The following is a 57,259-nucleotide window of genomic DNA, read 5'->3' as shown; positions in this document are numbered from 1 at the left end:
GCGCCTGCTCGATCTCCCGCGGTGTCTTGGCCGGCCCGCCGAAGATCACCGGGATATCCGCCCCGATCGCCCGCGCCTTGGCCAGTTCCCCACCTGAAGCGACCTCGAACCCGGTGACCAGGGGCGCCAGGGCGCGCAACATCCGATCGCCGCTGTTGGCCTTCATCGCGTAGAACATCCGGCACCGCGGCGGGAGTGACTCCACCACGGTGCGGACGTGTTCGGTGAGCTGGTCGAGGTCGTAGGCGAACAGGCACACCGGTTCGCCGTCGGCGCGGTCCTGCACGAGTTTCGCCAGTTGGTCACGCATGGGTCCCCCGGTGCTGGTCGAGGTGGGTGCGCAGCGCGCGGGCCGCCAGGCCGCGTTCCTCGCCGAGGATGAAGGTCCGGACACCGGCGGCTTGCCACTGCTCATGGTCTTCTCGGGTCCGCGGGATCGCGCAGAACGGCACGCCGCGAGCCTTGCACTCGGCGTGCACGCGCTGGAGTGCTTCGCGGACCACCGGGTGCCGGGTCTGCCACGGCACGCCGTAGGACTGGGACAGGTCAGCGGCGCCTTCCAGCACCAGGTCGACTCCGCCGCCGGCCAGGATCGCCGGGAGTTCGTCGACGCCTTCGGCGTCCTCGATCATCGCGATCACCATGATTTCCGCGTTGGCGCGTCGGACGTACTCGGTCAGCTCGATGCGTCCGAAGCCCGGTACCCGACCGCCGTTGAGGCTGCGCATGCCCTCCGGCGCGTACCGCGCGGCCCGGATCGCCGCGTCGAGATCGGCTCTGGTCCGCACATGCGGCACGACCACGCCCAGCGCGCCCGCGTCGAGCGCCCGCAGGATCGCGCCCGGATCGGCTTCCGGGACGCGGATGAAGGGGACCAGGTCGACGGCTTCTGCGGCGCGGATGAGGTTTTCCAGCTGCTGCGGGTCCACGAGGCTGTGCTCGGTGTCCAGGACGACGAAGTCGTACCCGGCGCAGCCGATCATCTCCACCAGCGCGGGAGACGGGATCGAGCAGAAAAGCCCGTAGCTCTCGCCGCTTCCGGAGAGGCGTTCCTTGACGGTGTTGTGCCTCAGCACCGGTCCACCTCCGCGAGCGGGTTCGGCACGGTGTGCAGCCGGAGTTCGGTGTCGGGCAGGAGACGGCGGGTGGTCAGCTTCTCTACCTCGATGGTCGGGGTGAACACGTCGAACAGCGCGAAGCGGTCGGCCAGTTCGCCGAACCGCTGCTGGTAGGCGCGGATCTCGTCGCGCACCAGCCGCCAGAACCGCCGCTCGTCGAGCTCGCAGCGGTCCGCGAGGAAGATGGCGAGCTCGCCGAGGTTGATGAAGAAGAACGCATCCAGCAGGAAGTCGGTGACCAGGCCCAGTTCGTCGGTTTCGACGAACGAGTTGCGGTTCTGGTGGTGCGCCGGGGTCCCGGCCAGTTCCGGGCACCGCTGCGGCTCGGCGAGGTGCGCGCGGGAGAACCGCACCCCGTCGTGGAAGTCCTTCAGCACCACCCTGGTCGGCGTGCCGTTCTCGTGCACCAGCACCATGTTCTGCGCGTGGGATTCCAGCGCGATGCCGTGTCGGCAGAGCAGGTGGACCAGCGGCAGGACGCTTACCCGCAGCAGTCGCCGCACCCATTCCTCGACACCGAGCTCGCGCACCCACGGGTCGATCAGGGGCGTGCCGTCGACTTGGCACGCGGTCAGTCCGGTGAAGGGCACCGCGCGCTCCCCCGGTTCGAGGTGCCGGTGCAGGCTCTCCCGCCAGATGCAGGCCAAGGCCCCGTAGGTGTCCGCCTGCAGCAGCCCGGACTCCGGGGTCACCGCCACGCCGAGGTCCTCGCCGAGCAGGACGGGGCGCAGCTCGTCGCGCAGGTAGTCGTCCCCGGCGACGACCTGCCGCAGCCAGTCGGTGATGCGCGCGGCGTTGCGCACGGTGTGCGCGGCCAAACCTCGGCTTGTCGAGGTGTTCACGATGGACATCGACAGCTTCAGGTAGGGGCGCCGCGGCGCGTCCCAGCAGGCCAGGGTGCGGATCGACTGCTGCGCGCCGAAGTCGTCCGGATCGGTCCCGAGCGGGATCAGCTCACCGCGGCCGAGCTGGTCGGAGAACGCCCTGGCGATCCGCTCCCGCCACTGCCACGGGTGCACCGGCACCAGCACGTAGTCGCCCGGATCGTGCCCGAGCTCTTCGATGCGGCGGTGGAATTCGACGGCCGAGGGACCGAGCTGGCCGGCTACGTAATGGGCGTCGACCGATGCGGAGGCGCCGATCTCGGTGATGCGGCGGTGCGCGGCCAGCCACAGCGGGCGCACCGGGTTGGCGAACTCCGGCCCGAAGGCGATGTTGTCCGCCGCGTCGAAGCCGAGCCGTGATTTGTACGTGGGGTGGTAGCGGTGGCCATCGGTGATGGCCGATTCCAGGGTGTCGTAGTCCGCAGTGGACAGATCCGTCTGCCGCCCGGTGCGGACGTGCTCCGACAGCGCGTCCTTGAACAGGGTCTCTTCCAGCTCGCGTGCGAAGCCGGTCAGGTGTTCGGCATCGGCGTCCAGCGAGTCGCGCACTTCGGCCAGGAACAGCGTGATCGACTCCGCCTCGACGTCGCCGCGCCGCACCACCGAGGTGAGGCCGACTCGGTCGAAGCCGAACCGGCGCACCGCGCGGAAGGAGTAGCAGACCCCCGCACCGGCTGTGTCCACGCCGTCGACGAAGTGCTCGTCGCCGTCCTGCCTGGTCTTCAGCGCGCCTTCGTAGACCAGGGACTCCACCAGCTGGCGGAAGACCCGGCGCCGCACATTCTGGAAGCTCGGTGCGGTCAGTGCCGCATGCACCAGCTCCGCGGTCATCGGTTCACCTCGCGAATCGGGTTGGGGACGTCTACGTAGAGCGGGCGCTCGCCGCGTTCGGCGAACCGGCTGAGCAGGTTCGCCTTCGCCGGCAGCACCGGCGTTGCCAGCAGTTCCGCGGCGTAGCGACCGGGGCACTGGTGCAGGAAGTCCCGCACCACCGACCACAGCTGCCGCTCGCTCGCCGGGGTGAACCGGCCCAGCACCGCCACTAGGTGGCCGAGGTGGTTGGTGACGAGGTGGTAGCGCAGCCGCATCCACGCTTCGGCGTCGTCGTAGAGCACCGGGCTGCCCGGCGGGACGATCCCGGGCCGGACGCGGTCGCGGCTGGCGCTGGTGCCTTCCATGTCACGCACGAAGAACCGCCGGGGCCAACCGTCCTCGAAGTGCAGCAGGGTGTTCTGGACGTGGGCCTCGAAGCTGATGCCCTGGTCGGTGAACACCGCGAGCACCGGTCCCAACGAAATCCGCAAGTACTCCAGGAACCAGTCGGCGACGTGCCCGGGCGAAAGCGGGCCCGCTTCCGCCACGAGGTCCACCAGCATCGGGGCGCGCCCGTCGAGCCGGTCTTCCAGGAGCGCGGCGAGCACCTGCGGGGCCGTCCCGGAGCCGGTGAACGAGTTTCGCCGGAACAGCACCGCGAAATCCGCCGCCAGGTCACCGACGACGTCCGGGTCGACGGTTCGGTAACCGGTTTCCGGCAGCACCTCGAACCCGCCGTGCCGCCAGCGGTTCGCGGCATCGCCGACCAGCCGGCCGGCGTCGGCGGCGCGGCGCAGGTGCTCGACCGGGTTGTTGCGGACGAAGTTGGTGATGCGCACGTGCAGCGGTAGTTTCCACGCGGTCCCAAAGCTGGGATCGCACACCGTGCGCACCGAGGACGTCGCATACACCTCCGCGCCCAACGGCCCGAGGGGCACGAGCCGTCCCGCGTCGACCAGCGCCGAGACCTGCGGCTGCCGCTGGAGGTAAGCCGCCTGCCACGGGTGCACCGGAAGCAGCTCGTAGTCGGACTGGTCGGGGTGCAAGGCGGTGCGGGCCTTCTCCTCGACCTCGGTCGGGATCCAGGGCCCGTCGGCCACCCGGTCCTCCAGCAGCAGATCGGGTGCCACCGCCCAGTGGTGCAGCTGGAACGACGCACCGAGTTCCGGTGCGTAGCGGGCGAGTTCGTCGTCGCTGAATCCCTCCGCGCTCTTCGGCGTCGGGTGGAACGGGTGCCCCAGCAGCAGCGACTGCTCGGCGTGCTGGGTGATCTCCGCCGGGGTGACGGGGGTGGGACGCTGTTCGCGGGCCAGGTAGCGCGCCGTCCTGGCGACGCTGTTGGCGACCTGGCGGCTGAACTCCTCCGCCGCCCCCGCTGGTGCCTCGACTCCCCGTTCAGCGAGCTCACCGGCGATCAGCGCCACGAATTCGTCGTGGTCGACCGGGAGCCGGCTGCCGTCGACGAGTTCCCGGAACACCTCGGGCCCGTAGGAGTGGTGGCCGGACTCCGACCGGTACCGCACCTCGGCTCGCAGCACCCCGTCCGCCGCGCGCAGCGGTATCCGCAATGCCTCGTTGCTCACCTCGCCGCCGATTTCCCGCGCCAGCGCGTTGAGCATGCGCTGTCGCGCCACGGCACGTGCCAGAACGTCCTTCACCTGATCTCCAATCTGCGGATGCCCCGTCCTTCAGGGTGGGGAGGAGCAGATCCCGCGTGTCGGTCGCGTAGCGACCGCTGATAGTCTTGATCTCGGTAAGTGAGACCTACCACCCCCACGCAAGTGGGAACACCCGAGCAAGTACGTGGGTACCGCTGGTCGAGCGGGAACCCGGACCACCCGGTCCGAACGCCTGAGTGAGATCGTGTGAGACCGAACCGCCACGGTGGGGACGCTGCGGTCGTTGAAGCAGGAAACTCAGTCCGCGAGGACTGAATCTCCTTCCTCCAGGGAGGAGAGAAGTCAACGCAACACCTTCTCGCGAATCTCAGCCGGCCGGACGGGTTCCGCGCCGGATTTCGATCGGCCGGCCAGGGCCAGCAACGCGGCCACGCCCAGCAACGTTCCGATCAGGGAGAACACCGCCGCGGGCGGCAGCAGGACCGCCAACGCCGCGCCCGCGAGCGGTCCGAGCACCTGGCCGAGGTCGAGCACCCCGGTGCTGAAACCGAAGGCGGTGCCGCAGCCCCGGTCCGGGACCCGGCGAGCCGTCACGTGCAGCACCGACTGCACGAGCGCTGCGAAGCAGAAGCCCTGCACCAGCCGCAGCGGCACCAGCATTTCCACGCTCGCTACCGCCTGGAGAGCAACCGCGAGCCCGCAGCAGGCCGCGGCCGCGGCGAAACCCAGCTGCGCGGGCCGGATGTCGTTGCGGCGACCCCACCACGGGCTGCCCGCGCACGACGCCAGCCAGGTCACGGCCTGCAGCACACCTACCCAGGTCGCCGCACTCGCCACCGAACCGGTCATTTGCTCGACGTGCGGCGCGAAAACCACCACCAGCGCGTAGATCGCAGCCTGAGCGGCGAGCCCGGCCAGCAGCATCGAACGGCTTTCCCCCGACCGCAGCAGGATCCCGGCCACCGCCCGCGCTGATCGACGTTGCCGAGCGCGGCCCGGTGGTTCGGTCAGCAGCACGGCGGCCAGCACGCTGGACATCACGAGGAGCCCGGCCACCACCGCGAATAACGGGCCGAATCCGAGCTGCCCGGCCAGCAGTCCGCCCACCAGCGGTCCGAGCAGCGACCCGGCTGCGGTGGCGCCGAACAACGAGCCGAGCGCACGACCGCGGCGGTTGGTCTCCGCTGCGGCGTTCGCATATGCGGCTGTCGCGCTGACCACGCCGCCGCAGAGGCCCTGCAGCAACCGGCACGCCAGGAACTCGCCCGGGGTGCTCGCCAGCGCCATGAGCACGATGGCCAGGCCCAGACCGGCATGCGCGCGCACCACCATCGCCTTGCGGCCGAAGCGATCGCCCACCCAACCCCACAGCGGACCGCTGACCAGTTGCACCACCGCCGGAGCCGCCAGCGAAACCGCCGTCCACCAGGGGATTTCGGCTTCCGGCGTGCCCAGGCCGGCCAGGTAGAAAGGCAGCAGCGGAACCACGATAGTCAGTCCTGCGGTCGCTGCGAACTGACCCAGGCAGAGGACGGCGAACGTCCGGCCGGACGATCGCATCAGCCCACCATCCCGCTGGCCAGCGGATTCGGGACCACACCAAGGCCAGCGGGCATGCTCACACCGCTGGACCGGCCCTGGCGCAGCAGCGGCCCAAGCACCTCGCGGCTGGGCCAGGTCTCGGCATGCAGCAACCGCGCACGCAGGACCTCGGCTACCGCAGCCGGCAACGGTTGCAGGCATTCGCGCACCGCAAGGCGCAACTGCGTCCACAACACGCCTTCGTCAAGGCCGAAGTGGCGGCACAGCGCATCGGCGATGCCGTAGAGGTTCACCTGGAACCCGAGGGTCTGGAGGTAGCCGACCAGCGATTCGGCCGACTCCAGCCGAAGCGACTGCGCAGCCCCGGGCTTGATCGCGTACTCCGGGTCCCGCGCCCCGGCGCTCGCCATCCACTCCGGGAACAGCCGCAACGTGTCGTGGTCGCGGAGCACGAATCGCTGCACCCGTGCGCCGCGCAACTGCACGACGACGTTCTGCCCGTGCAGCTCCGGCAGGACCCCGTAGCGCAGGAAGGCGAAACCGAACTCGCAGAACGACTTCGCCAGCTCCCGGAAGAAATCGACCGGGTCGAACCGGTCCGAGATCGCCGGTGCCAGCACGTCCCACTCGTGGGCGGCCAGCGCGGCCATCGGAAGCACCAGTCCGTCCAGCTCGGGGTAGACCCGCACCTGGGCGGCGAGCTGGCCGGGCCGATCACCGAACTCGTCGGCGGGGTCATGCCAGCCGCACCAGATCCGCTCGTCGCACAGCGCGACCCTGCGGCGCAGCAAGGTATCCCGATCGACGAGTTCCCGCATGCACTCCTGCGCCCGCTCGGCGTTGGCCAGGTAGCGCGGGGGCAGCAACCTCGTAGCCCCCAACGTGGCCATCCCGAGCGGGAGTTTGACGTGGCGCCGGGTCTCGGGCGCGGTGGTCAAGGTGCGGATGGAAGCGGTGGGGTGGCATCGGCCGAGACCGCGAACCAGCGGGATGACGGCCCGGGTGGCCAGCTCCTCGCCGAACTGCGCGGGCAGCAAGTGGTCGAACTGCCACGGGTGCACCGGAATCGCCAGGTACTCGTCGTCGACGAGGTCGGCGAGAACCTGCCGCCCCTCCGCGGCGAGGACCAGGTCCGGCAGCCGCTGCGAATCGGGATCCGTGCCGAAGCGCAGCCGGTCCCGCCGAACCGCCACCCAGTCCAGGGCCAGCGGTTCGGCGCGCATCGGCCCGTACCGGGCCACCTCGCCGGCGGTCCACCCCGACGCGGCCCGCGCGGTGGGGTGGAAGGGGCGGTTGCGCGTCGCCGCCAACCGCTCCCCCGCCAGCAACCGCCCTTCCTGCGGCGTCAAGTCGAGCGCGGCGCGCTGTCCGAGCACCACCTCGGTGTGCTCGACCGCTGCGCGCACATCCTCGGACACCTCGGCGGCATCGGCCAGCTCACCGCTCGCCAGCACCAGCAGTTCCTCCGGCCGCAGCGGCCGCGCCGCCGAACCGCCGCCGCCCAACCAGACCGGGCCGCGGGCGTACCGGTAACGCTGCAACGCGCCACCGGGCCGCACCCGGCAGCACACCCACCCTGCCGCCAGCTTCACCCGGCACCACAGCTCACCGGGAGCCAGCGGTTCGCCGGCGAGCTCCGCGGGCTGGCCGGCTTCGGCACGGGCGCCGAAGCCGGCCAGGTCCTCCTGCAGCAGCACATCGACGAGATCCCGCATCACCAGCTCGGCCGATTCCGCGCTCATCAGTACAGATCCAGCCAGGTCCCGATGCCTCGGCTCTTCGCCCGCTCGTACACCGCACCGGCGCAGGCGATGTCCTCGACCGCCATGCCCATCGGGTTGAGCAGGATGATCTCGTCGTCGTCGGTGCGCCCGGGCTTGGTTCCGGCCAGGATCTCGCCGAGCTCGGCGTGCAGCTGCTCGCGAGAGAACGAGCCTTCCAGCACCAGCTGGTTGATGATCTTCTTCTCCCGGTTGCACTGCTCCCAGTCGTCCACGACGACCTTGTCGGCGTTGAGGAATACCTCCTTGTGAACGTCCATGATGGACACGTTGCACAAAAGTGCACCCCGCTTGATCCAGCTGAACGGGAGGTAGGGCTGGCTGGTGACGGTGCACGGCACGACGAGATCACCGGCCCGCACGGCATCCTCCGCGGTGCCGGCGACCCGCGCCTTGACCGCCGGGTGGGCAGCGCTGATCTGCTCGGCCAGCGCGTGCGCCGCCTCCGCCTGCTTGTCGTAGAGGTGGACCGACTCGATGTGCCCGAACTGCTGCAGCAGCGCGGCGATCTGGGTGCGACCGATCACCCCGCAGCCCACCAGCGCGACGTCGGTGAACCCGCTGCGCGCCAGGTGCCGGGCCGCCAGGCAGGTAACCCCGGCGGTCCGCCAGGCGCTGATCATGCTGCCTTCCAGCACGGCCACCGGGTAGTTGCTCTCCGGGTCGTTGAGCACGATGACCGCGCTGGCCCGTTCCCGGCCGCGCCGGATCGGGTTGTCGTGCTTGCTGCCGATCCACTTGATCCCGGACAGCCCGGGTTCGCCGACATGCGCGGGCATCGCGATAATCCGGTCGGCGATGTGCTTGCCGGCGGCTCGCAGGTAAGGCTTGAGCGGCTGCACCGTCTTGCCCTCGGCGTGCGCGATCAGCCCCGCGCGCAACGCCTCCACGTAAAGCTCGGCCTCCGCACCACCGACCGCCGCGATGTCGCTGCGGCTCAGGTAAAGCATCTTCGGGGATTCCTCAGTGGACATTAGATCTCCTCGTCGTCAGTTCGTGCAGCGCTGCCTGGCGGCGGCGAACCAGTCTTCGTCGTAAATCAGGTCTAGGTAGCGGTCGCCGCGATCCGGGAAGATCGCGACCACCCGGCAGGGGCGCGGCAGCCCGGGCAGCGTGCGCCGGATCGCCGCTATCACCGCCCCGGTCGAGCCGCCGGCGAAGATGCCCTCTGCGGCCAGCAGGTCGCGGCAGCCCACCGCCGTTTCGAAGTCGTTGACGTGCACCACGTCGTCGATCTCCGCCGGGGCGAACAGCTCCGGGACCCGGCTGGCCCCGATGCCCGGCACGTCGCGCGGCCCGGCCGGGCCACCGAAGATCACCGATCCCACGGCGTCGACCGCGGCCACCCGCAGGTCCGGGAAGCTCTCCCGCAGCCGCCGGGAGCAACCGAGCAAGCTGCCAGTGGTGCTGACCGCGCCGAACAGGTACGACGGCGGTCGGATCAGCTGCTCGGCGAGTTCGGCGCCGGTGCCGTGGTAGTGGGCCTCCCAGTTCCGGTCGTTGGCGTACTGGTTGATCCAGATCGCCCCCGGCGAGCCCGCCACGATCTGCTGCACCCGGCGGATCCGGGTGTGCAGGTAGCCGCCCATCTCGTCCGGTTCGGTCACCACGTCGACCTCGGCCCCGAGGTGCCGCAGGATCGCGACGTTGGCCGGGGCCGCCTTGGGGTCGAGCACGCAGGTGAACCGCAGGTCGTGGATGCGCGCGGCGATCGCCAGCGCGATCCCGAAGTTGCCGGAACTGCTCTCCACCAGGTGGCTTCCCGGGCGGATGGACCCTTCGCGCAGTCCACATTCGACGATGTGCCGCGCGGAGCGGTCTTTCATGCTTCCGCCGGGATTCATCAGCTCAAGCTTCGCGATCACCTCGACATCGGGTTCGGGGAACAGCCGGTTCAGCGCGACTACGGGCGTGTTGCCCACGCACTCGAACACGGACTCGGCGACGGATTCGGTCAGGGTGTCGACAGCCACGTTTCTCCTCAGCTCGACGACCGGAACGGGCAGGGCGACAACCAGAACGCTAGCAAAGGTTAGGCTAACTTAACAGAAGAAGATCAAGAGATCACCATCACACAGACGTGACAAGGTTGACCCGAACAGAGCAACGATCACTCGCGGCTCCAGACCGGTACGCACGTACCGATGCCGCCGCCCCGCAACAGATCCGGACAGGCACCGAACCCGGCCCGTGCCGCTCAACGACAGGCGAGCGAGGTTGCAATGTCCACAAAGTCCTGAACCGGGCGGACACCGCAGGGTCAGCACGGCACGCGGCCCCAACGGCCTGATCAGCGGCTTCTTCAGCCCAACGGGACGACACGATCTGAACCTGCCCCCTAGGACAAGAGCTGTCTACAAGAGACACCTGATCAGTGAAAACCAGAAACCGCAGTGCAAACCGTCCGGATCAACTCTAGGGTGATGTCTCCGCCCCACCGCCTAACAGCGACGGGACGGATTCGCCAACAACGTCCCGTTCATCGGGCACGAGATGCGTTTGTTGTTTTCCAGGGCGGTCAATACCCTTTGCCAGGCTGGCACTGCACGCACGTCGGCCGCACTCCGGTGCCGCCCATCCTCGGTGAAGCGACATGGTTGGTCCCACACGTAAACCTCGCAGACCGGTCGAGGAGGGGTCTCGACGATCTCGCACACCAGGCCATCAACTTCCTTACCGGTGTAGCCTGGCGAATGATACGCAAACCGCTAACGTGGCGGAAGTATGCGTATTCGCTGGCGTTGTGGCTGAACTTCCTGGATGTGCTCGGGTGTGAGTGGGATGCGGTGTCGCCGGAAGATGCGGAGGCGTTCAAAGAGCGGCGGATCACCTCGGTGGACACTCGCCGGCCGAGATCACGAAGACCGGATCGCTGGCTTCAGCGGAGGTTGCTGGTGTGCCCGAGGGAGTACCGGCCTGGCTGTGGCATGTAGGTCAGGCCATGCGGACCGGCGCCGACCCGGATGCGGGCCAGGAGTTGGCCCGTGTCGGTGTCTGGACCGCCCCGGGTTTTGTGGAGACCTGATCATCTGTCTCGTGGGGCTATGCCGCTGTCGGGGGCTGCACGTGTCTGCGTTGCCAGAAGGCTTGCTCGAACTCCATCGGTGGCCTGTCGCCGCACCAGGAGTGCAACCGTTCATGATTATACCAGTAAACCCATTCCGCGGTCGCCAAGGTGACCTCGGCAGCGTTTTTCCATGGGCCGTTCCGGCCGATGAGTTCCTTTTTGTAGAGAGCGTTGACCGACTCTGCCAGCGCATTGTCGTAGGAATCGCCCGTACTGCCAACAGATCGTTCGATCCCGGCGTCGGCAAGCCGTTTCCCGTAACGGATCGAGGTGTATTGAACACCTCGATCGCTGTGATGCACCAATGCTTTACTGAGATGCTCTCTCCGGGACCACAATGCCATATCGAGCGCGTCTAGCGCAAGCTCGGTTCTCAGGTTGTCCGACACCTGCCAGCCCACGATCGCACGGGAAAACACATCCGTCACGAAAGCGGTATAGCAGAAATCGCCATCGAGAATGTCCACATAGGTCACATCGGTGACCCACAGCTGGTTCGGCGCCGGCGCCCTGAAATCTCGTTCCACCAGGTCACGCGGCCTGGTGTCCGCACTGCCGGGGATCGTCGTCCGCGGCCGGTGCCGTGTGGCCACGACCCCGGTCATGCCTTCGGCACGCATCAGTCTCTCAACCGTGCACCGCGCCACCTTCACCCCCTCGCGTAAGAGCTGTTTCCACACTTTCCGGGCTCCGTACATGCCTTTGCCCTGCTGTTCCCAGACCGCCCGGATCTCCGGGATCAGTTCCTCATCCCGCAACCGGCGATCCGACGGCTGCTCCTGACGTTTCTTCGTCGCGTAATACGTCGAGACCGCAAACCCGATCACCTCACACACCGGGGCGACACCGAATTCGCCGCTGTAGGTATCGACGAACCCGGCTATCTCGGCGGTCGAGGGTCCAGTTCCCGTGCGAAAAAAGCAGAGGCCGCTTTCAGGATCTCGTTCGCCCGGCGAAGCTCGCGGTTCTCCCGCTCCAATTCAGCGATCCGCGCGTCAGCCTCCGACATCGAGCCCGCCACCCGCTCGCCCGAGGGCCGCCGCCCCTGATCGTCCTGACGTAACCAGTACCGCAACGCCTCCGGATTGACCCCCAACTGCTGGGCCACCCGCGCGATCGCCCCACGCCCCGGACCCAGCTCCCGCTCCAGATCACGCACCATCCCCACCGCGCGCTCCTTCAACTCCACCGGGTACTTCCTCGCTGCTGCCATGCCGTTCATCCTTTCCAGAACCAACGGCCTCCAACAAACCCGGGGTGGTCCAGTCGAACACGTAGACCTCGTTGTGGTACCGGCCGGACAACCACAGCTGCTTGCCGTCCGCGGAAACCCCGCCCATGTCCGGGCTTCCGCCGCCGGGGATGTGCCACTTGCCGATGGGCTGGTGGGTCGTGGTGTCCAAGACCGCCACGCTGCCCTCCCCGCAGGACGGGACGGAGGGTTGTCCGCCCCACAACGGCAGTGCCTCGCGCAACCCCAGTCATTGCGCGGGGCGCTTTCGTCGTTCCTGGTTCAGCTCAGTGCGGGCGGGGTGGGTCGACGAGTTCAATGCCGATGGCGAGGACGCCGAGGGCTTCGCGTTCTGGTGGGTAGATCTGGCGAATGTTCGCCAGCTGCTCTTCGCGGTTCGCGGTCGGGTTGACCGATGCCACTGCCTCGTAGGCAAACATCTCGTCGAAGCTGGCGTAGCGGGCCACGCGAGTGACCCGGGTGAGGACTTCGTCGCCTTGGCAGCGGAACCGGATCAGTGAGCCCTGCTTGATCTTTTTGCGGCTGGAGTCGTTGACTCGGATCGGTGGTTTTACGTCCGGTGGCGATTAAATCGAAGTAGCGTTTGTAGATGCCCATTTCGTGGGCGCGGATGGTGGGTTCGGTGGGGCGTGCGGTCATGAGTCGGCCGAGTTCCTTGACGGTGAATGAACGGAAGAAGTGTTTGGGGTCGGAGATTAGTTCGCCAACGAGTCATACCAGCGCGTCGACGTAGTTGTCGGTGCTGCCGGGCCACGCGGTGGTGTCGAGCATCCAGGGTTCGACGTCAGCGGGCAGTGCGCTTGCACCACGTTCACGCAGCAACGATTTCGACAGCTTTGCGCCGGTGGGCGCTAGCACCTGCGGGGTGAAGATTCGAATGGGCATGTGGTCAGGTGGGGCGTGCAGCGCGCCGAGCGCGCCGTCAACGAGCTGGCAGCCGAACGCCCAGTCGCCGCCCTTCATCATCACGTGCATGGTGTCGGTGCTGCGGCCCAGCGCGCGTTCCTTGACCAAGTTGCGGTACAGCGTGGCCAGGTCCAGGTACGGGGAATCATCCTCGGGGTCGATGTGTGCTTCGTAGGGCCCGTGGTCGAGGCAGACCGCGGTGAACGTCGCGCCGTCCTCGTCCAGGTGGGCGAGCTTGGTTCGGTCTGCTCGTTTTTCGGCCCAGCCGCATTCTGGGCAGGGAATGCGGGTGTGGACGACGCCGTGCGAGGGGGCCAGCCACCAGCAGATTTCGTCCAGCCGTTCCAGGGTGCGCAGGAACTCCGCCCGGAACCCTGGCGTGGCCTGTTGGTCGGTGTAGGTCTCCACCTCGTAGTCGGTGTCGGTGGCTTCGGACAGCGAGTCGAAGAACCCCCGGTAGTAGCGCTCGATCAGCTCGGCGATCTGGTCCTTGCCGAGTGCATGGTAGTAGGTCTGCTGGTAGGCGGTGTGGGTCTCGGGGTCGAGCACCACCTCGTAGGGGGCGTTGTCCAGTGCGGCGAACCGGACCCGGGTGTCGGTGGAGAATTCCCGGCGGGCGAGCTTGGCCAGTAGGAATGCCGTGGTTTGCACGAGGTTCGTGCCCAGGTGCGGAGCACCGTTGATTTGGGTTCCCACCACGAACTCGATCCGCGCTGGCCGGGTGGCCAGCGCGCGGGGCCGCAGGATGTCGATCGAGCGCAACAACGCGTTGGCCAGGACACTGTTTGGCGACAGCAGCAACGACGGTTTCCCGTTGCGGCGCAATGTGATCACGCTCCTCGACTAGGTCTGGGTAGGCGAAGGTTGGCGCAGATGAAGTCCAGGCGGGCCGCCGTGGAGTCGGGGGCGACGAACACCGGCTCGTAGCCCGCGTCGTAGTAGCCCTGCACGATCAACTCGTGCACTCGCCGGATCTCCCGGTCCTTGGCCCACACGATGTCGTCGGGATCTTCGAAGGTGTCCAGCGGATCGAGCACGAAAACCGTGTCGTACCGGTATCGCTGTGTGGCGTCCTCCAGCTGCGGAGTGGCCTTGAGGCCGAAGAATCCTTCCCAGCCGTAGCCGTCGGGAATTCCGCGGTTGTAGAAGCGGATCCCGTGAGTGTGCGCGGTGTACTCGGCGATGAACGCGTCCAGCACCTCTAAGGAGTAGGCGCGTCGATCTTCCTTGCGCAGGTGGCGACCCAGTCGCTCACGGTGCCTGCGGTAGATCTCGCGGCCGGGCTCCTCGGTCATGCACGGGATCCCGGCCACGTGGATCGCCTCGATGAGATCGTCCTTGCCGGACGAGGGGCCGCCGGTGATGACGTAGCGGCGTGGCTCCCCGGTGGCCGCTTTCTCCAGTGCGGCGCTCAAAGCGGGGTTGGTGCTGGTCACGATGCTTGTCCGTTCTCTTCAACAAGGGGGTTCACGGTTGGTGCGGTCCGGGTCAGGAAACCGTCGATCCAGACTTTCCCGAGCCCGGTTTCACCGTGCAGAGTGGTAACGAATGCCTCTCGGCTCACACCTCCGCTGGCGGCCTCGGTCAGCCGGGATACTTGCGCCGCCGTCAGCGCTGGCACCCATCCGGCCACGTTCAGCAGCTCGTCGGCGGAGGCCTCAAGGTCGGGCGCGAACGCGGTCAGGTAGCCGATCGCCTCGGCGCGGGCCGCAGCCCACCGCCACGCGGCAGTGACCGCAACGCGGACGACGGCTTGCCGATCGACTTGGAGGCTGAGCAATCGCTCGACCGCGAGCAGTTCGGCGCGGGCCGCGTAGATTGCCGACCACAACCGCGTCAGCTGCTCCTCGTGCTCGGAGACTTCCCACGCGAACGGATCGGCCGGTATCGGCTGGCGGACACGAACAGGGGCCAGTCGCGGCGCGATCATGGGCGAGCGGGTGAACCGGTCCGCATCCGCCAGCAGTTCATCCGCGATCTTCTCCACGAGCTGAGGTTCGACGCGCTTGCGGAAATGGTGCACCTCGTGTCCGGCTTGCTCGGCTGCCAGTTCTCTGCGGGCCGTGAGGTTTAGGCCGGGCTCGGCGGGCGGCAGCCCGAACAAGGCACGGGCAGCGGAGGCGTAGCGGGCGTCGTCGAACCGCGCTAGCAGACCGCGCAGCGTGCCATCCAACGCAGCCATGCGGCTGGCCTCATCCTCGGGATCGACCGCACGGCCCACGACGCCCCGCAGGTCGAGCAGCACATCCACCGAACTGGCCGACGTGACGGGCAGGCCGCGCCGTAGCAGCAGTTGCAGATCCCCGACAACGGCTTCGACTGGGCTTTTTCTGGGCATGGCAGTAGTGGACCACGATGCCCAGAAAAGCCCAGCGTTTCAGGGCGCGATCACCCGGATGGATTCGGCCGGTCGATGCGGCGAGGGGCACCGCAACGACCGGCCGTCGGGGGATTGGAACCGGTCGACCGATGCAACGACGGGCAGTGCACAGGTCGACCGCACGACTCGGTGCCGATCGGGGGGATTTACGGCACCGAGCTGGGTTTACAGGCTTTGCAGGGCGGCGAGCAGCCGCCGCAGCATTCCGGGAGGTCGTGCCATCGCGTCCCGGTCATCGACCGGCAAACCAGACCCGACCAGCGGCAGGAGCCGGGTTTCCTCGACTGCGAGCGCATCAGCCAGATCGCCGCACGATCTCGAACCGCCCGCGAAACCGTTCGCGCTCAACTGGTGGCCACACGTGCCCGCAGGGCCGCTCGCCGGCCGAGATCCCGAAGACCGGATCGCTGGCTTTAGCGGAGGTTGCTGGTGTGCCCGAGGGAGTACCGGCCTGGCTGCGGCATGTAGGTCAGGCCATGCGGACCGGCGCCGACCCGGATGCGGGCCAGGAGTTGGCCCGTGTCGGTGTCGAACACGTAGACCTCGTTGTGGTACCGGCCGGACAACCACAGCTGCTTGCCGTCCGCGGAAACCCCGCCCATGTCCGGGCTTCCGCCGCCGGGGATGTGCCACTTGCCGATGGGCTGGTGGGTCGTGGTGTCCAGGACCGACACGCTGCCCTCGCCGCGGTTGGCGACGAACGCCCGTCGCGAATCGCGGGAGAAGTAGATCCCGTGCGCGCCCTTGCCGGTGGGCACGAAGCCGATCTGCTGGTTCGCCGCACCGTCGAACAGGTACACGCCGCCGGCCATCATGTCGGCCACGTAGAACGTCCTGCCGTCCGGCGCGAGCCGGCTGTCCTGCGGCATCCCGTCGGGGACGCGGTCAAGCTGGAAGGTGCGCACCGGCCGGCGGCCGGCGACGTCGAGCACGATCATCTTGTTGGCGAACTCGCACGTCACCAGCGCGAGCTTGCCGTCGGCGGTGAAGTCCATGTGGTTGACCCCGGCGCAGTCCGGGACGTGCAGCTGGCCCTGCGGCTGCCAGGTGTGCGGATCGTAGAAGTCCAGGCGCTTGTAATACTCGGCGACGACGATCGCTGAGCGGCCGTCCGGGGTGAAGTACAGGTTGTACGGGTCCTGGATCGGCAACGGGGTGCCGGGCTTGCCGGTCTTCGGGTCGATCGGGGTGAGCGTCCCGGCCGGGACCTTGTCCGCGGTGACGTAGAGCGTCTTCAGGTCGTAGGACGGAACCACGTGTTGCGGTTCCTCTCCCCCGGGAAAGGCGTCCACGACCTTGAAGGTGTTCGGGTCGATCACCGAGACCGTGCCGTCCAGGCTGTTGGGCACGTACACCAGGTTGCGCACGCCGTTCATCGCTTCCGACAGGTGGCCGGGACGGGCTGCCGCGTAGACATCACCCTGGTCGAGCGGGGGTGGCATACCCGGCAGGACGTTGACCTGCGGTGGTGCCAGAACCACCTTGGGCGTGTCGGCGAAGACCGCGCTGTCCAGTTCTGGGCCGCTGCATCCCGCCGCCGCCAGCCCCACGATGCCGACCACCGCTAGGAGCGCTGTCCTGATCTGCATGGCCGCGACGGTACAATCCGCGATCGCCTGGTCCGGGCAACGACGTGGGAACACCACGCTTCCGAATCCACCACAGCCCCCGCACGGGTGAGGGTCAGGCCCACCTGGGCTACCCGGGCAGTGGTGACCAAGTCAAAAGCGTCGTCCCACCGAGTGCACGAGCCGTACCCCGGCGAGGCGGTCAGTCGTCGGCGAGAACCTGTTCCAGCCACATGGTGTGGACCGGGCCGTCGGCGAGTTCCGCGTTGCTGGTCAGTCGGCGGTGCAGTGCCACCGTGCTCGCGACACCTTCGACGTGGAACTCGGCGAGCGCCTGCCGCGCCCTGGCGTAGGCCTGCTGGCGGTCCGTTCCCCAGCAGATGAGCTTCGCGATGAGCGAATCGTAGAACGGGCTGATCCGGTCCCCTTGCGAAATACCCGTGTCCACCCGCACACCCGGGCCGCCGGGCAGCTGAAGTGCGGTTACGTCGCCAGGCGTTGGGGCGAAGGCGCGCGCCGGGTCTTCGGCGTTGATGCGCAGTTCGATGGCGGCACCCCGGCACTCGATCGAGTCCTGATCCAGCGTGAGTGGGGCGCCACCGGCGATTCGCAGCTGCTCCGCGACGACGTCCACACCAGTGATCGCCTCGGTGATCGGGTGCTCGACCTGGACGCGCGCGTTCATCTCGATGAAGTAGAAGTTCTCATCGCTGTCGACCAGGAACTCCACGGTGCCGGCGTTCCGGTAACCGACGTGCTCGGCCAGTCGCACCGCCGCCGAGGTGATGGTTTGCCGGGTCGTCTCGCGCAGGGCCGGTGCGGGCGCCTCCTCGAGGAGTTTCTGCCGGCGCCGCTGCACCGAGCAGTCCCTTTCGAAGAGGTGCACCACGTTCCCCTGCGCGTCGGCGAGCACCTGCACCTCCACGTGCCGGGCGTTGGGGACCGCGCGCTCGAGGTAGATCGTCGCGTCCCGGAACGCCGAACGCGCCTCTGCCTGGGCTCCGGGCAGCACGTCCAGCAGTTCTTCGGCATCGCGGACCGGCCGGATTCCCCGGCCTCCCCCACCCGCGGCCGCTTTTAGCAGCAGCGGGAACCCGAGCTCCAGAGCCGCCCGCGGCGCGTCCGCCGGATCGGTGATCGGGCCGCTGCCGGGCACCACCGGGACGCCAGCGGCCTCAGCGGCGCGCCGCGCGGCCGCCTTGTCGCCCATCTGTTCCAGGACCGCCGGGGGCGGCCCGATGAACACCAGGTCGGCCTCATCGATCGACCGGGCGAAAGCGGCGTTCTCCGACAGGAATCCGTAGCCCGGGTGGACCGCGTCCACGTCGGTGGACCGCGCCGCCTTGAGCAGCGCATCCGGGTCCAAGTAGGACTTCCGCGCGGCGGACCGGCCGATGTGCACTGCATCGTCGGCCATCTGCACCCACCGTGCGTGCTCGTCGGCGTCGGAGTAGACCGCCACCGCTTCGATGTCCGCCGCGTGGCACGCGCGGATGATCCGAACGGCGATCTCGCCGCGGTTTGCCACCAGCACTCGCCGCAGCCCGGTCATGGCTCATCGACCTCGAACATCGTCTGGCCGACGTCCACCTCGTCGCCATCGTCGAGCAGGATCTTGCTGACCCGGCAGGCCCGGTCCGCCTTGACCTCGTTGAAGGTCTTCATCACCTCGATGAGCCCCAGCGTCTGGCCCGGCCGGACAACGCTGCCGGGTTCGATGAACGGGTCCTCGTCGGGCGACGGTCGCCGGTAGAAGACCCCCGGCAGCTGAGCATCCACTGTAGACATCGACTCCCCCTTGAACGGCGCTAAGCGGGTGCTACCGCCGCCCGCGCCTTCTCCAGACGTGCACGCCGCTCCTGTCGGGCAGCCATCGCCGCCTCGACGTCCACCGGCACGAAATGCACCCGCCCCCCGGTCCTGGTCTGCGCCAAGCGGTCCCGGTCCACCGAGATCACCGTGCCGATGGTCGCGTACCCACCGCCGGTGACCGCGTCGTTTAGCAGAACGATCGGCTCGTCGCCGCCGGGAACCTGCACCGAGCCGACCGGGTAGCCGAGGTCGACGACGTTGGCCTGGTCGCTGCCCGCACCGAACGGCTGCTCCCGTTCGACGAACTCCAGCGATCCGCCGCGCAGCCGGTATCCGACCCGGTCGGCGTCCTTGGTGACCTTCCACTCCGTGCTGAGGAACGATTCCAGCGCGCGCCCGGTCAACCGGTAGGCGCACAGCCCGACGACGAACCGGAGTTCGGTCACCGCCGGGAAATCTGGGCGCAGCTCCTCGGGCACCTCGGTCCCGGCCGCCGGGGCCGGTCCCGCCTCACCGAGCGGCAGCTGGTCGCCGCTGATCAGCGCACGCCCCTGGAAACCCCCGATACCGGTGAGCATGTAGGTCGAGCGCGAGCCCAGGTAGGGAGGCACGTCGATACCGCCGCCCACTGCGACGTACGGACGGGCACCAGCGCGGACCTGTTGGACCGCCAGCACGTCACCTGCCGATACCCGCAGCGCCTGCCAAGGCGGGGCGGGTTCCCCGTTGATCGTGACGCCGCTGTCCGCGCCGGTCACCGCGACGGTGCGCGAGTCGGTGAATTCCAGTTCGGGTCCGAGGTACGTCGCTTCCAGGGCAGCAGCCCCGTCCGGGTTGCCGACGAGCAGGTTGGCGACCGCGAAGGAGTACTGGTCCACGGCCCCCGACGGCGGCATTCCGATGGCGTACCGCCCGTCTCGACCGGTGTCCTGCACGGTCGTGGACAAGCCGCCCGAGCGCACGATCAGGAAGCTCACCGGTACAGCACCTCCAAGAGCCGGCCGTTCACCGCGTCCGGGTCGGCGAGCAGTTCCGCCGGAACCAGCTCCACGTCGCGGATCCGGTAGCGGAAGTGCCCGACCTCCACTTCCGAACGGGTGCGGTCGTATTCGTCCCGATCGATCGCCCGGTACCGCAGGACGTCGCTGGGTCGCGGGAACGCGATGTCGTCGGCGAAGTCCGGCAGCCGCTGCGCGAGGTCGAACACCGGAGCGGGAGCTATCCCGAAAAGCTGGTACCCGCCGGCCCCGCGCACCGGGTAGACCACGGCGAAAGCCCCGCCGTAGCCGAATGCCCGTTCCGGCGTGTCGGTCCGCGGACGCACGTACTTCGGCACCTGGATCTGCCGGTCGCGCGGCACCATCTGGTAGCAGAACGGCAGTCCCGGGACGAAACCGAGCATGGTGACCAGGAATGGTGCCGCGGTGATCGCCTCGACCAAGGCCCGGACATCGGTGAAACCGTTGATGCGGGCGGCGTATTCGAGGTCCGTGGCGTCCGGATCCTGGTGCCGGTCACGGAACTTCAGCAGGGTTTCGCGGGTCCACGGATCGTCGAAGAGCACCGGCACGTCGACGATGCGGGTGCGCACCGCATGATCGTCCGGCAGCGCGCCGGCCGTGTGCTCCAATCTGCGCAGTTCTTCGACCAGTTCGGCCGGGTGCAGGCGATCGGGGTTCAACCGCACCAGGTACGAGGCGTTGGACGGGCAGATGTCGATGACTCCGTCGATGTTCTCGCGGCGCAGCGCACCGGTGATCGCCATCGCCTTGAGGTTGGCTTCCAGGCTCATCTCCCGGTCGAGCTCGACGAAGACGAACTCGTCGCCGCCGAACTCGTAGCGCGCCGGCGGCAGCTGAACCTCCATCGCGGTCACGGGCCCACCCCCCTCGCCAACATACGAGTTGAGGATGCGCCGCGGGAATGTTTCGCGCAGCTTGGTCGTGCGTGGGTGAGGCACCTTCGGGTGAGGCCGCTTTGTGACCGCTCTGCGTGCGGCGGTCCCGGCACCTATCATCAGCGGCCGGCCTGGAGGCGACCGGTTGCGCAGTTCGGTGCCCTGCAAGCGATCGCCGCACGCCACGGTCCCGCGATCTCCCACGTCAAACCGCACCGTGCCGAGCGGGGGTTCCCGGTGGTGCGGGAAGCGTTCGCCGACCTGGACTACGACGAATCCGGGCACATCATCATCGAGCCGGATCCCTGGGCCAAGTCCCCGCAGCGCTGCGGGGACCAGGCGGTGGCGGTGCTCCGCGGCGAAGTGACCTCCGTCGCGGGCACGCCCATCGCTGTCGAGGCCGACACGATCTCCTGCACGGCGACCGACCGAATGCGGTGGAGTCAGCCTGCCGGCAGCAGGTGGTCCGATGGCTCGATGCGCGAATCGCCCAGGTGATCCCCTTCCGGGCTAAACGGCGGCACGGTGTGCGGCACGCAGTCGGCCACCAGCAACGAGTCCACCGCTCGCTCCTCGGGGCCGGCGCTCACCACCGCGGTACCGTTCGGCGCCCAGATGCCGGAATTGCCGCGGTACTCCCACTGTCCGCGTTCCGACACCTCCCAGCCCCGCCGATTGGCGTAGGCGACGAACACCCGCCACACGGCTGCCATCGCGGGGATGATGTGCTCGGTGGCATCGGGATAGGGGACCAGCGTCGGAGTCCCGTCCTGGAGCGTGAAATGCCGGTCGGCAGCCGTGGGACCGACGATCAACCGCGCACCGCGCCGGACCAGGCTCTGGTAGAGCGGCGGGAACTCGCACTCGTAGCAGTTGAGCAAGCCGACCGGGAATCCGTTCACCTCGACCACCGGCGGAATCTCTTCGCCTGCGGTGAAGTTCACGCGTTCGGCGGCGCCGTACAGGTGCGTCTTGCGGTAGTTGGCGATGAGCTCGCCGTCGGAGGCAATGGCCACCGAATCGTGCAAGGCGCCGCTTTCCGCCCGTTCCACGTAGGGCAGGACGACTGCCACTTCGTGCAGCTTGGACAGCTTCCGGGCGAGTTGGACGGACTGGCCGTCGTACGGTTCCGCCAGCAGTTCGCACTGTTCCCGCCCGAGCGCGTAGCCAGTGTTGAAGCACTCGGGGAACGCGCAGAGCTGGCTCTCGTAGCCGGCCGCCAGGGCCAGAACTTCCTCCATCCTGGCGAGGTTCTCCGCCTTCGCTGTCGGTGAACCCGCCGGGTTCTCGCCCTGAAAGAGCGAAACCCGGATTCCAGCACCGGGCCGTGGTGGTTCGCGGTCGACCAACCTGCTGATGATTCTGACGGGACGCATGGTTCTCCTCTCCGATCAATTCACAGTGGAGACGAACTCTTCAACAGCGGCCGTGAAATCCTCGACCGCCTCTAGCGTGAAATCGCTGCGGACGACGACGCGCATCGCTTCGACGCCGTCCAGTTCCGATGGAAGCATGTAGACCGGCACTGCCCAGTCGCGGTCGGCCAGGTGCATCGCCAACCGCCGCAACTTGATCGGCGGCTCCGCGGTCAGTGCAACCACCGGCAGCTCGCTGCCGTCACCAAGCAGCCGGAACCGCCCGGTGTCGTGCAGGCGGGCGGCCAGCTGCCGCGCCAGCGACCTCGAACGCGTGTGCACGGCGCGGAAACCGGCGAATCCAAAGCGAACGAAGTTGTAGTACTGAAGGACCACGGGCGCTGCCGACCTGGAGAAGCTCAGCTCGTAGTGGGTGTCGTCGCCGCCGAGATAGTTGATCCGAATCCCCAGTTCGGGGCGGCGCCGGCACCGGTCGCACCACAGCAGCCAACCCAAGCCCGGCAGGACCATGCCCGACTTGTGGCCGGAGGCATTGATCGAAACCACCCGCGGGATGCGGAAGTCCCAGCAGAGCTCGGTGTCCAGGAACGGTGCGATGAATCCGCCGGATGCGGCGTCGACGTGCACGGGCACGTCGATTCCGCGCTGTTGGTCGAGCCTGTCCAGCTCGGCCGCGATCTCGGCGATCGGCTCGTAACGACCATCCAAAGTGGACCCCAGGATGCCGATCACGCCGATGGTGCCTTCGTCGCACAGGTCCGCGGCCGCAGTGCCGTCGAGGGCCAGCCGACCTGCCCTGGCCGGGGCGATCCGGGCCTCGACTCCCCAATGGCGGCAGAACTTCTTCCAGCAGGCGTGCGCGCCGGCACCCATGACGAGGTTCGGGCGGGACAGCTCGCCCCTGGTGCGTTCCTGCCAGCTCCGCAGCAACGAGACCCCGGCCAGCAGAGCGGCCTCACTGGACCCCGTGGTGGCGCTGCCGACCACTCGTCGCGAATCCCCGTGCCACAGCGCGCCGATGATTCGCACGCATTCGCGCAGCAGTTCGTCCATCGCCGGGTACTGCTCGCGGTCGACCAGGTTGTAGTTCAGGTAGGCGCGGTAGAGCTGCTGGGCCTCCGGTTCGATCGATGTGGTGAGGAAGGTCGCGAGGTTTCGCTCCGGACGGCAGCCGCCGCGCAACCTGCCCGCCACGGCATTCAGCGCTGCATCCGCGTCCATTCCGAAATCCGGGATCCCGCGCCGAAGTTGCGTCGAGGAACATAACGGTTCCTCGGCCGCGTTCGCCAGAGCCGACATGGTTGAACACTCCTGTTGCTGGTGGTGTGCGACAACATCGGCCACGCTACGAGCGATCAGGAGCAATGCGCCATGAACAATTCGGCCCAGCGCTTTCGTACTAGTGCCGGACCCACCCAACCGTGCTGGGCCGTCCGGGGTATCTCCTGCGGCATTCGAGCGATTTGATCGCCGTTTCAGTTATCTCCGCTGGTCGCGTGGCGAAATAGGAAGTGCTGATCGACGAACCGGGTACCGGGCGACCCCGGCCGAACCGCCCGAGTGGAGGCATTTGATGGCCCGTTCCCACGACCGGGCGCTAGACCGGGCGATAACCGCTCTGCTGCACGAGGCCGTTGAGCATTCACGCGCGATGCGCCAGGTCCTGCACCAGGTCGGTCAGCTTGCTGCGCTCCGGATCGAGCTGACCCGACCAGACGAGAACGATGGTTTTCCCAAACTCGCTGCGAACGGCCACGTGCTGTCCCCGCTGACCAAGCGGGAACGGGAGGTGCTCGACCAACTCGTTCGCGGCCGCTCCAACAGGGAGATCGCACGATCGCTGGGCATATCGGAGCGCACGGTCAAGAACCACCTCCGCAACATTTTCACCAAGCTGGGCGTGGGCGATCGAACTTCAGCGGTCGTGAAAGCCCTAGGGGGCAACCGCTAGCCCACTCCGCGGTGGCATGAGATCCGCAGAGCAACCCGAGTACCAGGCCAGCCGTACGAGTTGGCCGGCAACCGATGCAGGAGCAGAATCACCCTTTCGGCCGCGGTCGGGAATTATTGATTCGTAGGGCAATTGTGTGATGTCAGGCGGGCGTAGCGGACGTCGGGTTTGCCGAGGTAGGAGCGAACTTGGTCAGGCGACTTGTGGAGCCGGTGGAGGAAGGAGCGGACCGCTTGTTTCGACTCGTCGCGGATTTTCTGGGCTGTGCCGGTGGACATGGTCCGCTTGAGGTCGGCACCCCGGATCTCGTCCGGGTTGAGCTCCGGGTTGTATCCGGGCAGGAAGTGCATCTCGATCGCCGCAGCGTGATCGGTCCAGCCACTTGCGGACGGTGTTGCGGCGGTGGACAGGATGACCGTCGGCGATCACCTGGACCGTACGGTCCAGGTGACGGGTCAGACGGTCCAGGAACGGCACGAACACGCCGGCGTTCAACGACCCGGTGTAGACGGTGAAGTACAGCTCGCCCCTTGTTACCGATCGCGCACATGGCGTTCACGCTGAGCCGTTTCCCCGGTCTTGCCCACCACCGGTGTCCGGGCGGCCGGTGCCCAGGTTCGGCCCACTGCGGCATCCGAGCGGATCCCGGGTCTGGTCCAGCCACACGATCACCGCGCCCTCGCGGCAAGCGCGAGCGACGATGGCCGGATAGTCCTCCTCCCCCCATCGGCGCACGGCCTCGGGGTCCCGCTCGTAGGCCCTGCGGATCGGTCTCTGCGGCGACACACCCCAACAGCGCAGGTAGTCGCCGACGGTGCGCAAACTCAACACGACGCCATGGCGCGCCCGGATCAACTCGGCCACCGCGCCCCAGCCGAACGCAGCGGAGCCGAAATGGGACTGCATCCGCGAGGACACCCGCATGCGCTGCCGGCACACCCTCACCACCCGCCTGTGGTCACCCGAGGAGGGCGCAATTTCGCGAGAAATTGACCGTCACCCGGGTGAACGTCAATTTCTCGCGAAATTGGCACCACCCTCGCCCCACCGAAGGAGAACCACCGATGTCCTGAATCCAGCTCAGCACGTGCGTCCTGTTCACCCTGCTGATCTTCGCCATATTCTCCACCCAGCTACCCGCAAGAGGCCTCGCGTTCTCGATCCGGCCAGCACGCCGGAGGCGGCGAAGCCGCCACGGTCTGGCACCTCATAGCCGGCATCGAAGCCGAAACCCGCACCGAAGACACCGGGCGGAACAAGAACACCTCCCCAGACCACCGGGATCTCCCCAGCCGACCCAGGCGAGCTCGGCGCCCCGGGAGGAGCCCACCGGGCGGCACCACCTGTGTGTCTGAACGCTCGTGAGTGATCCTTCCGGTTCTTACCGGAAGGATCACTCACGAGACCTGACCTCCCCAAGCCGGGCCGGTGCAGCGCCTCCCCCGGCCTCCGCCGCACCAGCCCTTCCCCGGTGACCCGGCGCGAATGCCCCACGCGCCCGGTCACCGACCGCCCTGCGCTTCAGGAAGAACGACATGACACCTTCAGGCCACCCGGACGCGATCGAAATGCCCTGGCTTCGCCTCGTAGAGACAACTCACGCCGCACGAAGCGAGTAGGTCGATCAGGTCGGCTGCCGGGCGAACCGGCACCGCACGCAATGGCGAGCTGGTCGTGCTTGACCCTTCGAACCCTGTTTCCGCCACACCTGCGCCCATCCGGACACCGACTGCGGCGCTACCGCGAACACCAGCGCCGCCTCGACCTGCCTCATCCCACCATGCACCGCCGCGACCACCCTACGCCGCAGATCCTCCTGCACCTCAGGCGATAACCTCCGCGCATCCCGCACACCAGCGATCCCGCCAGACCAACGAAGATCACACCCTTGAGTTCCCTATCAATAACCCCGAGATCTCGAACGAGATACCGCTGCCTCAGTGGGCGTGCTCCGAGCCAGGACAGCTAGCCCGACTCACGCGACTCCCAGGAGAGCCGGGCACGCAGCGCTGCGGGGCGGCGCCGTAGCGTACGGCGTCGGCGGCGATCTCGGGTTGATAGATAGATCGGCTCAACGCGCCGAGCTCCCCGTCTGCGTCGACGCGGTCCGCTAATTAGGTGACAGATTGCTGAGGTGAGGTCGACCAGCCATTCCTGTTGAGCGTGCGCGGTATCGTCCCTGACCGGACAGGAAGATCATCACAGGGTGCCTGCGGGGTCTGGGTGGAGTGCAGTTTCCGGGGTCTCCCGCAGCAGCTCTCCTAATCAGCACACCGCTGGCCGCGCTGAGGCAGCAGTGTCGGTGAGCCCAACGCCTCAGCTGGCCGGGTCCGGTTCGGTATGAGTGACTCCGCCCGCTGCTGGTGCGCCACCGATTCCAGGCGGCGGCGCTCCAACGCCGGCACCGACCTGGCATCGGCGGCAGGTTCGTCGGGCATGCGGTGCTCCCGGTCGGCAGCACCGGCTGGCCGGGAACCTCGATCGCCGAGTCAGCGGGAATACGGGGCGCGGTACAGGATCGGACGCAGAACTGGCGGCGATGGTGTTGGAAACCGCGTACTCACACGTCTCCCGATGGCCACCTTCGCGTGGCCGAAGAACACCCGTGAGCGTTTGTGGGTGCTATGGCACCCAAAAACACGCACGGGTCTTCCTCGCTTACCGCTTCCGGCACGGCGCGGCCCGCCACATCGCCGATACATACCCTAATTAGCTCTTCCGGCGTCCATTTATCCGCCCGGGCTGGGTGCCGTCGTGGCCATCGGACCTCCGCGCGGAGGCCGCACTCCAGCGGTTCGAAGTCCACTTGGGACCGTTCGGAGATCCGCGCACGAGCGGCAGCGCAGCTTCGGGCTGGCCGAGCCGAACGTGGGTAAGCGCCCGGCGGCAAGGTGGCGGCAGTGCGCCATCGTCGGCAACGCCGCACCTTGACGCGGCATCGTCGCCGCGGCGCCCACCGCCCGGTCGTAGTCGCCGAGACAATGCGGACGTCGGCGGACTGCATCGCGATCAGCGACGGCCCGAACGTCGTGGAGTAGTCGTTGCGGTCCTCGCCGAGCCGCCGGGAAACCTCGGCTGCGGCGTTGAGGTATTCCCGTGCTGCGGCGCCGTTCCCAGCTCGTGCTGCGGCGTTGCCGAACTGCATCAGGGGTACGTCGTGGGTGGGTCGGTAGAACATCTGACACCCGGTAGGTCCAACCGTGTTCGGGCGGACATCTTTTCCTTCGCCTTCGCCGCAATGTCGATCCTGCCGTCCTTGCTCAGCGGCAGAGCCTCCGACCGCACTTCCACGCACCAGTCAAGATCGCGATCGACGCGCGCGAAAAAGTCGTACCTGCGCGCTGGTGGTCGAGCCAGCGGTGTCTGGTCGATCTGTCAGGTCTGCCAGCACATCCGCGAGCGCTTCGGCGCCCACCTCGCTGTCGACCGGCTCGACGTGTTCCTCCGGGGAGTGCGAAATGCCAGAGGGGTTCCGGACGAAGAGCATCGCCGTCGGCACGAACGGCGCCAGCACTCCAGCGTCGTGGCCGGCACCGGTGTCCAGGATCGGGGCATCCGGGAGCACTCGTGCGATGCGGCGTTGGAGGCTTTGGTCGAAATGGGCCGTGGGGCTGAACGACTCTTCACGGATCGCGACCGAACAGCCTTCTCGGGCCGCGGATCCGTGCGCTTCGTCCGTGATGGTCCGCACGAGCGCGCGTGCTACCTCGTCGTCCGGGTGCCGCACGTCGAGCCAAACGTCCACAGAGGAGGCGATGACGTTGGTGCCACCCGGGACCGGCGCGATTCGTCCGACCGTCGCGCGGGCAGACGGCGTGGAACGTGCTGTGTCCTGGGCTGCCAGGACGATGCGCGCCGCCACGGTCATGGGGTCGCGCCGGTCGGACATCAGCGTCGTTCCCGCGTGGTTCCCCTGCCCTGTCACGGTGAACCGCCACCGGCCATGCCCGATGATCGACGAGCCGATCGCCACGGGCTGAGCGAGGTCGACGAGACCTCGCCCCTGTTCGACGTGCAGCTCGACGAATGCCCCGATCCGGCCGATCGCCTCCCGGTCCGGTCCCAGCCGGTTCGGGTTCAGGCCGTTACGACCGACGACGCCGGCCAGGGTGTCGCCCTCCTGGTCCGTGAGGTCGAGCGCCCGCGCCACGTCCACGACCCCGGTCATGATTCCCGAGCCGAGACAAGCCAATCCGAACCGGGAGCCCTCCTCTTCCGGGAAGACAGCGATGGCCAAGGGGCGTTGTGGCTGGTGTCCTCGACCCCGAAGCAGGTCCACCGCAGCGAGCGCGGACGCGACGCCCAGGGGGCCGTCGAAGGCTCCGCCGCCCGGCACCGAGTCGAGATGGCTGCCCGTGACCACCGCGTCGGTTCGCTCCCCTGACGGGACGTCGAGCCAGGCCCACATGATGCCATTGCGGTCGGTCTCGACATCTAGCCCCCGGGCGGCAGCCTCCGACGTGAACCACGTCCGGAGGTCGAGCTCGGCGTTCGAGAAGACGGGACGCGAATACCCGCCTCGAACTGGGTCGGTACCGACATCGTGGATGTCGCGGAGCAACGACGTGACTGTGCTGGGCCGGTCAAGCATGGTGCGTCCCCTTCGTCGTGGGATCCGGGTTCGTTCGTGGCACCGGGCGAATGGCACCGCTCAGCCGGACTTGACCGCAACGCGAAACTCCGGCGGCACGATGTGGGCGTCCGAAGCGTCTGCGGCACTCGCCAGGTCGGCGGCCAGGACACCGATCAGGGGTGCGAACTTCGCCCCGTGCCCGGAGCAGGGGGACACCACGGTGACCCGGTCGGCGCGGTCGAGGACGAAGTTCTCATCGGGGGTGTTCGTGAAGAGGCACGTGGTCTCGGCATAGGGCTCCGCTGCCAGACCGGGGATGTTCTCCTGCACGTAGGAGGTGACTCGTCGGCGGTTGCCGGGATCGACGACCTGGTCCTGCTGCGAGGCTGACGTCAGCCGCTTGCCCCCGTTGAACTCCGCGACCTTCTGGCCGCGGAAACCCGCGTCCTCGCCGCCCGGCAAGCCATACACCTGGATTCGGTCGCTCTTGTAGACGAAGGTCGGCCATGGCGCGGCAGGCGTACTGCCCCCGGCGGCAGCCCGGTCCCGGTACGGGAAGTGGTAGGCCTGTTCCTGGCAGACCACCAACGACGGCATTCCGGACAGGAACCCTTGCGGGAGTGACAGTTCGGACAGCAGATCGGGCAACCATCCGCCGGCGCACACCACAACTCGTTCTGCGTCAACGACGTCACCGCCGGCTGAGACCAGCCGGTAGCCGGCCCCAGCCCGAGCAGCCGACGCCACGTGCCAGCCCGTCTCGAGGCGTGCTCCGTGCGCCACGGCGAGGTCGACCATCGCCGCCACGGCGGCCTGGGCGTTGATCACGCCGGCCCCCGGATGCCACAGGACGGGGGTGTCGAAGCGGAACTCCGGCCACCGCTCGGTGGCCCGTTGGACGCTCAACAACTCGTGGTCGATGCCGAGGTCGCCGAGGACCTGCGCGAGGTGTCCGGGATGGCGTTGCGCGCCGAAGTCGAGGGCACCGGTCGGCGTGATGAGCTCCCTGCCCGCGCTTCGTTCGACCTCGTCCCACAACGGCTTCGCCGCCAGCATCAACCGGGAGTAGAGGTGCTCGGCGTAGGCGTAGCGGAGGATGCGCGCCGATCCGTGGGAGCTTCCACCGCGGTGGGCTGGAGTCGCCTGCTCGAGCAGGGTGACCTCGTGCCCCCGGGAGGCCAGCTGCCATGCGGCGGCGGAACCTGCCAGACCGGCACCGATGACGGCGTACTGCGACTGGAGTAGAGGCACGACGCGGCTCCGGAAGATCGTGGGATCGGGATGGAAAGGTGGACGAGGCCCATCAGACCTCGCGACATTCAGATCTGTCCAATACCTGTTCGTCGCGAACTGATACCCGAACCTTTTACAATCGGCTGGTGGACGTACGCCGCCTCCGGTACTTCATGGTCGTCGCCGACGAGCTGCACTTCGGCCGCGCGGCTGAACGCCTGCGCATCTCCCAGCCCCCGCTGAGCCACCAGATCCGCCAGCTGGAAGCCGAACTCGGTGTCGAGCTGTTCCACCGCACGACTAGGCGGGTGCGACTCACACCGGCAGGCGAAGAGCTGCGCAGACGACTCGGCGGACTCCTCGACGCCTTGGACGACGCCGTCACCGACCTGCACGAAGTGCGCGCGGGACGCGCCGGGAAGCTGACCGTGGGCTTCGTCAGCTCTGCCAGCTACAGCGTCATGCCCTTGGCCGTGCGGCGCTTCCGCCAGGAGCTACCCGGCGTCGAGCTCGTGCTCACCCCGCTGACCAGTGGCGAGCAGTTCGACCAGTTGCACGACGGCACCCTGGACCTCGGGGTCGTCCGCGGCGGGGACGCGAGCACGGGCCTGCCCCTCCACGACCTCTACACCGAACAGCTGGTCGCCTGCCTGCCTTCGGACCACCGGTTGGCGTCGTACGCCGAGGTGACCCCGGAGGAGCTCGCCGGCGAACCCATGATCAGCTTCCCGCCGCGCGAGATGCCTGGGTTCGTCGCCCAGCTCCAGTTGATCTTCAGCAGCCCCGTGCCGTTCCCGAGGGTGACGCATCGGGTCGTCCACCAGGAGACCGCACTGGGTTTCGTAGCCGGAGGCCTGGGGTTCACCGTTCTCCCGGAGTCGGTATCCCGATTCAAACCGGACGCGGTGCAGGTGGTTCCCATCTCCTCGCGACCCACCACCACGATGATGGTCGCAGCCCCACCCGAGGGTTCCCCTGCACATGCTGCTGGGGCCGCCTTCCAGGAATACCTGCGCATCGCCGCCCACGAGGCGCTCAGCGGCCGTGCACCCGGAAGCCCGGAGCGCAGCGGGCAACCTTCCGGCTAGAACCGGGCAGGGGTGCGCACCTACCTCGGATCGAAACCCTTGAACAGCAACACGTTCGCCGCATCCAGGTGCGGGCCGGGATGCCGCGCACACGGCATCCCGGCGAGTGTCACATGGTCGGTTCTGACGCACGACTCCCGGTGCTAGCCGGTGCTCGGCGGATGAACAGGAGGGGCAGGGCCAGGGCGAGTACCGCGATACCGCCCCAGATTCCGGCGATGGCCCAGCTCGCGCCTGCGAGCGCGAGCACCGGGGTGAACGTCACCGCCGTCACCTCGACCGGGAGGAGCGGCAGGTAGGCGATGGCGAAGTCCTCCAGGGTCCGGGAACGCAGCCGCGGGTCGATGATGCGCAGCAACGCGATCCCGGTCGAGACCGAACCGGTCGCCCAGCCCCAGGTGAAGATCTGCTTCTCGAACCAAGCGTCGCCGAGCATTCGCGGCGCGACACCGAGGCCGAGCAGCAAGCACAACGCCAGTCCGACGACGAACAGGACCAGCAGCGGCAGCCAGTAGCCGGCGACGAAGCTCGGGACGATCGAGGCGATGCCGCAGACCACGAGCACATCGGTAGCGCTGCCCGAGATCGACTTGAGCGACTCGGGGTCGACGAACCGACGCGTCTTGGTGGCCGACAGCAGCCCGCGCAGGACCAGCCCGACCACGAACGCGATCGAGAACAGCGGGAACGACACCGACGGGAAGACCTCGCCGAGGAGCGTGTTAACCCCGTACGCCGCTGCGGAGATCACCAGGACGATCGAGGCCTGGAAGCTCAGCGACTCGATCGAACCGCCCGAGAAGGTGTGCGTGCCAATAGCCGGCCGCTCCTCGTCCGTGCGGAGGACCCCGGTGCGGAGGTGCTCGGGCAACGCGCTCAGCCCTTTGAACTCTTTGGCGTACCCGCGTTTCGCTCCGATCTTGGCCTGGATGATGCCGCCGACGATGCCGACGAGCAATCCGACGGTCGCGGACGTGAAGGCCAGCGACTGCGCTTCCGTCCAGCCGCCGTCCCCGAAGACCGTGCCCATCGCCGCGGCCGAGCCGAACCCGCCGGCCCATCCGGCGAACAGCAGCAGGCCGAACCCGTCGTGCGTGCCGAACAGCGGGCCGAGCACCAGCAGACCGAGCACGACGCCGACGACGATCTGGGCCGCATAGAACGCAACGCCGTAACTCGCGAACCCGGCCACCGAGCGACCGAGCCGCCGGAGGTCGACGTCGTCGGTCAAGGACAGGCACGCGAACACGACCACGATGAGCACCGACGAGTACGCGCCGAGCTGCTTGGAGAAGGGCAGCAGGCCCAATCCCCCGGGCCCGAGCACGAGCCCGAGCACACCGGCGAGCACGCTGGCCGGAACCATCAAGGTCTGGAGCGGTCGGATGGTCGCCCGCAGCGTGGCTCCGACCACTAGGAGAAGGCCGATCAGGCCGGCGTCGACGAGCAGCGACCAAGCTGAGTAATCCACGGGACTCCTACGTTGTTGGTTGCGGGTGCCTTCCCGAGGCCTATCCGGCGTCGGGGGCGGTGGGATGATTCGCGCTGCTGCGAGCGGGGTCGTTCCCGCCGAAACCGAGCGCCTGCTGGGCGGACCGGAAGGCGCGCTCGACGACCGGCAGCAACCCGAGCGGATCCCCGCTGGCGACCCGCGCACGCAGCGGCGAGCGCGTGGTCGTGTCGGGAAGCGGCAGGAAGCGCACGCCGGGCCAGGACGTGAGCCCGAGGATCTCGGAGACGATCGCCACGCCGTGCCCGGCCGAGACCAGACCCAGCATCGCCTGCTCGCTCTGCACGTGGGCCACCGGTTCGGCGGAGAACCCGGCTTCGGCGCAGGCCGCGGCGATCGCGTCGAAGGCGACCGGGGCGCGGTCCCGGGCGAACAGCACGATCCGCTCCGTGGCGACGGAGCGCAGGGATGCGGTGTCGGCCTCCGCCAGGGGGTGATCAAGCGGAACGGCCAGCAGGAGCCGTTCGTCGGCGAGCACGATGTGGTCCGGGGCGTCGTCCGCCCAGTCCCGGAGGATGGCCAGGTCGATGCGCCCGGCTGCGAGGGCGTGCCGCTGCTCGGAGCTGCCAAGGTCGACCACCACGGGATCCCACTCCGCCAGTTCCGGCAGCAGCGCCGGGAGCAGGGCGGGGAACGCGGAGGTCACCGCGGCAATCCGGACCGGGGTGCGGCCCGCGTCCCCGCGCACCAGCGTCTTGGTCTCCGCAGCCCTCCGGAGCAGGAAGATCGCCTCCGGGTAGAGGACGTCGGCGGCGGAAGTGGGCCACACGGAGCGACTGGTCCGCTCGAACAACCGCACCCCGAGTTCGTGCTCGAGGTTGGCGATCGCCTGGCTCACCGGAGGTTGCACGGTGTGCAGGCGTCGCGCCGCAGCGGTGAAGCTGCGTTCCTCGTACACGGCCACGAAGTGGCGCAGCAGCCGGAGCTCCACGTCAGCCCCCGAACCGGTCCGGCGCGAACAGCGAGATGTCGTGCTGCTGCGGCAGTCCGAGGGCCAAGCGGGCCGCGATCTCGGCGAACGCGGGCGCGAGCTTGAAGCCGTGGCCGGACAGCCCCGCGACGACCGCCACACCGGGCCGGACTGCCCCGATCACGGCCCGCCGGTCCGGGGTGTAGGAGTCCATATGGACGGAGTGCCGGCTCGGGTGCGCCGGCAGGTCCGGCACCAGAGTGTGGACCTCGCGGCCGACCCCGGAAAGGGCGCTCGGTTCCAGGAAGCGGGTCAGCTCGGCAGGATCGTCGATCGAGCCCCAGGCGTCGGCCCAGCCCGCCTTCACCAAAGCGCCGTCCACGCTCGGGACGCCGAACAGGTGGACGTCCCCGAGGTCACGGATAAAGCCGGGGAAGACCTCCGGTGCGTACTGCTTCGGATTCTCCGGGGCGAACCAGGTCAGCACCAGGGGGCGGATGTCGATGAACTCCCGCAGTTCCGGCAGCAGCTGCGCCGCCCAGGCCCCCGCGGTGATGACGACGTGCTTGGCGGTGCGGACACCCCGCGCGGTCGAGACCCGCACGCCACCGGGAACTGCCTCGATCCCGGTAACCGGGGCGTTGTCGATCAGCTCAGCCCCCGCTCTCCGCGCCCGGCGCAGCGCTTCCTGCACCGCGGACTCGGGCCGCAGCACACCACCGAGCCGGTCGAGAACGCCGATCTCATCGGTGATCGACCCGTGCTGCGGGAACCGGCTCTTCAGCTCGGCTGCGTCGAGCACCTCGTGCGGAATGCCGTGCTGCTGCACCGAAGCGAGCACGTTGCGCATCGGCGCGATCGTCGCAGCGCCGATCGACAGCACCCCCGAGGGATGGAACAGGGTCCGCTGCCCGCCTTGCTCCAGTTCCTGCCAGAGGTCGCGGGCCTGGAGCAGCATCGGGACGTACTCGGGGCTCTCGTGGTACCCGGTGCGGAACAGCCGCGACTCGCCCGCGTAGCCCCCGGCGTCGTGCCCGAGCGCGTGCCGCTCCACGCCGACGACCCGCGCACCGTGGATCTCGGCGAGGCGCCAACTGGTCATCGCCCCCACGCTGCCGAGCCCCACCACAATGACGTCTGCATCCATGGACGGGGATTCTCAACTCCCCCGACGAATCGCTGCAATACCTCATCGATATGAAAAGGCAGTAAAGCTATAGCCGATCTTTATAGATCGCCCCGTGGCCGCGCACCCGGCGGCCGTGGGGCGCGTTGGAATTCCACTAGTATTCGAGCCTGGAGTTAGTCGTGGCGAGCTGCGGACTCAGTGCCCGTCGGCGGGAAGGTGAACCCGTGCCCAAGCGCGATCGTTCCGTCATGGACCAGGCTCACAAGGAGCTCAAGCGCAAGATCGTCACGCTGCAGGCCCGCCCCGGCGAGCGCCTGGACGACATCAGCTTGGCCGAAGAACTCGGCCTGAGCCGGACCCCGGTGCGCGAGGCGTTGTTCCGCCTGAGCTCGGAAGGCCTGGTCAACGTCGGGCCCAAGGGTGGCTTCACGGTGCGTCCCCTCGACCTGGTGGACATCGCCGAGCTTTTCGAGGCCCACATCGTCGTGGCGCGGGCGACCGCGCGGCTGCTGGCGGCCCGCGCCACCGAGGGGAGCATCGAGGAACTCGCGAGGGCGAATACCGAGGTCAACGAGGCGATCAAGGCGGGCTCACCGGCGGCGATCTCGGCGGCGAACGCGCACCTGCACCGGCTGGAAGCGCTGCATGCGCGAAACGAGCACCTCCGCAGCTTGGCGTGGCCGATCCACGATCAGGGCCAGCGCCTCGCGTACCTGAGCTTCGGCGGGGACGCCGGGCTCGCCGCGGACCTCGTCTCGCACTTCAAGCGCACCTGCAAGGACCACGAGGAGATGCTCGCGGCGGTGCGCGATCACGACGCGGATGCGGCCGAGCAGATCGCTGCCAGGCACGTCCACCTGTTCCGGGACAGGGTCGTGGAGTTCCTCCAGACCCGCACGGTGGACGGCATCGAACTGGCGGGCGAGCTGCCTGCCACCCCACTGGTGCCGCACGATTCCTGAACCCATCCGCGGCCCGCCCCCAGCCGAAGACCCCGCGTCGCCCCAGGTGACGCGGGGTCTTGTGTTCTGGGACACCCCAAGGTAGCTTTCGTATACGGTTCGAATTCCAAAATGAGCCGGCCGGGTGGCACGAACCCGAAGCTGCCCTCGAGCCCGTCGCCATCGGCGCGCTCATGATTCCGGCCGGCCGGCGAAGTCCGCGATCTCCAGCGGGTGCGCACGTTCCAGGCCGCCCGACGATCGAGCTGACGCGAAAGGGTGCTCAGCGATGGAAGACCTCTACACCGTGCCGCGCGGTGTCCGACTCGACAGTGACCGTGTCCGATCCGCGCTCGCCGGTGTTGGCATCGACTCGTTCTCGTACGTGGCCAATGGCGCCCTGAACCACGTCTTCCTGCATCGCCGGTGCGGGTCGAAGCTGTCCGTTGTCGCGTCCAACACGACGAGGCGCCTGAGCGAGGTCGCCTGCGGCACACCATGCTGTGGCTCACGGTGCGCAGGGTCGCAGCCGATGCCGAGCTTTCCCCTTCGGTGAAAAGGAATCCTGCCGCGCCCGGCGAGAATTCGGGACTGCCGGATGACGTGGCCGAGGACCGCAGCGGCACCACCCGCGATCCGTCCACATCGGACCGTTCAGCACTTCCCCGGAGCGATCGCCGGGCCTCGTGGCCGCTCCGGTGCTCAGAAGAGGTAGGGAACCCCAGGGATCGGAGCTCGTCATGACCACAACGCAGGCCGACACCCCGACCAGATCGGATTCCGATGCCCGGCGTGCCGTAGCCGCTGCCGGCATCGGATGGGGTCTGGACGGCTTGACCTGGACCATGTATTCCTTCGCGCTGACCGTGCTCCTACCGGTGCTGGGCATCTCGACCGCCCTGGCGGGTTGGGTCACGGCGCTGAGCATCGTGGCGTCCGCGGTCGGTGGCGTGGTGTGCGGTGTGCTCGCCGACCGCTTAGGCCGCGTGCGAGTCCTGACCTGGGTGATCATCGGTTACAGCGTGTTCACCGCGTTGACCGCGACTGCGCAGGACTTTCCGCAGTTCCTGACCTGGCGGGTGCTGGAGGGCGTGGCTTTCGGCGGCGAGTGGGCAGTCGGCGCGGCCCTGGTCGCCGAGTACACCCAGGCCGCTCGCCGCGGCCGCGTCCTGGCGTTCGTGCAGAGCTGCTACGCCATCGGCTGGGCCGTCTCCACCGCGACGTACCTGCTGGTGTTCTCGTTCATGCCGCCCGAGTTCGCCTGGCGGGTGCTCTTCGCGATCGGCGTGCTGCCTGCTGCGGTAGCGTTCGTCATCCGCCGGACCACGCGCGACCGCATCGATCTCGCCGCTATCACGCCCGTGCGGCACAACCGGTTCGCGGCGCTGTTCACCCGCGGTCAGCTCCGGACCACGCTGCTCGCGACCTTGCTGGGCATCTGCATCCAAGGCATCTACTACTCGGTGTTCGTCTTCCTGCCGCTGTTCCTGAAGTCCGAGCGCGGCCTTTCGGTCATCGGTACCGCGAGCTACACCTGGGTCGTGATCATCGGCTCGTTCGCCGGTTACCTGGCTTCCGGGTTCGTCCACGACGCGATCGGACGCCGCCCCACCTTCGCGTTGTTCTTCCTCGGCTCGGTGGCGAGCATCGGTTTGTTCGTGTTCTCCCCCATCGCACATCCCGAGATCGGGTACGCCATCAGCTTCGTGCTCGGCTTCTTCGCCTCCGGGCAGGCCGGCGGTATGGGCGCGTACCTCGCGGAGCTGTTCCCGACCACGTCCCGCGCCTCCGGGCAGGCCTTCGCCTACAACGTCGGGCGCGGTCTCGCAGCGTTCGGGCCGTTGTCCGTGGGCGCGTGGGGCACCGCGATCGGGTTGGGAACCGCGGTGTTCTGGGTCGGTGCCATCGCAGCCGTGCTCGGGTTCGTCGCATTGGCTCTGCTGCCCGAGACCCGCAACCGAAACATCCTGGCCGACGCGGTCGGTCGGCGGAATTGATCGAGGAGTTCTGATGTCCCTTCCCACACCGGCGGAAGAGCGCGGTTACCGAGTGGCCATCGACACCGGTGGCACGTTCACCGACATCGCGGTGAACCGACCGGACGGCTCGGTCTTCGTGTGGAAAGTCCCGTCCACTCCGCACGCCCCGGACGAAGCGGTGATCGCCGGCCTCACCGAAGCACTGTCCGAAGTGGCCGGTCAACCGGGTGAAGTCACGCGTTTCGTGCAAGGCACAACGGTGGCCACCAACACCGTGATCACCGGTACCGGTGCACGCGTCGGCCTGGTGACCACTGACGGGTTCCGGGACCTGCTGGCGATCGGCTACCAGACGCGCCCTTCCCTGTACGACCAGACCGCGCGCCGCCCGCGTCCCCTGGCCCCCGCCGAGCTGACCTGGGAAGTGCGCGAACGGCTCGCGGCGGATGGCTCGGAACTCGCGCCGGTGGACCGGCGCCACCTCGACGAGTTGATTGCCCGGATCCGCGCGGCCGAACCCGACGTCGTGGTCGTCTCGCTGCTCAACGCCTATGCCAACCCCGCACATGAGGACCAGGTCGTCGAGGCGCTCCGCGAGGCCGAGGCGGTGCCGTCGGTGTTCGCCGCCACCTCGATCACACCGGAAATGCGCGAGTACGAACGCACTTCGACAGCGGTGCTCAACGGCTACGTCCAGCCGAAGATCGCCGGCTACGTCGACCGCCTCGACAAGCAGCTGTCGCAGGTCGGTGTTCCGGCGCGGCTTTGGGTGATGCAGTCCAACGGCGGTCTGCTCGGTTCGCGCGTGGCGCAGGAGCAGAGCGTTCGCACCGTCCTTTCCGGACTCGCCGGCGGTGTGGTCGGCGCGGCGCGGTGGGCCCGGCAGCTCGAACTGCCCTCCGTGGTCAGCTTCGACATCGGCGGCACGAGCACCGACATCGCGCTGATCCGCGACGGCGTGCCGGACGAGATGACCGCAGGTGAGATCGAGGGATACCCGCTACGCATGCCCATGGTGGATGTGCACACCATCGGGGCCGGGGGCGGTTCCATCGCATGGCGGGACTCGGGGGACGGGCTGCGGGTCGGGCCGCACAGCGCAGGTGCTCGGCCCGGTCCCGTGTGCTACGGCCACGGCGGGACCGACATCACCGTCACCGACGCCCACGCGCTCCTCGGCCGCCTCGGCGACAGCCTGCTCGACGGGCGCCTACCGCTGGACGTGGCAACTGCGCGGCGGCGGCTGGCGGACTTCGCGCGAGATGTGGGGCTCGGTGATACCGAGACCGCGGCCGGTGTCTTGCGCGTCATCAACGCGACCATGGGGCGCGGTATCCGCAAGGTCAGCGTCGAGCGCGGAGTGGATCTGCGCCAGTGCACGCTGATGGCCTTCGGCGGAGCCGGGCCGCTGCACGCCGCGGAGCTCATCCGCGAGCTGGGCATGCGTGCCGCGGTCGTTCCGCCGCACCCGGGAATCGCGTCGGCGGTCGGCATGCTGGACACGCCCGTGCGACACGACTTCGCCCTCAACGTGTCGGCGACGACTGCTTCCGCAATGCCGTCCGTGTCCGAAGCGTTGGACACCTTGGCCGCTCAGGCGCAGGACTTCCTGGCTGAAGACGAGGGTGTCAGCGCCACCGATGCCGTGTTCGAACGTGCCGTGGACGCTCACTACCTCGGGCAGAGCTACGAACTCCGCACCGCGTGGACGGACGATTTCGCCGTACTGCGCCGAACATTCGACACGATCCACGAGGAGCGCTACGGGTTCTGCGACGCCGACGCGGCGCTGGAAATCGTGACCGCGCGTGTCACGGTCACCGCGGGATGGCAAGAACAACGCGTCGAGCCGAAACTCGCCACCGGTGATGCTCCCGACCCGGTGGGCAAGCGCTGCGCGTACTTCGACGGGCAGTGGCACGACACCCCCGTCTACCGCAGGGAGCAGTTGCCGGCACAAGTCAGCCTCGCCGGACCGCTCGTCCTGCAACAGCTCGACTCCACCACGGTTGTCTCCCCCGGGCAGGCGTGCTGGCACGACGAGCACGGATTCCTGCACATCCACCCGGAGGAAGCCCGATGACGCAGCACATCGCCTTGGACCCCGCCGACCTGGAGATCGCCCGCAACCGCCTGGAGTCCATCGCCGAGGAGGTCGGCACCGCCCTGATCCGCACGTCCTACTCCCCCAACATCAAGGACCGGCGCGACTGCTCCGCAGGCGTCTACCGCGCAGGCGGCGAACTGATCGCCCAAGCCGAGCACATCCCGCTGCACCTGGGCCTGATGCCCACCCTGATTCGCAACACCCTGGCCGAGATAGGCGTCGACTCCCTGGCCCCGGGTGATGTCGTCATCACCAACAACCCCTACCTGGGCGGATCGCACCTGCCGGACACGTGCCTGATCACCCCGGTCCACGTCGGCGGCGAGGTCATCGCGGTCGTCGCCAACATGGCCCACCACGTCGACGTCGGCGGGCTCGCGCCGGGATCCATGGCCACCCACGCCACCGAGATCTTCCAGGAAGGCATCCGGATTCCGCCGCTGCGCCTGATCAAGCGGGGCGAGATCCAGCAGGACGTCCTCGACCTACTGCTGACCAACGTCCGCACCGCCGACAAGACCCGCGGCGATCTCATGGCCCAGGTCGCGGCCAACAGCCTCGGGGCCCGGCGCATCCAGGAGCTCGTCGAGGACTGGGGCGTGGCGCGGTTCCGCGCGGCAGGCGAGGCGCTGATCGACTACGCCGAGCGCCGCACCCGCGCGGCGTTGCGCGCGATGCCCGACGGGTGCGCACGGTTCGCGGACTACCTGGAGCACACCGGGGTCCGGGAGGAGGACGTGCCCATCGTTGCCACGGTGAGCAAGCGGGGCGACGAACTCGTGGTCGACCTGACCGAGTGCGCGGACCAGGTAGCGGGAGCGGTGAACTGCTCTTACGCGATCGCGGAGGCTTGTGCGGCGTACGCGGTCAAAGCGCTGGCCGATCCGACGCTGCCTTCTAACGAAGGGCTCATGCGCCCGGTCTCGGTGCGCACTCGCCCGGGCAGCGTGGTCGCGGCGCAGTTCCCGGCGCCGGTGTCCAACGGCAACACGCAGACCGCCCAGCGCATCGTCGACGTCCTGTTCGGCGCGTTCGAGCAGTTCGTTCCGGACCGCGTCCCGGCTGCCTCCAGCGGCAGCATGAGCATCGTGACGATCGGCGGCCACGATCCCGAAACGCAACGTTACTTCTCGTACGTGGAAACCTACGGTGGCGGTCAAGGTGCGTTGCCGAGCATGGACGGCGCGGACGCCGTGCACACGCACATGACGAACACCAGGAACACGCCGTGCGAAGTCATCGAGCGCGAGTACCCGCTGCGCGTCAAGCGCTACGCCATCGCGCACGGGACCGGCGGGGCCGGGAGGTTCAACGGCGGCAGCGGACTCGTGCGGGAGCTGGAAGTGACCGCTGGGCGGGTGTCAGCGGTGGTGGCCACCGCACGGGTCACCCGGCGCCCGTGGGGGCTGCACGGCGGCGAGCCCGGATCCCCGGCACAGGTCCACGTCGTCCGCAACGGCAGTTCGCAGCAGCTATCCGCGATGAACCGTCTCGACCTGCAACGGGGTGAGACGCTGAGCATCCAGACCGCGGGCGGCGGCGGTTACGGGCGCAACGACGATTGATGCCGTGCCCTCGGCTCCGCCGGGACCGGAGCCGGGGCACAGCTCCATCCAGCTCGGCGACGCCGCGTCTGCACGGCATCCTCCCGTCTCAATCGACTTGGCAACGAGCACCGCAACACCGGTGGGTCCAGCTCCGAGACGCCCACCATTTCGGGCTTCAAACGTTTGCACGAGCAGCTCGGCAAGGGTTGGCGATTTCGCGCGAAATCGCCAACACCCACGAGGGACCAGCGGCGATTTCGCGCGAAATCGCCAGAATCAGCCGCGCCCTCAGCTCCGCCGGGACCGGAGCCGGGGCACAGCTCCATCCAGCTCGGCGACGCCGCGTCTGCACGGCATCCTCCCGTCTCAATCGACTTGGCAACGAGCACCGCAACACCGGTGGGTCCAGCTCCGAGACGCCCACCATTTCGGGCTTCAAACGTTTGCACGAGCAGCTCGGCAAGGGTTGGCGATTTCGCGCGAAATCGCCAACACCCACGAGGGACCAGCGGCGATTTCGCGCGAAATCGCCAGAATCAGCCGCGCCCTCAGCTCCGCCGGGACCGGAGCCGGGGCACAGCTCCATCCAGCCCGGCGACGCCGCGTCTGCACGGCATCCTCCCGTCTCAATCGACTTGGCAACGAGCACCGCAACACCGGTGGGTCCAGCTCCGAGACGCCCACCATTTCGGGCTTCAAACGTTTGCACGAGCAGCTCGGCAAGGGTTGGCGATTTCGCGCGAAATCGCCAACACCCACGAGGGACCAGCGGCGATTTCGCGCGAAATCGCCAGAATCAGCCGCGCCCTCAGCTCCCGGAGGTGCCCGGCGACACCATCCTGCAGCGCGGGGATCAGCTGGTTCGACCAGGAATGGTTGCAGCAGACCTTCGAACTCTACTGGGAGCGCCCCCAGCACGTGACGAGGTGGACGAACGCGATGCCGCCTATGCCGGAACGGCGTAGGCGACGATGTTGTCCTCGTATTGGCGGGTGCTGTCGTCGAAGGCGCCTCCACAGGTGATCAGCGCCAGGCGCGGATTGCCGGTGCGGTCGAACAGGTCCGCCGGCAGGGATGCCTTGGGGTAGCTGCGCACTGCCGCGATCCGGTACCGGGTCGTGCTGTGCGCGGAGGTGACCTCGAGCCGATCGCCCGGCTGGAGTTCAGCCACCCGGAACAGCGCACCCGGACCGGCGCTGTGGGTGTCGACGTGCCCAGCCAACACGACTGTGCCGGTCCGGGAACCCGGCGCGGCGCCGGCGCTCCACCAGCCGACCACGTCGGGAGATTCGGGCACACTCAGCTGGCGGTCCGGCCCGGGCAGCACTGGCCGCACCGGCGCGTCGACACCCATCGCCGATAGCCGCATGCGCTGCGGCACCTCGCTCAGCGACACCGGCTCCAGCGTTTCCTGCGCTGGAGCCGTAAAAGGTCCCGCATGGGCAGGCGGAACGGTCCCGGTGTGCGGGAGGGCGGGACCGCTGACCAGAGCGTGGCCGAGTCCCGCCGCCGCGGTCACCAGGCCGAGCGCCAGCACGACCACCGGCGCCCGGCGTCGCCATGAGCTCACCCGGTCGGCCGGCGCCACCGCAGCAGCACCGCACCGGCAGCCACGACCATCGCCAAACCGCCCGCGACCAAACCCAGATCACCAGCGCTGGACTGCGCTCGCTCCGCCAGGCCGCCGGAACCCGTGTTGGCCCCCTTCGGCGGAATTCCGAGGGCCTTCGCGGCCTCCTGGGCATGGCTCAGGTGCTTAAGGACCGCCGGGAGAAAGTCCTTCGCGAAGCTCTGCACGTCAGCATTCCCACCGGAATCGATTTCGGAACGCGTCAGCGTGCTCGCCTCCTGGTGCCCGGAGATCTCCGCATGCAGGTAAATGGTGTCGAACATTGCGCCCGACGCGCTCTCCAGCTGTTTTCCGGTGCTCTGCTGTTGCGCATTCGGCGACGACGGCAGCGTCACACCCTTCTGCTCCGCCAGCCGTTCGAGCTTGCCCTGCGCGTCCTGGTGGTCGGTGAGCGTTTCCTGCGCCAGCGACCGCACCTGCGGCGTGGTGGCTTTCTGCAGCGCCAGCTTGCCTATGGTGATCTCCGCCAGGTTCACCTGCGCGGCCTGCGTCATGAAGGATTTGTCCTGTTCAGGCACTGCGGCCGCGTGCGCCGCAACGCCGGGCACCGCCAACGCCGCCACCATGGCCACGCCACCGACCGCGGCGGCAGCGCATTTCCTCATCTTGGTCATCATCCCCCCAGTCAAGAACCATTGCGCTGTGGGGATACCCACACGTTCGGCAGCGGAAACGTCGGTGAATTACTACCGGACCTCCGGCCGGTGGTCGGAGATCCGCGGCATCACCAGAGGTATCCAGCCTCCACCGATTCTCGAAAGCCTTTTCCCAGTTCACCGCACAGGGAACCAGTTGATCGATGCCGACGGCAGCGTCACCGACCCGTTCAACCCGAGACTGTGACAGGCGGGTATCCGGCGGCATGACTGTCCATTGGCGACGGTCATGCCGCGGCCGGGCGTTCGGGTCGCCGGCCGACGTCGGCGGAGGCCGAAGGCACGGGCTGTCCTGCCGCCAGCAGGTGGCTTCAGATTCAGGGCAGCGCTGCGCTGCGCGCCGTGATCCAGAGCACGAACCGAATCTCGCCGCCGTCCGCCGGCTGACCGAAACGTCGCGGCATGCGCCGTTGACGTTGCTGCTGCCGGGGCGCGAAGATTCCCTTGTGGATAGTCCGATGCAGGTGGACGACTCGCACCGAATGCCCCGGACGATCGCCGTGGAACTCAGGCGCCAGCGGCGTTGGCCCATCCCACAAGTGCCTGGAAGTACGCGTGTTCGAGGTGCCGGAGGGCCTCGTCACGAGTGAGGCCGGTCTCGACGAGGTCTAAGATCTCGCGCGGGTCGAACATGATGTTACACAGGAGCAAGGCGTGTTCGAAGTGCTCGTCCGGGATCTTCAGGTGCCGCATCACACTGCGGACCGGTCGTTCCCACGCCTCCCGCACGGTGGAGATGACCGGGTCGTTGCCGCGCAGCCTCGCCAGAAAACCGCTGCGGGAGCGCAGCTGCACCATCGCGGCCCCGTAGCTCTCCAGCAGCCGGGCCCATTCGACGGCGACTTCTCCGAACAGCGCCGGACCGGTTTTCGGGCAGTCGTGGCTGTAGTCGCGCAGTTCGACGATCACTCGGTGCAGGTAGGCATTGAGCAAGTCGTCCAGCGCCGAGTAGTACCGGTAGGCGGTGGGCACCGACAGGCCGGCCCTGTCCGCGACCGCGGGCATGGAGACACCGCCGGGGTCGGCGCGCAACAACTCCCCCGCGGCTTCGAGCAGGCGTTCTCGGTTGCGGACCGCGTCCCGACGTGGCCGGCTGCGGGCCGGCGCGCGGCGCCCCGGTGTGGTGGTCAGCGATGCCTCCTATAGTCGCGCAAAGATCTTCTGCAGGCGGTTCAGTCCTTCGTCGAGCGTATCGAAGTCGGCGGCGAAGGAGAGCCGGATGTGGCCTTCCTCCGAGGGGCCGTATTCGCCGCCTGCGCGCACCGCGACACCACCAGCCAGCAGGCGCTGCACGACCTCCTCGGAGCGCAGCGCACAGCGGTACTTGGCGAAGGCGTAGAACGCGCCTTCGGGGTTGGCCGCCGCGGCTGAAGTCCGCGGCGTGCACCGTGAATCCGCGCCGGGCGAAGGAGGCTGTCGCGGCCGTGCCCGTCGCCCAGTTCGAGGGCCGCAGTGGCGCGGCCGGCGGAGAGGACGCCGGCCGCGTGTTGCACCGGGCCCACCCCCATAGTTCAGCTCGTTTCCACGGGCAGCTCGGCAAGTTGCCATTCGAGCATCCCGTCGATGAGCCGTCGGGCGCTGCGACCGTGGGCGGCCAGCAGACGGACAGCGTCGTGGGCGAGCACGCAGTAGCTACCGCGGCAGTAGGCGACGATCTCTTGATCGGCCGGGATTTCTCCGAGCTTGTCGGCCAGTTCTTCCACCGGAATCGACACCGCGCCCGGGATGTGCCCGGCTTCGTACTCCTCGCGCGGACGCACGTCGAGCACGACGACGTCACCGAGCCGGGCCCGGCGGAGCAGTTCCTCGCGGCTGACATGTTCGGCATCGTCGGGACCGAGGTAGGCGGCGCGGGCCGCTCCCACGTCGGGCAGGTAGGCATTGGCGACGGTGCGCATCAGCGCGTACAGGGCGGCGACGTCCGTGCCGGCGAGGCGGTAGTAGATCTTGGTGCCATCCCGGCGGGTGGTGACCAGGTTCGCCTGCTTGAGGGTCTGCAGGTGCGCCGAGGCGGTGGTCATCCCCAGCTGCGCCGCGCGTGCCAACGCCTCGACCGTGCGCTCGCCCTGGGCGAGCAAGTCGAGTAGCTCCAGCCTCTTGCCGCTGCCCAGCGCCTTGCCGACGCGGGCGAACTGGTCGAACAAGGCCGTCTTCGCGTCTCGATCACCCATCAGTACTCCAATCTTCTTTGGAATAGTGTATAACCAGGTCGAGCGGGCGATGGAACACCCGCCGAGGGATGGGGTCCCGCGATGAGCACGGTGGACGTGGTTCCGCTCGTCGATGAAGTGCCCGGAAATTCCGCCTACCTGGTCAACCTCGGAGACGGCCGTTCGCTGGAGGTCTGAGCATGAGCACCGGCCTGCGGCTGGGCCTGCGCGCAAATCTCGCCCAGTTCAGCCTGCTCGTGGCGGTCAACGCCCTGGTTGGCGGGATGGTCGGCCAGGAGCAGACAGTGCTCCCGCTCCTGGCCGAGCAGGAATTCCACCTGGCCGGCTACACCTTCCTGTTGAGCTACGTGCTCGTCTTCGGACTGAGCAAGGCGGCCACCAACTACTTCGCCGGCACCTGGTCCGACCGCTTCGGCCGCAAACCCGTCCTGGTCGCGGGGTGGTTGATCGCCATCCCCGTTCCCCTGATGCTGATCTGGGGCCCGAACTGGGGCTGGATCGTGGCCGCCAACCTCCTGCTCGGCATCAACCAGGGCCTGACCTGGTCGACGACCGTGATCATGAAAGTCGATCTTGTCGGACCTCGGCAGCGAGGGCTGGCAATGGGATTCAACGAAGCCGCCGGATACGGCGCGGTCGCGATCACCTCGGCACTCGCAGGCTATCTCGCCGCGCAGTACGGGCTCCGCCCCGCCCCGTTCCTGCTCGGGGCGTTCTACGTCGTGCTCGGGCTCAGCCTCTCAACCCTCGTGGTGCGAGAAACCCGCGATCACGCCCGCCTGGAAGCCACCCAGCACACCAGCAGCAGAAACGCCAGCGAGCACGCCAGCCTGACCAACCGGCAGGTCTTCGCCCGCACCACCTTTACCGACCCGGCCCTGTCCGCGGCCAGCCACGCCGGCCTGGTCAACAACCTCAACTTCGGTCTGTCCTGGGGCCTGTTCCCGCTGCTGTTCGCCGGCGTCGGCTTGGCCGTCGACCGCGTCGGACTCCTGGTGGCCCTCTACCCCGCGGTCTGGGGAATCGGACAACTCGCCACCGGCGCGCTGTCCGACCGATGGGGCCGCAAGTACCTCATCACCACCGGAATGCTCACCCAAGCAGCCGCGCTGGCACTCATCGCCGTGGCGCACAGCTTCTCCGCGTGGGCGCTCGCCACCGTCCTGTTGGGAGCCGGAACCGCGATGGTCTATCCGACACTGCTGGCGGCCATCGGCGACGTCGCCCACCCCAGCTGGCGCGCCCGCTCCGTCGGCGTCTACCGCCTCTGGCGCGACAGCGGCTACGCCGCCGGCGCCGTCCTCGGCGGCATCGTCGCCGACCTCTGGGACCTGCGCGCCGCAATCTGGGCCGCAGCAGCCCTCAGCTTCGCCACCGGTCTCAGCGTTGCGATCCGCATGTACGAAACCCATCCCCGAACCCGCCATACCGCCACTTGACCGGGCACTTCGGCAACCTCTCCAGCTGTCGACGCCACACCCGGGGAGATCGTGTTCGTCACCCGGGGGTGGCGCAATTTCTCGCGAAATTGCGCCACCCCCGGGTGAACGGGCGCCAGCAGCGGCTCCGAGGCCAAGATCATGCACATCGACGTCTTCCACTCCGAAGTCGTCTTCTGCGCTTCCACCGATCATGCACTCAGGCCTGAGGATGCCTCACCGAAAAGTTCCCCTTTCCGAACCGGGGCGTCGCACAGCTACCATCCCCGCGACTGCCAGGCCCAGGATGATCGACAGCGCTCCGACGACGACGTTGTTCCAGATCATCCCCACCGTCGGCAGACCGAAAGTGGTGACCCACGTCGCGATGATCAGCCAAATTCCGATAGGGGCCGCAGTCCAGCTGATGCCACCGCTGCGTTCCGGAGTTCCGGTTAGCCCCAGACCGATCGCCGTGACGATCAGTCCCAGGATGAGATTGTTCATGCTAAGCAATGGCTGAGAGCCAGCGAACCCGACAATCCAGGGCGAGACTGCGGTGTAGGCGCCGGTGAGCATGAGGGCAGATTCGCTGCCCGTAGTGGCAGGTGCGGCTAAGGCGGCTTCGTAGTCCCTGAGGCGCGAGGTCTCAGCCGTTGTGCGAGTGCCGCGTTGTTCCGGGGCAACCATGGCGTCTCATCTCCTCGTTTGCCTCGCAGATCTCCTGCTGCCCTCGAGTTTCCATCGTATGCCCTGGGCAAACGTCGGCCGATGGCGTTGCACCTTCCGTACCTTTTGAGTAATTTCTGCACCACTTACACCTGCAAAAAGCAGGAGCCCCAACAAGTTCGTTGCACACCACAGGAAACGGCCGTTCGCCGGAATTTGCGAGGAGCACAAGACCGCGACAATGATTGCCATAAACCAGATCGAGGATCAGTTCGCTGACGGCATGCCTGGCGTGGAGTATTCGGACGAGTGGTTCTTTGCTTTCGGGGCAGAAACCTCCCTGCCTACCTACCTGAACAGAACTGACCCGGCCCGCACGGGCCGGGTCAGTCCCACCGTTACCACCAAGGATGCCGAAACCCGGTAAGGGAACCGGCTTCCCCCGACTACCCGCACAACGAGCACCGAAACCTCAGTCAGCGCAAGCTGATCGATGCTTGGCCGCATCAGGGGTGCTGTTCACGCAGGTCCGTACCTTACCGGCTCGTCGGCCTCCGCTAGTTCCATCTCCGCTGTCGCTTGGATGAGTTCGATCAGCTCCGGGTCGAGACCTGGGCTGAATTCCTCCGGCCGCTCCGGCGCGATGCCGAAAGGCACGCCCTCCGGCGCTTGCGCCATGCGCAACACTTCGCCGTCGTGCGACGATGGCGAATTCCCCTGGAAAACCTTGGCCGCCTCGGACTGGTGGTCGAGGTTGAAGGTGTATTGCCTGTTGTGCAGACCTCTCTCGAGCAGAGTGGCGACCTCTGGGTACCGCTCGGCGTTCGTCTTGGGAATCGGCAACGTCTTGCCCCAGTTCACACCGAGGGTTTCCAGCGCCTTGGCATAGGCGTTCTCGTGCGCTTGGTCGCGAACGATGAGGTACGACACCGTCGATCGCAGCGTCTTGTTCGAACTCATCTCGTAGATGCGGCACTTCTGGAGCCTGCCGGTCGACTCGAGCATCAGGTTGTACAGCAGATCAAGCACGAGGTTACCGCTGTTGTAGACATACGAGCCCGACCAGGGATTGCCCACGGCGTCGACGGGCAGCGCACCTTGCGCGCCGACGAGCATGTGGTGGATATTGCCCTGTGCAAGGGCGTTCGACAACGGCGTCGCCCCCTTGGCACCTGGCTGATCGAGCGGCTCGTCCTTGGATCCCCGGTATCGCGGCGAACCATCGGTCAGCCGCGCGATCGTCGTGGCGATCAGCTCAACGTGGCTGATCTCCTCCGTACCGATGCCGTAGAGCAGATCTCGATAAGGTTTGCCCTCGGGACCTCGGAAGTTGAAGCTCTGGAACAGGTACTGCATCATCGTCCGCATCTCACCGAACTGGCCGCCCAAGCCTTCCTGCAAGGCGTTGGCAGCGCCGGGGTCCGGCTCGTCAGGAACGATCTCGTTGATCATCCGCTGTACGTGGAAGAACATGGCACCTCCCACCCCGGCACCGCTCTCCGCTTGGCGCGACGGGGGTAGCTGAGATCAAGCTCTGGATGGATGTGAGACGATTTCCGTCTCTGCTCGCTCGGTCCGATGCAGCGGCGCCAGAACTACGTTCCTTGGAGAGCCCGCCAAGAGCCAGCACCGTCCACGGTAGAAGCACCCGAGCCGCTTCGCCAACGCTGCCAAGGCAATTACAACCGGCTCGCCGCCGTTTCGGTTCACAGGTGGGCGGTCCGTTCGCGAGCAGACGGAACTGGTGGCAGTTGCTCATGCAAGCCCTGCGCGTGTCGCCCCGAGCAGGGTTCCGCAGAGCAGCACGGCCAACACGGTGATCACGGCGGGCACCCGAACTGTGCGGCCGATAATCCGAGGCACCAGCAGATAATCCTCGACAAACCGTTAGACCCGAAGAACCCCTGCGTTCACCCCCCGCATTTGCCGACATTCCGGCGTGACCCCCACCACACGTCGACCCGCCCCGCGAAAACCCCCGCGACGCAACGGATATCACCATCCAGCGGCCCGCCATCCTCACTGTCAGCACCTGATCGGACACCCCTCGCGATTGCTCCATTTGGCGTAACGAAATGTTCGTCCTGATGGGGGAGCATCGCCGGATACTTCGCAAACCCCCAGCTCCCGGCTCCTTCCGTTCCCCCGGCGCGGAGCTCGGGAACGGAAGGAGAGAACATGCCCCGAGGTTCTCTGATCCGAAGCATTCTCGCGTTCTCCGCGACGATGCTGGCAAGCCTGGCGCTCGCAGCACCAACCGCCAGTGCCGTGGCTACGCCGCTCATCATCGGAGGTACCCAATCGACGCAGACCTACAGCTTCATGGCGTCTATGCAGTCCACCGACGGCCAACACCACTGCGGTGCCTCGCTGGTCGACAAGCAGTGGCTGGTCACCGCCGCGCACTGCGTGGAAGGGCAACAGCCAAGCAAAGTCCAGTACCGGATCGGGACAACCGACCGCACCAGCGGCGGTGAGCTCGTCACGCCGGACAAGTTCGTGGCCCATCCCAAGTCAACGCAGAAGCAGGCCGGCAACGAAATCGCCACCGGCTACGACATCGCCATGGTCCACCTGTCGCAGCCGGTGGAGGCCCAGCCGATCAAGATCTCTGCCACGTCACCGCAGCCGGGCACCGCAGTGCGACTGCTCGGTTGGGGCCAGACGTGCGGGACGCCCAAGTGCGGCGAGCCGCCCGTGACCTTGAAGGAGCTGGCAACCAAGACGATCGCCGCGTCGAACTGCACCAGCTCGCAAGATCCCTTCGATTCGGCACGTGAGCTGTGCATCGACAACCAGAAGGGCAAGGTCAGCGCCTGCTACGGCGACTCCGGTGGCCCGGCGGTGGTGCAGGAGGACGACGGTCTCGCACTGGTCGGCGCGACCAGCCGCGGCCAAGCCGAGAACTGCGCGGAGAAGCCCGGCATCTACAGCAACCTCGTGGCGCACACCGACTGGATCAACGAGACCATTAAATCCGGAGGCTCGTCCAAGTCCCCCGGCAAGTCCCCCGGCAAGTCCCCCGGCCGTCTCCCCGACATGCCGTCGTTCCCGTCGGTGGCGCCGCGCAACCGGTAACCCGCCACCTACCGCGGACACCCGCAGCGAGCAGCGGGGGTCGTGAAACCGTCCGCGGACGGTTTCACGACCCCCGCACTCGTGCCTGAACCCGCCGTCGCAGTACCCAGCTGCGTCGTCATTCCGCTCTGCTCCGCTTGTCCTGGTACATCGCTTGATCAGCGTGCGCCAGTGCGTCGCTCGGATGTTGACCGGGGGCGATGCGGTGGTAGCCGATGCTGGCGGTGATCCGGACCGAGTTGTCTTCAGTTTCCAAGGCGACCGGCTGGGCCACCGCATCGGCCAGGTGTTGCACCAGTTCCTCGGGGTCGTGCGGTGGCGGGATGAGGAGGATGACGAATTCGTCGCCGCCGATGCGCGCGACCGTGTCGTCGTCGCGCACGCACCGGCGCAGCCGGTGAGCGGTGATGCGCAGCCAGGCTCTCCGGCGCATCGGCTGGTCTGGTTCACTCCGGCCCCAACGTGCTTCTGGCCGAGCCGACCAACAACCTGCCCCCGCGTCCCGCGCCGATTCGCCCCACGGAATCCGCCGACAGGCCGGGGGTGCTAGCGGATCCACTACGCGACATGAGCAAATACCCCGGTGCGAATGAGGATCGCCACGCCGATGGCGATGTAGACGACTGGAACCAGCCAGCGGCACACGCGGTCAAGGCCGCTGAGCACTCGCTTCCGGGTCGCGGTGAAACGGGCCACCAGGCACCACACCCCGATGAGCGCCAAGAAGACGACCACGGTCAGCGCGGTCTGCGCCGGCGGGAAGACGCGGAATGCGGCGCTGTAGACGCTGAGGTTGTCCGCCCCGTTGGCCACGACGATCGAAACGACCGACAGCACACCGATGGTCGGCAGATCCCGCTCCTGCTCGCCTGCCCGGACGGCCCGTACCAGCCCGTAGATTCCGAGCGCCAGCGGTAGCAGACCGAGCAACCCGATCCAGGACTCCGGCACGACCATCAACCCGATGGCCGCCAGCAGGCTCACCGCGATCAGGCACGTGGACCCCAGGTACTGACCGGCCGCGATCTGCCACGGGCGCGGGCTGCCCACCTGCGCGGAGCGCAAGAACAACGCGGTCAGCACGACCAAGCCGTCGATATTCGTAGCCGTCCACATCACCACTGCGACCAAGACCGCCGCACCCAAAACCACCACACGAGAAATGCTGGCCTGGCCGCATCCCGACGGCACCGCGACAATTCGCACGAACGAGTGACTGCGGCGGCGGATCTTCCGGAACGACGCTCAGCCGCGCCCCGGTCGGTGACCTCCGTTGGCGCGCTCCCGAAACCGTCCGCGCCTTCGCCAGGCATCCGGGGGCCACGAAGCGGCCGACCGCTGTCCGCGGCTCCGCCAAGGATCCGCGGCGTCGCTCACTCGGGTGGTAAAACCGAGTTGACATCGCTGCAACGTCCCGGCCCGCCAACCATGGTGTCGCTGCCACCGAGCTCGGTTCGCCTGCTACACGCGAAGATCACGGCATGGCGCGGCCGTCCATACGTGCTCGGTTTCGCAGTGCACGAGTACCGCGCTCCAGATGGGGGATGGAGACGCCATGGATGATGTTGTTCCGGCCCGGCCGGCTTTCGCCGAGCGGTGGCGTGGATTCGATCGAGCACAGGTCGCCGAACATCTCGACCTGCTCGAATCCGAGCTCCGCCAGCTCCGCGAGGAGCTTCGCTCCACAGACGAGGAGGAGCAGCACGACTCGGAGGTCGTCGAATTCGCGGAGGAACGTGCTGCCGCGATCATCGGCCAAGCGCGCGAGGAGGCCGCGAGGCTCTTGGCGGAGGCGGAGCGAACGGCCGAGCAGATCAGAGCGCAGGCTTGCGATTTTGCTCGCTGGTTGGCGGAGCGCCGGGCCGACCTCGATCGGGAGACCGCGTGCCGGAAGAGGGCGGAGCGCGAGCGCGAGCACCGTCTTCGGCGGAACGTTCAGAAGGAGTACAAAAGAATCACGGCGCTGGCGCAGGAGGATGCCGAGCGGCTGCTCGACCGGACGCGTCGACGCTGCGAACAGCAAGACGCCGCGAGCGAAGTGCGCTACCGGCGCATTTGCGCGAAGGCGGAAGAACGGAAACAGGAGACCGGCGCGGCCATCGATGCGTTGCTCCAGGAAGTCGTCAAACATTCGACTGCGTTGCGGGAGCTGAACCTGCCGAACGACGGGACTGGCGACGGCCACACCGCTCACCAGCCCGCGACCAACAGCCAGAACATTTAAAGTTGAAGGAAATCGATGTCCTTGTGATTCGTCCGCTCGTCGCTGCTCCGGCGCAGCGCCGCGGCCGCCGCGAATTTCGTGGTGATCGACTGCTCCGCTGTGCGCGCCAGCGGACGGTCGCATCACTTCTCGGACGGCTGGACCGCCGGACAGCGCGGTGGTGGAACGCGGAAAAAGTCCTAAGAGGACAGCCAACACAGGTGTTCCGAACGTCCGGACCGACGCCCCGTACTGCTCGTCCACGGGGACTACCCGCGCTTTGGGGGCATTGAGGGTGTATGGCTGAGCGAAGTAGGTTGCCACGTGCCGCGGGACTCTTGCCGACGGCGGCCGCGATCTCGTCGAAGCCATTGCCTCGAACAAGGACATCAACCGGACGCTGACACCGCAGCCCTGCAGTGCGACGCGAAAGAGTCAGTGGCGCGGCTGAACTGGGCCTGCGAGGGCCGCCAGCTGGTTGACCACATCAGAGAGCGGCTTCCGGGTGTCCATCTCCACAGTGGCCGATGCACGGAGCATCGGCTCGACCTGGACCGTGTCTGCCACGATCCGGTCACGTTCTTCGATGGATTTCCCGAAGGTGTTGGTATCACGGTGAGCCACGCGTTCCAGCAGCACCTCCAAGGGTGCGCTCAGCAGGACGATCTCGTCCAATCGCTGATAGAACCTGTGTTGGTTCCACACGGTGCCGGCGATGAACAGTGGTTCACCCGAACGCTCGTGCTCGGAAATCAGGACCTCGATCAGGTCTTCGCGCCACTGCGGCTCCACGCCGCCATCCGGACGGGGGATGCCCTCGATCCAGTCCCCGTAGTCGGTGTCCACCACCCGGTAACCCCGCTGACTCAACGCGTTCAGAGTGGTCGATTTGCCAGTGCCGGACATACCGGTCACCAAGATCACTGCCACTTGTTCATCCTAGAGGAGCTTGACGCGGGAAACCGGCGCCTCAATTCAGATAAATTCTCACGTTCTCGCGCGTCCGCCGGAAACCCAAGATGAGAAATATTCAAATTCACTCGGAATCCGCCCCGGAATCAGTAGGCGAGAATTAGGCCATCCGGGGCACGGTCCTATCCTGCCAATGGAACCTTGTTTAACCTCTGTCCATGATGGACCCGGCGTTTCCGACCGACGAGGATGCGCAATCGATCCTGTCCTTCGCGCAGGCCGCATTGGACGCCCACCTGCACGACGGCCTGGCCGCGCTCAGGCACCTGATGGACCTCAACGAAGCCCACGGACCCGCCGGCATGTACTTGGCCACGGTGCTCCTGGCGGCGAACCTCGATCACATGCTGGTCGAACCGCCCACCGGGACGAGCACCGGTTTTGACGAAGCCGCCGGTGCTCGCGATGTTCTCGACGCGCTGAACTTCGCCGCCGCCGTCCACGCCAAGAACCGCCCGAGCGCCGACTCCATCTGGAACAGGCTGGTGACCGAACAGCGGCCCGTGGACCTCACGATCGCAATGTTGCACCTGCACAAGAAGCTCCGCGCACAGGGCGAGCACCCGGACAAGCCCCGGAGACCGCACTGGGGCCACGAGAACGATCGCCAACCCCGCTAACGCGCTGAACTCCGCGAGGCGCACTCCGGCCTCGCATAAACATCCACAGTGGACTCGATGAGCGTGGCGTGCGTGTGTGCCGCGTCCCGCCCGCGCAACCACCGGTTGACTCACACGCAGGCCGCGATTGGCAGCGCAGGCCGCCAGCACAGTCCGATCAGCAGGTACCCGACCGCCCAGGTGGCCTGGTTCGCCGCGATGTCGAACGCCTCGCGGTCGGCCCGCAGCTCCGCGCGGGTGGTGTCGTCACTCCAGCGTCGTGCGGGGTGACAATGGCAGGGTGTTCCTGCTGATCGTTGAAGACGACGACCGCGTTGCGTCCGCGTTGACGGCGGTGCTCGACCGGCACGGCTTCGACACCGACCGCGCGCGAAGCGGTGCACAGGCGCTGGAGGCGTTGTCCGGCGATCCCGATCTGGTGTTGCTCGACCTCGGGCTGCCCGACACCGACGGTTTCGAGCTGTGCCGCCAGATCCGGCAGCGGTTCGCCGGTCCGATCCTGATCGTCACCGCCCGGACCGACACCAGGGCCCGGATCCACGGCCTCAACCTCGGGGCCGACGACTACGTGGTCAAGCCCTACGACGTCGGGGAGCTCATCGCGCGCATCCACGCGGTCGCCCGGCGCAGCGAACCGCGCCGGAACCCCGTCACCCGCACGCGGCGGGCCGGGCCGATCAGCGTCGACGTCGATACCCGCGAGGTCACCGTCGACGAGGTTCCGGTGCAGCTCACCCGCAAGGAATTCGACCTGCTGGCGATGCTCGCGCGGCAGCCCGGCGTGGTCTTCACCAGGGAGCAGATACTCAGCGAGGTGTGGAGCACGCACTGGCAGGGCAGTCAGCGCACGCTGGAGGTGCACGTGGCCTCGCTGCGGGCGAAGCTCGGCATCCCGGACGCGGTGCAGACTGTGCGCGGTGTCGGGTACCGGTTGAGGCCGTGAACCATGCGCGCCCGGATCATGACGCTGCTGCTTTCGCTGGTGGTGTGCTTGCTAGTCGCGCTCGGTGTGCCGCTCGCGCTGGCCGTGGCCGCGCGCCAGACCGAGGACGTGTTCATCGACCGCCTCAACGACACCGAGCGCTTCGCCGCGCTCACCGAGCAGGCGGCGACCGATGTCGACCTGCCGTGGCTCACCTCGGAACTCACCCGCTACGACGAGGTGTACGGGATCAACGCCACCGTCCTGGACCGCGACGGTTCGGTCCGGGCCAGTTCGGCCCCGCCCGGACCGGGGCTGGCCTCAGATCCGGCCGTGCGCGCGGCGCTCGCGGGGCGGCGCAGCGAGGCTCCCCGGTGGATACCACCGTGGCAGGGCGAGCCGCTGGTGGTCGCGGTGCCGGTCGTTCGCGCCGGGGACGTCGTGGGGGCGGTGGTGACCGTCTCACCGACCGCTGCGCTGCGGCAGCAGGTGGCGTGGTGGTGGGCGCTCGTGGCCGGTGGCGTTCTCGTCGCTGTCGCGGTGTGCGTGCTGATCACCGGGCGGTTGACCCGGTGGGTGCTTCGGCCGGTGCACGACCTCGACAACGCCGCGCACGACATCGCACGGGGGTGCTTCGACGCTCGCGTCACCGGCGCCAGCGGACCACCGGAGCTGCGCCGCCTCACAACGTCCTTCAACGACATGGCCGACGCCGTGCAGACGTCGTGGCAACGGCAGCGTTCCTTCGTCTCCGACGCCTCGCACCAGCTCCGCAACCCGCTGAGCGCGCTGCTGCTGCGCCTCCAGGCGGTGGGTATGGATCTGCCGCCGGACCAGCGCGAGGACTGGGCGAGCGCGCAAGAAGAAGGCCGCCGCCTCACCCGCGTCCTGGACGAGCTGCTGGCCCTGGCGACGGCCGAGGAACCGACCTCACCGCCCGAAGAAATCCTGCTGGACGACCTGGTCGACGAGCGGATCTCGGCGTGGCGGCCGGTCGCCGCGGAACGCGGCATCCGGCTCGGACGCAGCGGGGCCGCCGACGTTCGCGGTTTCGCCGACCCCACCGCGCTCGGCAGCGCGCTGGACGCGATCCTCGACAACGCGATCAAGTTCAGCCCAGGCCGGTCGCGGGTGACCGTGCACGTCGAACCGGCCGAGCAAGCCGTCGTCGTCAGCGTCCTGGATGAAGGAGCCGGACTCGGGGAGGACGAGCTCGGCAGGATCGGCAACCGGTTCTGGCGCAGCCCGCGGCACCAGAATGTCGAGGGTTCGGGGCTCGGCCTGAGCATCGCGAAGGCGCTGCTCGCGTCCTTCGGCGGGCGTCTGGAGGTGCGCAACCGCGAACGCGGGCTCGCCGTGTCCGTCCACGTGCCGGCCCTGCCGGGTCAGGGCTTGACCGCCCGGAAGTAACGCAGTGCACCCTCGTGCAGCGGCACCGGGCTGGTGGCGATCGCGGCGCGGATGTCGAGCTGGGCGGCGGTGGGGACGGCGTTCTCCAGCCGCTGCCGGTTGACGAAGATCAGCTCGATGACCGCTCGGACCAGGACCGGATCGGTGGCCGCGCTGGTCACCAGCAGGTCGGGCACGGCGATGGTGTCGACGATTTCCGCGTTCGAGTACACGCCGCGCGGGATGCTCGCCACGCGGTAGTGGGGACCGTAGCGGGCCCGCATCGGTTCGAGCAGTTCGCCGAGCGGGACCAGCCGGAGGGGGCGCTGCCGGGACAGCTGCGCGATGCTGCGGGTGGGAAGCCCGCCCTGCCAGAACAGGGCGTCCAAGCCGCCCCGGTCCAATGCCGTCAGCGCCTCGCTGATCCCGAGCCGGACCTCCGCCACGCGACCGCGCAGCCCGCCGACTTCCAGGACGCGGCCGGAGACCAGTTCACTGCCCGAGCCGACGGGCCCGACCGAGACCTGCCGCCCGGCCAGGTCCGCAAC

The 57,259-nt window shown here is 67.9% G+C and carries 55 protein-coding genes (2 of these 55 only partly in view); 14 read left to right on the top strand and 41 right to left on the bottom strand.

Going from position 1 to position 57,259, the window contains the following annotated elements:
- From FDZ84_RS26380 to sbnA, 8 genes are all read right to left on the bottom strand, one after another.
- On the bottom strand, positions 1-310 hold the 5' portion of the coding sequence (locus FDZ84_RS26380) for a type III PLP-dependent enzyme (protein WP_168588066.1). The gene continues 884 nt to the left of window position 1, outside the view; only the first 310 of its 1,194 coding nucleotides appear in the window; its start codon is at positions 308-310; its stop codon lies beyond the left edge, outside the window.
- On the bottom strand, positions 303-1,076 hold the full coding sequence (locus FDZ84_RS26375) for an HpcH/HpaI aldolase/citrate lyase family protein (protein WP_168588065.1): 774 nt from the start codon (positions 1,074-1,076) through the stop codon (positions 303-305). Before FDZ84_RS26375 ends, FDZ84_RS26380 begins: the two co-directional genes overlap by 8 nt.
- On the bottom strand, positions 1,070-2,833 hold the full coding sequence (locus FDZ84_RS26370) for an IucA/IucC family siderophore biosynthesis protein (RefSeq protein ID WP_168588064.1): 1,764 nt from the start codon (positions 2,831-2,833) through the stop codon (positions 1,070-1,072). Before FDZ84_RS26370 ends, FDZ84_RS26375 begins: the two co-directional genes overlap by 7 nt.
- Positions 2,830-4,473: an IucA/IucC family siderophore biosynthesis protein gene (locus FDZ84_RS26365; RefSeq protein WP_168588063.1), complete on the bottom strand. Its 1,644-nt coding sequence runs from the start codon at positions 4,471-4,473 to the stop codon at positions 2,830-2,832. Before FDZ84_RS26365 ends, FDZ84_RS26370 begins: the two co-directional genes overlap by 4 nt.
- A gap of 303 nt (positions 4,474-4,776) precedes the next feature.
- A complete protein-coding gene (locus FDZ84_RS26360) occupies positions 4,777-5,994 on the bottom strand; it encodes an MFS transporter (protein ID WP_168588062.1) in 1,218 nt (405 codons plus the stop codon).
- Complete coding sequence (locus tag FDZ84_RS26355) at positions 5,994-7,718, bottom strand: IucA/IucC family protein (RefSeq protein WP_168588061.1); 1,725 nt, start codon at positions 7,716-7,718, stop codon at positions 5,994-5,996. The genes FDZ84_RS26360 and FDZ84_RS26355 overlap by 1 nt, the downstream gene beginning before the upstream one ends.
- The gene (gene sbnB / locus FDZ84_RS26350; RefSeq protein ID WP_168588060.1) at positions 7,718-8,731 is read right to left on the bottom strand and encodes a 2,3-diaminopropionate biosynthesis protein SbnB; all 1,014 of its coding nucleotides are present in this window, start codon (positions 8,729-8,731) and stop codon (positions 7,718-7,720) included. Before sbnB ends, FDZ84_RS26355 begins: the two co-directional genes overlap by 1 nt.
- 15 nt (positions 8,732-8,746) lie before the next feature.
- Complete coding sequence (gene sbnA, locus FDZ84_RS26345) at positions 8,747-9,730, bottom strand: 2,3-diaminopropionate biosynthesis protein SbnA (RefSeq protein ID WP_168588059.1); 984 nt, start codon at positions 9,728-9,730, stop codon at positions 8,747-8,749.
- A gap of 923 nt (positions 9,731-10,653) precedes the next feature.
- On the opposite strand from sbnA, the gene FDZ84_RS40130 reads away from it, so the two are divergent.
- Positions 10,654-10,782 carry a hypothetical protein gene (locus tag FDZ84_RS40130; RefSeq protein ID WP_256413572.1) on the top strand — a complete coding sequence of 43 codons (129 nt, stop codon included), beginning with the start codon at positions 10,654-10,656 and terminating at the stop codon, positions 10,780-10,782.
- A gap of 17 nt (positions 10,783-10,799) precedes the next feature.
- Here the strand turns inward: FDZ84_RS40130 and FDZ84_RS26340 are convergent.
- The 12 genes from FDZ84_RS26340 to FDZ84_RS26285 all read right to left on the bottom strand — a co-directional run bounded on the left by FDZ84_RS26340 (position 10,800) and on the right by FDZ84_RS26285 (position 20,609).
- Positions 10,800-12,046 (bottom strand): IS3 family transposase gene (locus FDZ84_RS26340; protein ID WP_371812682.1). Its coding sequence is split into 2 segments (ribosomal slippage): positions 10,800-11,740 and positions 11,740-12,046, totalling 1,248 coding nucleotides; the frame shifts between segments, so codons are not numbered across the junction.
- On the bottom strand, positions 11,976-12,236 hold the full coding sequence (locus tag FDZ84_RS26335; RefSeq protein ID WP_168584130.1) for a YncE family protein: 261 nt from the start codon (positions 12,234-12,236) through the stop codon (positions 11,976-11,978). Before FDZ84_RS26335 ends, FDZ84_RS26340 begins: the two co-directional genes overlap by 71 nt.
- Before the next feature lie 106 nt (positions 12,237-12,342).
- Positions 12,343-12,570 (bottom strand): hypothetical protein, encoded by a 228-nt coding sequence (locus FDZ84_RS38050; RefSeq protein ID WP_371812919.1) that lies wholly within the window; start codon positions 12,568-12,570, stop codon positions 12,343-12,345.
- Positions 12,571-12,787: 217 nt separating this feature from the next.
- Positions 12,788-13,816, bottom strand: a complete 1,029-nt coding sequence (locus FDZ84_RS26325; RefSeq protein WP_168584129.1) for a hypothetical protein — start codon at positions 13,814-13,816, stop codon at positions 12,788-12,790.
- The gene (locus FDZ84_RS26320; protein ID WP_168588058.1) at positions 13,813-14,418 is read right to left on the bottom strand and encodes an AAA family ATPase; all 606 of its coding nucleotides are present in this window, start codon (positions 14,416-14,418) and stop codon (positions 13,813-13,815) included. Before FDZ84_RS26320 ends, FDZ84_RS26325 begins: the two co-directional genes overlap by 4 nt.
- The gene (locus FDZ84_RS26315; RefSeq protein WP_168588057.1) at positions 14,415-15,320 is read right to left on the bottom strand and encodes a hypothetical protein; all 906 of its coding nucleotides are present in this window, start codon (positions 15,318-15,320) and stop codon (positions 14,415-14,417) included. The genes FDZ84_RS26320 and FDZ84_RS26315 overlap by 4 nt, the downstream gene beginning before the upstream one ends.
- Positions 15,321-15,527: 207 nt before the next feature.
- Complete coding sequence (locus FDZ84_RS26310; RefSeq protein WP_168584128.1) at positions 15,528-15,710, bottom strand: hypothetical protein; 183 nt, start codon at positions 15,708-15,710, stop codon at positions 15,528-15,530.
- 65 nt (positions 15,711-15,775) lie between these two features.
- On the bottom strand, positions 15,776-17,008 hold the full coding sequence (locus FDZ84_RS26305; RefSeq protein WP_246868436.1) for a beta-propeller fold lactonase family protein: 1,233 nt from the start codon (positions 17,006-17,008) through the stop codon (positions 15,776-15,778).
- A gap of 124 nt (positions 17,009-17,132) precedes the next feature.
- The gene (locus FDZ84_RS26300; protein ID WP_168588056.1) at positions 17,133-18,482 is read right to left on the bottom strand and encodes an acetyl/propionyl/methylcrotonyl-CoA carboxylase subunit alpha; all 1,350 of its coding nucleotides are present in this window, start codon (positions 18,480-18,482) and stop codon (positions 17,133-17,135) included.
- Entirely contained in the window at positions 18,479-18,718 is a 240-nt protein-coding gene (locus FDZ84_RS26295) for an acetyl-CoA carboxylase (RefSeq protein ID WP_168588055.1), read from the bottom strand. Before FDZ84_RS26295 ends, FDZ84_RS26300 begins: the two co-directional genes overlap by 4 nt.
- Positions 18,719-18,738: 20 nt before the next feature.
- Positions 18,739-19,719: a biotin-dependent carboxyltransferase family protein gene (locus FDZ84_RS26290; RefSeq protein ID WP_168588054.1), complete on the bottom strand. Its 981-nt coding sequence runs from the start codon at positions 19,717-19,719 to the stop codon at positions 18,739-18,741.
- Entirely contained in the window at positions 19,716-20,609 is an 894-nt protein-coding gene (locus FDZ84_RS26285; protein ID WP_246869233.1) for an allophanate hydrolase subunit 1, read from the bottom strand. The genes FDZ84_RS26290 and FDZ84_RS26285 overlap by 4 nt, the downstream gene beginning before the upstream one ends.
- A gap of 270 nt (positions 20,610-20,879) precedes the next feature.
- On the opposite strand from FDZ84_RS26285, the gene FDZ84_RS26280 reads away from it, so the two are divergent.
- The gene (locus FDZ84_RS26280; RefSeq protein ID WP_210435118.1) at positions 20,880-21,137 is read left to right on the top strand and encodes a LamB/YcsF family protein; all 258 of its coding nucleotides are present in this window, start codon (positions 20,880-20,882) and stop codon (positions 21,135-21,137) included.
- On the opposite strand, the gene FDZ84_RS26275 is transcribed toward FDZ84_RS26280, so the two are convergent.
- Together FDZ84_RS26275 and FDZ84_RS26270 are read right to left on the bottom strand one after the other, a co-directional pair.
- Positions 21,083-22,015, bottom strand: a complete 933-nt coding sequence (locus FDZ84_RS26275) for a nitrilase-related carbon-nitrogen hydrolase (RefSeq protein ID WP_168588052.1) — start codon at positions 22,013-22,015, stop codon at positions 21,083-21,085. The genes FDZ84_RS26280 and FDZ84_RS26275 overlap by 55 nt on opposite strands.
- 15 nt (positions 22,016-22,030) lie before the next feature.
- Positions 22,031-23,314, bottom strand: coding sequence for a glutamate decarboxylase (locus tag FDZ84_RS26270; RefSeq protein WP_168588051.1), 1,284 nt, complete (start codon positions 23,312-23,314; stop codon positions 22,031-22,033).
- A 274-nt stretch (positions 23,315-23,588) separates the two neighbouring features.
- Between FDZ84_RS26270 and FDZ84_RS40375 the strand changes: the two genes are divergently transcribed.
- The gene (locus tag FDZ84_RS40375; RefSeq protein ID WP_305852020.1) at positions 23,589-23,966 is read left to right on the top strand and encodes a response regulator transcription factor; all 378 of its coding nucleotides are present in this window, start codon (positions 23,589-23,591) and stop codon (positions 23,964-23,966) included.
- Positions 23,967-24,079: 113 nt separating this feature from the next.
- Here the strand turns inward: FDZ84_RS40375 and FDZ84_RS26260 are convergent, their stop codons facing one another.
- The gene (locus FDZ84_RS26260) at positions 24,080-24,316 is read right to left on the bottom strand and encodes a hypothetical protein (protein ID WP_168588050.1); all 237 of its coding nucleotides are present in this window, start codon (positions 24,314-24,316) and stop codon (positions 24,080-24,082) included.
- 205 nt (positions 24,317-24,521) lie between these two features.
- Positions 24,522-24,872 carry a winged helix-turn-helix domain-containing protein gene (locus FDZ84_RS26255; RefSeq protein WP_168588049.1) on the bottom strand — a complete coding sequence of 117 codons (351 nt, stop codon included), beginning with the start codon at positions 24,870-24,872 and terminating at the stop codon, positions 24,522-24,524.
- Between the two features lie 1,994 nt (positions 24,873-26,866).
- On the opposite strand from FDZ84_RS26255, the gene FDZ84_RS26250 reads away from it, so the two are divergent.
- Positions 26,867-27,004: a hypothetical protein gene (locus tag FDZ84_RS26250; protein ID WP_168588048.1), complete on the top strand. Its 138-nt coding sequence runs from the start codon at positions 26,867-26,869 to the stop codon at positions 27,002-27,004.
- A 260-nt stretch (positions 27,005-27,264) separates the two neighbouring features.
- Here FDZ84_RS26250 and FDZ84_RS26245 read toward each other — a convergent pair whose 3' ends face one another.
- Entirely contained in the window at positions 27,265-28,557 is a 1,293-nt protein-coding gene (locus FDZ84_RS26245) for an allantoate amidohydrolase (protein ID WP_168588047.1), read from the bottom strand.
- Between the two features lie 60 nt (positions 28,558-28,617).
- Entirely contained in the window at positions 28,618-29,790 is a 1,173-nt protein-coding gene (locus FDZ84_RS26240; RefSeq protein WP_168588046.1) for an FAD-dependent oxidoreductase, read from the bottom strand.
- 128 nt (positions 29,791-29,918) lie between these two features.
- Here FDZ84_RS26240 and FDZ84_RS26235 point away from each other — a divergent pair, with 128 nt between their 5' ends.
- Entirely contained in the window at positions 29,919-30,860 is a 942-nt protein-coding gene (locus tag FDZ84_RS26235) for a LysR family transcriptional regulator (protein ID WP_168588045.1), read from the top strand.
- Between the two features lie 109 nt (positions 30,861-30,969).
- On the opposite strand, the gene FDZ84_RS26230 is transcribed toward FDZ84_RS26235, so the two are convergent.
- From FDZ84_RS26230 to solA, 3 genes are read right to left on the bottom strand one after another with little or no spacing between them, the layout of a single operon-like run.
- A complete protein-coding gene (locus tag FDZ84_RS26230; RefSeq protein ID WP_168588044.1) occupies positions 30,970-32,331 on the bottom strand; it encodes a sodium/glutamate symporter in 1,362 nt (453 codons plus the stop codon).
- Positions 32,332-32,371: 40 nt separating this feature from the next.
- A complete protein-coding gene (locus tag FDZ84_RS26225) occupies positions 32,372-33,301 on the bottom strand; it encodes a LysR substrate-binding domain-containing protein (RefSeq protein ID WP_168588043.1) in 930 nt (309 codons plus the stop codon).
- A 1-nt stretch (position 33,302) separates the two neighbouring features.
- Complete coding sequence (gene solA, locus FDZ84_RS26220) at positions 33,303-34,427, bottom strand: N-methyl-L-tryptophan oxidase (protein WP_168588042.1); 1,125 nt, start codon at positions 34,425-34,427, stop codon at positions 33,303-33,305.
- Between the two features lie 206 nt (positions 34,428-34,633).
- On the opposite strand from solA, the gene FDZ84_RS26215 reads away from it, so the two are divergent.
- The 4 genes from FDZ84_RS26215 (at position 34,634) to FDZ84_RS26200 (ending at position 41,001) form a co-directional block, all read left to right on the top strand.
- The gene (locus tag FDZ84_RS26215) at positions 34,634-35,371 is read left to right on the top strand and encodes a GntR family transcriptional regulator (RefSeq protein ID WP_246868435.1); all 738 of its coding nucleotides are present in this window, start codon (positions 34,634-34,636) and stop codon (positions 35,369-35,371) included.
- Between the two features lie 719 nt (positions 35,372-36,090).
- Positions 36,091-37,347 (top strand): MFS transporter, encoded by a 1,257-nt coding sequence (locus tag FDZ84_RS26210; protein ID WP_168588041.1) that lies wholly within the window; start codon positions 36,091-36,093, stop codon positions 37,345-37,347.
- Positions 37,348-37,360: 13 nt separating this feature from the next.
- The gene (locus FDZ84_RS26205) at positions 37,361-39,412 is read left to right on the top strand and encodes a hydantoinase/oxoprolinase family protein (RefSeq protein ID WP_168588040.1); all 2,052 of its coding nucleotides are present in this window, start codon (positions 37,361-37,363) and stop codon (positions 39,410-39,412) included.
- Entirely contained in the window at positions 39,409-41,001 is a 1,593-nt protein-coding gene (locus FDZ84_RS26200) for a hydantoinase B/oxoprolinase family protein (RefSeq protein ID WP_168588039.1), read from the top strand. The genes FDZ84_RS26205 and FDZ84_RS26200 overlap by 4 nt, the downstream gene beginning before the upstream one ends.
- Before the next feature lie 928 nt (positions 41,002-41,929).
- Here the strand turns inward: FDZ84_RS26200 and FDZ84_RS26195 are convergent.
- The 5 genes from FDZ84_RS26195 to FDZ84_RS26175 form a co-directional block, all read right to left on the bottom strand.
- Entirely contained in the window at positions 41,930-42,571 is a 642-nt protein-coding gene (locus FDZ84_RS26195) for a class F sortase (protein WP_168588038.1), read from the bottom strand.
- Positions 42,550-43,218, bottom strand: a complete 669-nt coding sequence (locus tag FDZ84_RS26190; protein WP_168588037.1) for a DUF4142 domain-containing protein — start codon at positions 43,216-43,218, stop codon at positions 42,550-42,552. Before FDZ84_RS26190 ends, FDZ84_RS26195 begins: the two co-directional genes overlap by 22 nt.
- A gap of 558 nt (positions 43,219-43,776) precedes the next feature.
- The gene (locus FDZ84_RS26185) at positions 43,777-44,325 is read right to left on the bottom strand and encodes a TetR/AcrR family transcriptional regulator (RefSeq protein WP_256413775.1); all 549 of its coding nucleotides are present in this window, start codon (positions 44,323-44,325) and stop codon (positions 43,777-43,779) included.
- A gap of 84 nt (positions 44,326-44,409) precedes the next feature.
- Positions 44,410-44,562 carry a hypothetical protein gene (locus FDZ84_RS26180; RefSeq protein WP_210435116.1) on the bottom strand — a complete coding sequence of 51 codons (153 nt, stop codon included), beginning with the start codon at positions 44,560-44,562 and terminating at the stop codon, positions 44,410-44,412.
- A gap of 218 nt (positions 44,563-44,780) precedes the next feature.
- Positions 44,781-45,440, bottom strand: coding sequence for a metalloregulator ArsR/SmtB family transcription factor (locus FDZ84_RS26175; RefSeq protein WP_168588036.1), 660 nt, complete (start codon positions 45,438-45,440; stop codon positions 44,781-44,783).
- A 179-nt stretch (positions 45,441-45,619) separates the two neighbouring features.
- Here FDZ84_RS26175 and FDZ84_RS26170 point away from each other — a divergent pair, with 179 nt between their 5' ends.
- Positions 45,620-46,879, top strand: a complete 1,260-nt coding sequence (locus FDZ84_RS26170) for an MFS transporter (protein ID WP_168588035.1) — start codon at positions 45,620-45,622, stop codon at positions 46,877-46,879.
- Positions 46,880-47,095: 216 nt separating this feature from the next.
- On the opposite strand, the gene FDZ84_RS26165 is transcribed toward FDZ84_RS26170, so the two are convergent.
- Both FDZ84_RS26165 and FDZ84_RS26160 read right to left on the bottom strand, forming a co-directional pair.
- The gene (locus FDZ84_RS26165) at positions 47,096-47,548 is read right to left on the bottom strand and encodes an SPW repeat protein (protein ID WP_168588034.1); all 453 of its coding nucleotides are present in this window, start codon (positions 47,546-47,548) and stop codon (positions 47,096-47,098) included.
- Positions 47,549-48,046: 498 nt separating this feature from the next.
- Positions 48,047-49,000 carry a manganese catalase family protein gene (locus FDZ84_RS26160; RefSeq protein WP_168588033.1) on the bottom strand — a complete coding sequence of 318 codons (954 nt, stop codon included), beginning with the start codon at positions 48,998-49,000 and terminating at the stop codon, positions 48,047-48,049.
- Positions 49,001-49,705: 705 nt separating this feature from the next.
- Between FDZ84_RS26160 and FDZ84_RS26155 the strand changes: the two genes are divergently transcribed.
- The gene (locus tag FDZ84_RS26155) at positions 49,706-50,605 is read left to right on the top strand and encodes a trypsin-like serine protease (RefSeq protein WP_168588032.1); all 900 of its coding nucleotides are present in this window, start codon (positions 49,706-49,708) and stop codon (positions 50,603-50,605) included.
- A gap of 118 nt (positions 50,606-50,723) precedes the next feature.
- Here FDZ84_RS26155 and FDZ84_RS26150 read toward each other — a convergent pair whose 3' ends face one another.
- The 4 genes from FDZ84_RS26150 to FDZ84_RS26135 all read right to left on the bottom strand — a co-directional run bounded on the left by FDZ84_RS26150 (position 50,724) and on the right by FDZ84_RS26135 (position 53,738).
- On the bottom strand, positions 50,724-51,038 hold the full coding sequence (locus tag FDZ84_RS26150) for a diguanylate cyclase domain-containing protein (protein WP_256413571.1): 315 nt from the start codon (positions 51,036-51,038) through the stop codon (positions 50,724-50,726).
- Between the two features lie 125 nt (positions 51,039-51,163).
- Positions 51,164-51,727 carry a cadmium resistance transporter gene (locus FDZ84_RS26145; protein WP_246869231.1) on the bottom strand — a complete coding sequence of 188 codons (564 nt, stop codon included), beginning with the start codon at positions 51,725-51,727 and terminating at the stop codon, positions 51,164-51,166.
- Between the two features lie 352 nt (positions 51,728-52,079).
- Entirely contained in the window at positions 52,080-52,736 is a 657-nt protein-coding gene (locus FDZ84_RS26140; protein WP_168588030.1) for a hypothetical protein, read from the bottom strand.
- A gap of 507 nt (positions 52,737-53,243) precedes the next feature.
- Positions 53,244-53,738 carry an AAA family ATPase gene (locus FDZ84_RS26135; protein WP_246868433.1) on the bottom strand — a complete coding sequence of 165 codons (495 nt, stop codon included), beginning with the start codon at positions 53,736-53,738 and terminating at the stop codon, positions 53,244-53,246.
- 200 nt (positions 53,739-53,938) lie between these two features.
- Between FDZ84_RS26135 and FDZ84_RS26130 the strand changes: the two genes are divergently transcribed.
- The 3 genes from FDZ84_RS26130 (at position 53,939) to FDZ84_RS26120 (ending at position 56,732) form a co-directional block, all read left to right on the top strand.
- Positions 53,939-54,400: a hypothetical protein gene (locus FDZ84_RS26130; RefSeq protein ID WP_168588029.1), complete on the top strand. Its 462-nt coding sequence runs from the start codon at positions 53,939-53,941 to the stop codon at positions 54,398-54,400.
- Between the two features lie 280 nt (positions 54,401-54,680).
- Positions 54,681-55,343 carry a response regulator transcription factor gene (locus FDZ84_RS26125; RefSeq protein ID WP_168588028.1) on the top strand — a complete coding sequence of 221 codons (663 nt, stop codon included), beginning with the start codon at positions 54,681-54,683 and terminating at the stop codon, positions 55,341-55,343.
- A 3-nt stretch (positions 55,344-55,346) separates the two neighbouring features.
- On the top strand, positions 55,347-56,732 hold the full coding sequence (locus FDZ84_RS26120) for an ATP-binding protein (protein WP_168588027.1): 1,386 nt from the start codon (positions 55,347-55,349) through the stop codon (positions 56,730-56,732).
- Here the strand turns inward: FDZ84_RS26120 and FDZ84_RS26115 are convergent.
- Positions 56,708-57,259: the 3' portion of a TAXI family TRAP transporter solute-binding subunit gene (locus FDZ84_RS26115; protein WP_168588026.1), read on the bottom strand. The gene runs 405 nt beyond the window's last position; the window shows 552 of its 957 coding nt (coding positions 406-957); its start codon lies beyond the right edge, outside the window — the gene reads right to left on this strand; its stop codon occupies positions 56,708-56,710. The genes FDZ84_RS26120 and FDZ84_RS26115 overlap by 25 nt on opposite strands.

This window comes from Saccharopolyspora sp. ASAGF58 (assembly GCF_012277335.1).
GTDB classification, from domain to species: domain Bacteria; phylum Actinomycetota; class Actinomycetes; order Mycobacteriales; family Pseudonocardiaceae; genus Saccharopolyspora; species Saccharopolyspora hattusasensis.
This window is presented reverse-complemented; position numbering and strand designations above follow the sequence as displayed.

Coding starts and splice junctions, on each gene's coding strand:
- FDZ84_RS26370 (WP_168588064.1), bottom strand. CDS start 2,833: ATGACCGCGGAGCTGGTGCATGCGGCACTGACCGCACCGAGCTTCCAG.
- FDZ84_RS26360 (WP_168588062.1), bottom strand. CDS start 5,994: ATGCGATCGTCCGGCCGGACGTTCGCCGTCCTCTGCCTGGGTCAGTTC.
- FDZ84_RS26355 (WP_168588061.1), bottom strand. CDS start 7,718: ATGAGCGCGGAATCGGCCGAGCTGGTGATGCGGGATCTCGTCGATGTG.
- sbnB (WP_168588060.1), bottom strand. CDS start 8,731: ATGTCCACTGAGGAATCCCCGAAGATGCTTTACCTGAGCCGCAGCGAC.
- FDZ84_RS26315 (WP_168588057.1), bottom strand. CDS start 15,320: ATGCCCAGAAAAAGCCCAGTCGAAGCCGTTGTCGGGGATCTGCAACTG.
- FDZ84_RS26300 (WP_168588056.1), bottom strand. CDS start 18,482: ATGACCGGGCTGCGGCGAGTGCTGGTGGCAAACCGCGGCGAGATCGCC.
- FDZ84_RS26295 (WP_168588055.1), bottom strand. CDS start 18,718: ATGTCTACAGTGGATGCTCAGCTGCCGGGGGTCTTCTACCGGCGACCG.
- FDZ84_RS26285 (WP_246869233.1), bottom strand. CDS start 20,609: ATGGAGGTTCAGCTGCCGCCGGCGCGCTACGAGTTCGGCGGCGACGAG.
- FDZ84_RS26275 (WP_168588052.1), bottom strand. CDS start 22,015: ATGCGTCCCGTCAGAATCATCAGCAGGTTGGTCGACCGCGAACCACCA.
- FDZ84_RS26270 (WP_168588051.1), bottom strand. CDS start 23,314: ATGTCGGCTCTGGCGAACGCGGCCGAGGAACCGTTATGTTCCTCGACG.
- FDZ84_RS40375 (WP_305852020.1), top strand. CDS start 23,589: ATGGCCCGTTCCCACGACCGGGCGCTAGACCGGGCGATAACCGCTCTG.
- FDZ84_RS26260 (WP_168588050.1), bottom strand. CDS start 24,316: ATGCACTTCCTGCCCGGATACAACCCGGAGCTCAACCCGGACGAGATC.
- FDZ84_RS26255 (WP_168588049.1), bottom strand. CDS start 24,872: ATGCAGTCCCATTTCGGCTCCGCTGCGTTCGGCTGGGGCGCGGTGGCC.
- FDZ84_RS26245 (WP_168588047.1), bottom strand. CDS start 28,557: ATGCTTGACCGGCCCAGCACAGTCACGTCGTTGCTCCGCGACATCCAC.
- solA (WP_168588042.1), bottom strand. CDS start 34,427: ATGGATGCAGACGTCATTGTGGTGGGGCTCGGCAGCGTGGGGGCGATG.
- FDZ84_RS26210 (WP_168588041.1), top strand. CDS start 36,091: ATGACCACAACGCAGGCCGACACCCCGACCAGATCGGATTCCGATGCC.
- FDZ84_RS26205 (WP_168588040.1), top strand. CDS start 37,361: ATGTCCCTTCCCACACCGGCGGAAGAGCGCGGTTACCGAGTGGCCATC.
- FDZ84_RS26200 (WP_168588039.1), top strand. CDS start 39,409: ATGACGCAGCACATCGCCTTGGACCCCGCCGACCTGGAGATCGCCCGC.
- FDZ84_RS26190 (WP_168588037.1), bottom strand. CDS start 43,218: ATGAGGAAATGCGCTGCCGCCGCGGTCGGTGGCGTGGCCATGGTGGCG.
- FDZ84_RS26175 (WP_168588036.1), bottom strand. CDS start 45,440: ATGGGTGATCGAGACGCGAAGACGGCCTTGTTCGACCAGTTCGCCCGC.
- FDZ84_RS26170 (WP_168588035.1), top strand. CDS start 45,620: ATGAGCACCGGCCTGCGGCTGGGCCTGCGCGCAAATCTCGCCCAGTTC.
- FDZ84_RS26165 (WP_168588034.1), bottom strand. CDS start 47,548: ATGGTTGCCCCGGAACAACGCGGCACTCGCACAACGGCTGAGACCTCG.
- FDZ84_RS26160 (WP_168588033.1), bottom strand. CDS start 49,000: ATGTTCTTCCACGTACAGCGGATGATCAACGAGATCGTTCCTGACGAG.
- FDZ84_RS26155 (WP_168588032.1), top strand. CDS start 49,706: ATGCCCCGAGGTTCTCTGATCCGAAGCATTCTCGCGTTCTCCGCGACG.
- FDZ84_RS26150 (WP_256413571.1), bottom strand. CDS start 51,038: ATGCGCCGGAGAGCCTGGCTGCGCATCACCGCTCACCGGCTGCGCCGG.
- FDZ84_RS26140 (WP_168588030.1), bottom strand. CDS start 52,736: ATGTTTGACGACTTCCTGGAGCAACGCATCGATGGCCGCGCCGGTCTC.
- FDZ84_RS26130 (WP_168588029.1), top strand. CDS start 53,939: ATGATGGACCCGGCGTTTCCGACCGACGAGGATGCGCAATCGATCCTG.
- FDZ84_RS26120 (WP_168588027.1), top strand. CDS start 55,347: ATGCGCGCCCGGATCATGACGCTGCTGCTTTCGCTGGTGGTGTGCTTG.